The organism is Paenibacillus artemisiicola, from assembly GCF_017652985.1.
In the GTDB taxonomy this organism is placed as follows: domain Bacteria; phylum Bacillota; class Bacilli; order Paenibacillales; family Paenibacillaceae; genus Paenibacillus_Z; species Paenibacillus_Z artemisiicola.
Genome location: NZ_JAGGDJ010000018.1, coordinates 1 through 57,671 on the forward strand (window position 1 = coordinate 1; position 57,671 = coordinate 57,671).

41 protein-coding genes (1 of these 41 running past the window's edge) are annotated in these 57,671 nt (G+C 64.8%); 31 read left to right on the forward strand and 10 right to left on the reverse strand.

Features of this window, described 5'->3' with window-relative positions; genetic code table 11:
- The first annotated feature begins 186 nt into the window (after positions 1–186).
- The gene (locus tag I8J29_RS19455) at positions 187–1,869 is read left to right on the forward strand and encodes a PucR family transcriptional regulator (RefSeq protein ID WP_338113230.1); all 1,683 of its coding nucleotides are present in this window, start codon (positions 187–189) and stop codon (positions 1,867–1,869) included.
- A 109-nt stretch (positions 1,870–1,978) separates the two neighbouring features.
- Complete coding sequence (gene ald / locus I8J29_RS19460) at positions 1,979–3,094, forward strand: alanine dehydrogenase (protein ID WP_208849176.1); 1,116 nt, start codon at positions 1,979–1,981, stop codon at positions 3,092–3,094.
- Between the two features lie 850 nt (positions 3,095–3,944).
- Here the strand turns inward: ald and I8J29_RS19465 are convergent.
- Positions 3,945–4,802: an AraC family transcriptional regulator gene (locus I8J29_RS19465; RefSeq protein ID WP_208849177.1), complete on the reverse strand. Its 858-nt coding sequence runs from the start codon at positions 4,800–4,802 to the stop codon at positions 3,945–3,947.
- Between the two features lie 129 nt (positions 4,803–4,931).
- On the opposite strand from I8J29_RS19465, the gene I8J29_RS19470 reads away from it, so the two are divergent.
- The 10 genes from I8J29_RS19470 to I8J29_RS19515 all read left to right on the forward strand — a co-directional run bounded on the left by I8J29_RS19470 (position 4,932) and on the right by I8J29_RS19515 (position 14,656).
- Complete coding sequence (locus I8J29_RS19470; RefSeq protein WP_208849178.1) at positions 4,932–6,125, forward strand: Gfo/Idh/MocA family protein; 1,194 nt, start codon at positions 4,932–4,934, stop codon at positions 6,123–6,125.
- 11 nt (positions 6,126–6,136) lie between these two features.
- Complete coding sequence (locus tag I8J29_RS19475) at positions 6,137–6,964, forward strand: sugar phosphate isomerase/epimerase family protein (RefSeq protein ID WP_208849179.1); 828 nt, start codon at positions 6,137–6,139, stop codon at positions 6,962–6,964.
- Between the two features lie 193 nt (positions 6,965–7,157).
- On the forward strand, positions 7,158–8,174 hold the full coding sequence (locus I8J29_RS19480) for a LacI family DNA-binding transcriptional regulator (RefSeq protein WP_208849180.1): 1,017 nt from the start codon (positions 7,158–7,160) through the stop codon (positions 8,172–8,174).
- 112 nt (positions 8,175–8,286) lie between these two features.
- Positions 8,287–9,111 (forward strand): ABC transporter permease, encoded by an 825-nt coding sequence (locus I8J29_RS19485; protein ID WP_208849181.1) that lies wholly within the window; start codon positions 8,287–8,289, stop codon positions 9,109–9,111.
- A 33-nt stretch (positions 9,112–9,144) separates the two neighbouring features.
- Positions 9,145–10,182, forward strand: a complete 1,038-nt coding sequence (locus tag I8J29_RS19490; RefSeq protein ID WP_208849182.1) for an ABC transporter ATP-binding protein — start codon at positions 9,145–9,147, stop codon at positions 10,180–10,182.
- Positions 10,183–10,222: 40 nt separating this feature from the next.
- On the forward strand, positions 10,223–11,452 hold the full coding sequence (locus tag I8J29_RS19495) for an extracellular solute-binding protein (protein WP_208849183.1): 1,230 nt from the start codon (positions 10,223–10,225) through the stop codon (positions 11,450–11,452).
- Positions 11,449–12,294: an ABC transporter permease gene (locus I8J29_RS19500; protein WP_208849184.1), complete on the forward strand. Its 846-nt coding sequence runs from the start codon at positions 11,449–11,451 to the stop codon at positions 12,292–12,294. The genes I8J29_RS19495 and I8J29_RS19500 overlap by 4 nt, the downstream gene beginning before the upstream one ends.
- Positions 12,291–12,755 carry a hypothetical protein gene (locus tag I8J29_RS19505; protein ID WP_208849185.1) on the forward strand — a complete coding sequence of 155 codons (465 nt, stop codon included), beginning with the start codon at positions 12,291–12,293 and terminating at the stop codon, positions 12,753–12,755. The genes I8J29_RS19500 and I8J29_RS19505 overlap by 4 nt, the downstream gene beginning before the upstream one ends.
- Positions 12,756–12,760: 5 nt before the next feature.
- Positions 12,761–13,756 carry a CehA/McbA family metallohydrolase gene (locus I8J29_RS19510; RefSeq protein WP_208849186.1) on the forward strand — a complete coding sequence of 332 codons (996 nt, stop codon included), beginning with the start codon at positions 12,761–12,763 and terminating at the stop codon, positions 13,754–13,756.
- Between the two features lie 123 nt (positions 13,757–13,879).
- Complete coding sequence (locus tag I8J29_RS19515) at positions 13,880–14,656, forward strand: glycerophosphodiester phosphodiesterase (protein WP_208849187.1); 777 nt, start codon at positions 13,880–13,882, stop codon at positions 14,654–14,656.
- 102 nt (positions 14,657–14,758) lie between these two features.
- Here the strand turns inward: I8J29_RS19515 and I8J29_RS19520 are convergent, their stop codons facing one another.
- On the reverse strand, positions 14,759–15,319 hold the full coding sequence (locus I8J29_RS19520) for a TetR/AcrR family transcriptional regulator (RefSeq protein WP_208849188.1): 561 nt from the start codon (positions 15,317–15,319) through the stop codon (positions 14,759–14,761).
- A gap of 236 nt (positions 15,320–15,555) precedes the next feature.
- Here I8J29_RS19520 and I8J29_RS19525 point away from each other — a divergent pair, with 236 nt between their 5' ends.
- The 13 genes from I8J29_RS19525 to I8J29_RS19585 all read left to right on the forward strand — a co-directional run bounded on the left by I8J29_RS19525 (position 15,556) and on the right by I8J29_RS19585 (position 38,169).
- Entirely contained in the window at positions 15,556–16,419 is an 864-nt protein-coding gene (locus I8J29_RS19525) for an alpha/beta fold hydrolase (RefSeq protein WP_208849189.1), read from the forward strand.
- Positions 16,420–16,773: 354 nt separating this feature from the next.
- Positions 16,774–18,420 carry a response regulator transcription factor gene (locus I8J29_RS19530; RefSeq protein WP_208849190.1) on the forward strand — a complete coding sequence of 549 codons (1,647 nt, stop codon included), beginning with the start codon at positions 16,774–16,776 and terminating at the stop codon, positions 18,418–18,420.
- Between the two features lie 239 nt (positions 18,421–18,659).
- A complete protein-coding gene (gene bglB, locus I8J29_RS19535) occupies positions 18,660–19,736 on the forward strand; it encodes a beta-galactosidase BglB (RefSeq protein ID WP_208849191.1) in 1,077 nt (358 codons plus the stop codon).
- 32 nt (positions 19,737–19,768) lie between these two features.
- Positions 19,769–21,574 (forward strand): sensor histidine kinase, encoded by a 1,806-nt coding sequence (locus tag I8J29_RS19540; protein ID WP_208849192.1) that lies wholly within the window; start codon positions 19,769–19,771, stop codon positions 21,572–21,574.
- Positions 21,575–21,697: 123 nt separating this feature from the next.
- Positions 21,698–22,795 (forward strand): beta-galactosidase BglB, encoded by a 1,098-nt coding sequence (gene bglB, locus I8J29_RS19545; RefSeq protein ID WP_208849193.1) that lies wholly within the window; start codon positions 21,698–21,700, stop codon positions 22,793–22,795.
- Between the two features lie 58 nt (positions 22,796–22,853).
- Positions 22,854–24,746 carry a heparinase II/III domain-containing protein gene (locus I8J29_RS19550; protein ID WP_208849194.1) on the forward strand — a complete coding sequence of 631 codons (1,893 nt, stop codon included), beginning with the start codon at positions 22,854–22,856 and terminating at the stop codon, positions 24,744–24,746.
- Between the two features lie 125 nt (positions 24,747–24,871).
- Positions 24,872–26,041 (forward strand): trans-sulfuration enzyme family protein, encoded by a 1,170-nt coding sequence (locus I8J29_RS19555; RefSeq protein WP_208849195.1) that lies wholly within the window; start codon positions 24,872–24,874, stop codon positions 26,039–26,041.
- A 1,536-nt stretch (positions 26,042–27,577) separates the two neighbouring features.
- On the forward strand, positions 27,578–28,543 hold the full coding sequence (locus tag I8J29_RS19560) for an ABC transporter permease (protein ID WP_338113231.1): 966 nt from the start codon (positions 27,578–27,580) through the stop codon (positions 28,541–28,543).
- Positions 28,544–28,598: 55 nt separating this feature from the next.
- Entirely contained in the window at positions 28,599–29,522 is a 924-nt protein-coding gene (locus I8J29_RS19565; protein ID WP_208849196.1) for a carbohydrate ABC transporter permease, read from the forward strand.
- Between the two features lie 152 nt (positions 29,523–29,674).
- Positions 29,675–31,378: an extracellular solute-binding protein gene (locus tag I8J29_RS19570; protein WP_208849197.1), complete on the forward strand. Its 1,704-nt coding sequence runs from the start codon at positions 29,675–29,677 to the stop codon at positions 31,376–31,378.
- Between the two features lie 273 nt (positions 31,379–31,651).
- Positions 31,652–34,375, forward strand: a complete 2,724-nt coding sequence (locus I8J29_RS19575) for an alpha-L-rhamnosidase (protein WP_208849198.1) — start codon at positions 31,652–31,654, stop codon at positions 34,373–34,375.
- Positions 34,376–34,490: 115 nt separating this feature from the next.
- Positions 34,491–36,692: a hypothetical protein gene (locus I8J29_RS19580; protein ID WP_208849199.1), complete on the forward strand. Its 2,202-nt coding sequence runs from the start codon at positions 34,491–34,493 to the stop codon at positions 36,690–36,692.
- A 160-nt stretch (positions 36,693–36,852) separates the two neighbouring features.
- Positions 36,853–38,169, forward strand: a complete 1,317-nt coding sequence (locus tag I8J29_RS19585; RefSeq protein ID WP_208849200.1) for a hypothetical protein — start codon at positions 36,853–36,855, stop codon at positions 38,167–38,169.
- A 411-nt stretch (positions 38,170–38,580) separates the two neighbouring features.
- Here I8J29_RS19585 and I8J29_RS19590 read toward each other — a convergent pair whose 3' ends face one another.
- The 3 genes from I8J29_RS19590 to I8J29_RS19600 all read right to left on the reverse strand — a co-directional run bounded on the left by I8J29_RS19590 (position 38,581) and on the right by I8J29_RS19600 (position 41,612).
- On the reverse strand, positions 38,581–39,264 hold the full coding sequence (locus tag I8J29_RS19590; protein ID WP_208849201.1) for an MBL fold metallo-hydrolase: 684 nt from the start codon (positions 39,262–39,264) through the stop codon (positions 38,581–38,583).
- A gap of 178 nt (positions 39,265–39,442) precedes the next feature.
- Positions 39,443–40,645: an MFS transporter gene (locus I8J29_RS19595; RefSeq protein WP_208849202.1), complete on the reverse strand. Its 1,203-nt coding sequence runs from the start codon at positions 40,643–40,645 to the stop codon at positions 39,443–39,445.
- Between the two features lie 685 nt (positions 40,646–41,330).
- Positions 41,331–41,612: an ArsR/SmtB family transcription factor gene (locus tag I8J29_RS19600; RefSeq protein ID WP_090644768.1), complete on the reverse strand. Its 282-nt coding sequence runs from the start codon at positions 41,610–41,612 to the stop codon at positions 41,331–41,333.
- Between the two features lie 295 nt (positions 41,613–41,907).
- Here I8J29_RS19600 and I8J29_RS19605 point away from each other — a divergent pair, with 295 nt between their 5' ends.
- Positions 41,908–42,366 carry a MarR family winged helix-turn-helix transcriptional regulator gene (locus I8J29_RS19605; RefSeq protein ID WP_208849203.1) on the forward strand — a complete coding sequence of 153 codons (459 nt, stop codon included), beginning with the start codon at positions 41,908–41,910 and terminating at the stop codon, positions 42,364–42,366.
- Positions 42,367–42,476: 110 nt separating this feature from the next.
- Here the strand turns inward: I8J29_RS19605 and I8J29_RS19610 are convergent, their stop codons facing one another.
- Positions 42,477–43,505, reverse strand: coding sequence for a serine hydrolase domain-containing protein (locus I8J29_RS19610; protein WP_338113234.1), 1,029 nt, complete (start codon positions 43,503–43,505; stop codon positions 42,477–42,479).
- Positions 43,506–43,808: 303 nt separating this feature from the next.
- Here I8J29_RS19610 and I8J29_RS19615 point away from each other — a divergent pair, with 303 nt between their 5' ends.
- Both I8J29_RS19615 and I8J29_RS19620 read left to right on the forward strand, forming a co-directional pair.
- Positions 43,809–45,077 (forward strand): MFS transporter, encoded by a 1,269-nt coding sequence (locus tag I8J29_RS19615; protein WP_240546334.1) that lies wholly within the window; start codon positions 43,809–43,811, stop codon positions 45,075–45,077.
- 498 nt (positions 45,078–45,575) lie between these two features.
- Positions 45,576–47,648 carry a peptidoglycan D,D-transpeptidase FtsI family protein gene (locus I8J29_RS19620; RefSeq protein WP_208849206.1) on the forward strand — a complete coding sequence of 691 codons (2,073 nt, stop codon included), beginning with the start codon at positions 45,576–45,578 and terminating at the stop codon, positions 47,646–47,648.
- Between the two features lie 103 nt (positions 47,649–47,751).
- Here I8J29_RS19620 and I8J29_RS19625 read toward each other — a convergent pair whose 3' ends face one another.
- From I8J29_RS19625 to I8J29_RS19640, 4 genes are all read right to left on the reverse strand, one after another.
- Positions 47,752–49,209, reverse strand: coding sequence for a copper amine oxidase N-terminal domain-containing protein (locus I8J29_RS19625; protein WP_208849207.1), 1,458 nt, complete (start codon positions 49,207–49,209; stop codon positions 47,752–47,754).
- A gap of 140 nt (positions 49,210–49,349) precedes the next feature.
- Positions 49,350–50,738 carry an MBOAT family O-acyltransferase gene (locus tag I8J29_RS19630; RefSeq protein WP_208849208.1) on the reverse strand — a complete coding sequence of 463 codons (1,389 nt, stop codon included), beginning with the start codon at positions 50,736–50,738 and terminating at the stop codon, positions 49,350–49,352.
- Between the two features lie 374 nt (positions 50,739–51,112).
- Positions 51,113–52,747, reverse strand: coding sequence for a response regulator (locus tag I8J29_RS19635; protein WP_208849209.1), 1,635 nt, complete (start codon positions 52,745–52,747; stop codon positions 51,113–51,115).
- A complete protein-coding gene (locus I8J29_RS19640) occupies positions 52,744–54,585 on the reverse strand; it encodes a sensor histidine kinase (protein WP_208849210.1) in 1,842 nt (613 codons plus the stop codon). Before I8J29_RS19640 ends, I8J29_RS19635 begins: the two co-directional genes overlap by 4 nt.
- A gap of 166 nt (positions 54,586–54,751) precedes the next feature.
- Between I8J29_RS19640 and I8J29_RS19645 the strand changes: the two genes are divergently transcribed.
- The 3 genes from I8J29_RS19645 to I8J29_RS19655 form a co-directional block, all read left to right on the forward strand.
- Entirely contained in the window at positions 54,752–55,645 is an 894-nt protein-coding gene (locus tag I8J29_RS19645) for a carbohydrate ABC transporter permease (RefSeq protein WP_338113236.1), read from the forward strand.
- Between the two features lies 1 nt (position 55,646).
- A complete protein-coding gene (locus I8J29_RS19650; protein WP_208849211.1) occupies positions 55,647–56,480 on the forward strand; it encodes a carbohydrate ABC transporter permease in 834 nt (277 codons plus the stop codon).
- A gap of 189 nt (positions 56,481–56,669) precedes the next feature.
- On the forward strand, positions 56,670–57,671 hold the 5' portion of the coding sequence (locus I8J29_RS19655) for an ABC transporter substrate-binding protein (RefSeq protein WP_208849212.1). Its footprint extends 324 nt past the window's final position; only the first 1,002 of its 1,326 coding nucleotides appear in the window; the start codon lies at positions 56,670–56,672; its stop codon lies beyond the right edge, outside the window.

The following is a 57,671-nucleotide window of genomic DNA, read 5'->3' on the forward strand; positions in this document are numbered from 1 at the left end:
GGCCGCGCGGGGCGGCCTTGCGCCGTTGGGCGGCGCCAGCTCCGAGCGCCTCGCGCCTCGCGAACCGCGCAGCCGTCGCGGCCGGCAGCCGGCAAGCCTTCGCCGCCGGCGCGGCCGAATGGTACAATACAAGCGTGCCGTTCCTCGCGAACGGGCGCTTGTTGTCATGACAGGGAAGAAAGCGAAGTGACGCGCGTGGAGCAAGACGAGCAATTGACCGTGCGGGACGTGCTGGCGCGGCCGGCGTTCCGGCACGCGTACCTCGCGGCGGGCCGGGCGGGCCTCGGCCGCCCCGTCCGCTGGGTGCATATCATCGAGGTGATCCGGTTCGACCAGCTGCTGCAGGGCGGGGAAATGATTTTGACGACGGGTGCCGCGTTCAAGAACGATACCGCGGCGTTCCTGACGTATTTGGACCAGCTGGTCCGGTGCGAGGCGGCGTGCCTGTGCATCGAGATGGGCCACCACGTCAGCAGCGTGCCGGACGAATGGCTGCGCGAGGCGGAAGCGGTCGGCCTGCCGGTCATCGTCTTTCCGCGGAGCGTGCGGTTTATCGATATTACGCAAGACATTCACGCCTATCGCATCAATCAGCATCATCGCGCGCTGCAGGAGCTGGAGAAGACGTCCCGCGCCTTCCACCGCATGACGCTGGCGTCGCAGGGCGTGGGCCGGGTGCTCGAGCTGCTGCGCGACAGCGCGCGGGCGTCGGTCATCTATGTGCCGCAGGACGGGCCGCCGAAGTTCGTGCCGCCCGTCCCGGAGCGGGAGGCGGAAGCGTGGCTCGGCTTTCTCGCCGACTGGCGAAGCCGCGCCTCGGCCGTGGGCGGCAGGTCCGGCGAGAGCAATGACGCGGAGGGGCCGGCGGTGGCGGAGCATGCCGGACGGAGCGTCGTCATCCAGCCCGTCGGCGCGATGGGGAAGACGTGGGCGCATCTGCTGCTCGCGCTCGGCCGCAAACCCCAGGAATACGAGTTTCTCATCCTCGATTCGGCGTCGTTGTCCATCGCGCAGGACCTGCTGCGCACGCGCTACGTGGAGGAGCGCCGGCTCTATTCGGAGACGCTGTGGGTCGACGACCTGCTGCATTTGCGCCTCCGCGACGAGGAGCAGGTCAAGCTGCTGGCCGGCGGCGCCTACCGGCAGCTGAACGAGCTGGCGTACCGGGTCGTCGTCATCGAATTCGGCGACGGGTCCGCGCCCGCTTCCGGCTTCGCGGACGACGGGACGGAATCGGCGGGCATCCATCTCTCGCTTGCCGTGCGCACGGTGTTCGAGGGGCAGACGTTCCACCCGCTCATGACGCTGAAGAACGGCCGGCTCGTCGTCATCGCGTTCGACAAGGCGCCGAAGCGGCCGGTCAAGGAGCGGCTGCGGCAGGCGCTCGGCGCGCTCGGGCAGCTGAAGGCGGCGGGGGACGCGCGGCTGTCGGCGGGCGTCGGCCGTCAGGGCCGCGGGCTGCTGCAGGCCCACGTCAGCTACCAGGAAGCGCTGCAGGCGTTGTCGCTCGCGCCGATTTTGCGGAGGGATCCGGTGTTTTTCGACGAGATCGGGGTATTCCATCTGCTGTTCCATATCGCGGACAAAGGCGTGCTGGATTCGTTCGTGCGGACGTACCTAGGGCCGATTCTCGACCATGACGAGGCGAAGGGCAGCGACCTGCTTCGCACGCTGAAGGTGTACCTTGATTGCGACGGCTCGAAGCGGCTCGCGGCGGAGCGGCTGTTCATCGTCCGGCAGTCGCTGTACTACCGGCTGGAGAAGATCGAAGAGCTGCTCGGCGCGGACTACATGGAGCCCGAGAAGCGGCTCGCCCTGCAGGCCGGCATCCGGGCGTTCCAGCTCCTGCGGCCGGACGCGCCGCTGTAAGGGGTAAAAATCGCGGCCCAAACGTTGGACATTTTGTCTAATGGAACCTCTCTCCCGCCGGCTTATAGTGGAGACATCGAGACGATGACGAGAGAGGGGCGGACGCGCAATGTTGATCGGCGTACCCAAAGAAATCAAAAATAACGAGTTCCGCGTCGGCATGACGCCTGGAGCCGTGCTGTCCTATGCGAAGGCCGGGCACGAGGTGCGGGTGGAAACGGGGGCCGGCGCGGGCATCGGCTTCGCGGACGAGGATTACGCCGCGGCGGGCGCAACGATCGCGGCGGACGCGGCGGAAGCGTGGGCGGCCGACATGGTCGTCAAGGTGAAGGAGCCGCTTCCGGAGGAGTACGGCTATTTCCGGGAAGGCCTCATTCTGTACGCGTACTTGCATCTTGCGGCGGAAGCCGGGCTGACGCGGGCGCTGACCGAACGGGGCGTGACCGCGATCGCGTACGAGACGATCCAGCCGGACAACGGGAGTCTGCCGCTCTTGACGCCGATGAGCGAGGTGGCGGGCCGCATGTCCGTGCAGATCGGCGCCCGCTTCCTGGAGAAGGCGAACGGCGGCAAAGGCGTGCTGCTCGGCGGCGTGCCGGGCGTCGAGCCGGGCAAAGTCACGATCATCGGCGGCGGCATCGTCGGGTCCAACGCGGCGCAGATGGCCGTCGGGCTGGGCGCCGATGCGACGATCCTCGATTTGAATCCCGACCGGCTGCGCCAGCTCGACGACCGATTCCAGGGCCGGGTGAAGACGCTCATGTCGAATCCGTACAACATCGCCGAAGCCGTCCGCCGCGCGGATCTCGTCGTCGGCGCCGTGCTCATTCCCGGCGCGCGGGCGCCGCGGCTCGTGACGGAAGAGATGGTCCGGGCGATGAGCCCCGGCAGCGTCATCGTCGACGTGGCGATCGACCAAGGCGGCTCCATCGCGACGATCGACCGCATCACGACGCACGACGAGCCGACCTACGTGAAGCACGGCGTCGTCCACTACGCCGTCGCGAACATGCCGGGCGCCGTGGCGCGCACGTCGACGCTGGCGCTGGCCAACGCGACGACGCCGTACGGGCTGCGGATCGCCGCCAAAGGCTGGGCGCAGGCCGCGCTGGACGACAAGGCGATCGCGCGGGGCGTCAACGCCGCCGCCGGGCGGGTGACGTACAAGGCCGTCGCCGACGCGCACGGGCTTGCGCACACGAACGTGCACGCGCTGCTGCGGTAGACATCCGCAGAGGCGGGCCGACCGCGCGATGGGGCAGCCGAGCGAAATGGGGCGCGGCTGCCCCATCGCGCGCGGAAGCACCGGAGCAGCTGGTGCGCGGGGCGGCCGGAGCGCAGAGCGGCAAGAGCGCGGAGTGGCCGGAGCGGCAGAGGGCGCTGGGGGCGGCAAGAGCGCGGGGCGGCAGGAGCGCAGAGCGGCAAGAGCGCGGAGTGGCCGGAGCGGCAGAGGGCGCTGGGGGCCGGCGTAATGGTCGCGCCGGTACACCGGGCGCGACCAAGCGGCCAACGCCGCAATTGCGCGGCGGACTCGCTGGCGGGACGTCCGTCGCGGGCCGCGGCCGCGGCTTGCAATTGAACAAAGCCTCCGATTCCACATAGATGGAGTCGGAGGCTTTTTGACGTTCGCGGGAGCGTGACGGGATGACGGCGGAGGCGCGTAATCTAGTAGTCAAATGAGTCGAATGCGGACAGGAGATCCGCTATTTGCGCCGAATCATGGATTTCGTCGTTTTCGCGGACACAGATGCCGTTATTTCGCCGAACGGGTCGTGTTAAGGCGAGTAAATAGGCAAATAGCGTTTCTCCTGGCCGCGAAATCGCGAAAACACGGGTATTTGGCCAAATAACGGAACGTGTGTCCGCGAAAATGCCGATTGGCTAGGTTATCAAGCAGGAGGTAGAGTCGCGCCCTCGCCGCCAAGGCCGCCCGTGCGCGAGCACTCCGCGCCGCGCACGCCCCCGCGCGAGCACCCCGCGCCGCGTCCCCGCCGCCACGCCCGCCCGTGCGCGAGCACCCCGCGCTGCGTCTCGCCGCCGCGCCCGCCCGTGCGCGAGCAACTCGCGCCCCTCGCTCATCTCCCCGCCCCCGCGCCCTGACTCTGCTTCGCGTACTGCTTCGGCAGCAGGCCGACCTTCTTCTTGAAGATGCGCAGGAAGCCGGAGTAGTCGTTGAAGCCCGCGTCCATGCAGGCGTCGGTCACGCTGCGCCCTTCCTTCAGCAGCTTCTTGGCGAGGGAGATCCGTTTGTACAGGATGTACTCGTGAATCGTGCTGCCGGTATGCTTCTTGAACAGCCGGCTCAAGTGGAACCGGCTCACGAAGAACAGCCCCTCGAGCCGCTCGAGCGACAGGTCGTCGGCGAGATGCCGGTCGAGGTAGTCAAGCACCGGCACGAGCCGCGCCGGCAGGTCCAGCCCTTTGTCCTTCTCCTGCGTCTTATCGAAGCACCGCTGCACCAGCGCCAGAATTTCCAGCAGGCAGCCGAGCTTGACGAGCGGCGTTTCGGGGTACGGCTCCCGCATCAGGTTCGCGTATTTGGCGAACAGCCCCGACAGCTCGGCCTGCTCCTGCGCGTTCAGCTTGATCTTGTTCAGCTCGCCCGGCGGCCGGTCGTAGAAGCAGCGCAGCAGCCGCGTCCGGTCCGTCTCGAACAGCGCGATCAGCGCCGGGTCGAACTCGATCGTCACCCGTTCGTACAGCGCATCCGTCGTCAGCGCGGGCTTGTGGATCTCATGCTCGTTCGTGATGATCAGGTCGCCGAGGCGGAGCGGGTAAACGGTTTTGTCCACGAAGTAGCGGACGTCCCCATGAATGAGAAAAAAGATTTCGCAACCCCGGTGCAGATGAAAATGCACGTTGAACGGCGGAACCCGCGCCGCATGAAGGAATTTGACATGGTCGTCGATCCGTTCGACGTAACTGCCCAGCATCCGATTCGCCTCCCCGCAACATGAGCAAGAATGTCCATTTCCAAGGCAATTTCGTCAAGGAACTCGTACCTGCAATGATATAGGATGAAGGGGAGGAGTTCAATCGAAGAAAGGCGGGAGGACAAGCGAATGAACGCGCGCAACGTCAAAATCGGCCTCGTCGGCATCGGCGGCATCGGGCAGCATCACGTCAATTATTTGAGCGATATGGACAACGTCGAGCTCGTCGGCGTCTGCGACACGGACCGGGAGAAGGCCGACCGGACGGCCAAGGAACGCGGGACGACGGCGTATTACGACGCCGTGGACCTGCTCGAGCGGTCGGGCCTCGACTTGATCATCATCGCGGTACCGCACTACGATCATCCGGCCATTGCGATGGAAGCGTTTAAACGGGGCGTCCACGTCCTGTGCGAGAAGCCGATCGCGGTTCACGTGAACGCCGCGAACGCGATGATCCGGGCGTACGAGGAAGCGAAGGAGACGCATCCCGGCCTGCAGTTCGCCATCATGTTCCAGGAGCGCACGCTGCCGTTCTACGCCAAGCTGAAGGAGCTGCTGGCCGACGGGACGCTGGGCAAGCTGACGCGCGCCACGTGGATCCACACCAAGTGGTTCCGCTCGCAGGCTTATTACGACAGCGGCGGCTGGCGCGCGACGTGGGCCGGCGAGGGCGGCGGCATCCTGACGAACCAATGCCCGCATACGCTCGACATGTACCAGTGGCTGTTCGGGCTGCCGGAAGCGATCACGGGCCACGCGCATATCGGCAAGTACCACGACATCGAGGTCGAGGACGAGGTCACGGCGTATTTCGAGCACGCGAACGGCATGATCGGCCATCTCGTCGTCACGACGGCGGAGCTGCCGGGGACCAACCGGCTCGAGATCGTCGGGGATCTCGGCAAGCTGCTGCTCGAGAACGGCAAACTGCTGCATTACCGCTACCCGCAGTCCATGCTCGCGTTCTCCCGGGAGACGGACCAGCGCTTCGCCGAATGGACGATCGAGCCGGAGGAAGTCGCGGTCGACGAGAACGCCCCGAACGGGCATCGCGTCGTCACGCGGCGCCTGGTCGACCGGCTACTCGGCAAGGACGTCGAGCTGATCGCGGAAGGCCCGGAAGGGCTGGGCTCGCTGACGTTGGCGAACGGCATCATGCTGTCCGCGTTCCGGAAGCGGACCGAGCCGGTGCCGATCGACGGCGACGCGTTCCAGGCCGAGCTCGAGGAACGGATCCGGACGTCGAGCTTCGTGAAGAAAGCCGCGCGCGCGCAGGACGCGGCCGAGGACATGTCGACTTCCTTCGGGAAGACCAACTAGGGGGTATGACGATGGCTGCCGTAATCTTGACCTGCTTCGCCGACGAAATCTCGCATGATCTGGAGGAACAGCTGGACGTGCTGGCGCAGGAAGGGCTGTCCCATATCGAGCTGCGGAACGTCTGGGGCAAAAACGTCCTCGACCTGACGGCGGAGGAGCTCGCCGAGGTCCGCCGGATCGCGGAAGCGCGCGGCTTCGGCGTCTCCTCGATCGCTTCGCCGATCGGCAAGTATGCCGCCTCCGACGATTTCGCGCCGCAGCTGGACGCCCTGGACCGGGCGATCGCCGCCGCGAAGGCGCTCGGAACGCGCTACATCCGGCTTTTCTCGTACTATCCGCCGGAGGGCGCGCGGCCGGAGGACTGCCGGGACGAGGCGCTGAGCCGGATGAAGCGGCTGGCGGACGCCGCGGCGCCGCACGGCGTCACGCTGGTGCTGGAGAACGACAGCGGGCTGTACGGCTCGACCGACGACCGCTGCCTGGATATCCTGCGCCACTGCGACTCGGAGGCGCTCCGGCTGGCGTTCGATCCCGGCAATTTCGTCATGGAGGGCGTCAGGCCGATGACGGAGGCGTACCCCAAGCTGGCACCCTACGTCGCGTACGTGCACGTCAAGGACGCATCGGCCGAGCCGAAGATGTTCGTGCCCGCGGGCGCGGGCGACGGCCAGCTTCCGGAGCTGCTGGAGGCGCTCCGCGCGCGGAGCTTCGACGGCTTCCTGTCGGTGGAGCCCCATCTGCACCGCTACCTGCCGTTCGCCAGCGATCCGAAGCGCGTCGTGACCGCGGTCCGCGCGCTCAAGTCGCTGCTCGCGCAGGCGGGCATGAAGTGGGCGTGAATTTACAGTTTACACATAAAGACCGAATCGGGTTTCCGAGGCGGTCTTTTTTCTATTTTCTGGAACAAAAGGGCGGCAAATTTACAATTCGTTAGGGTTCGATTAACGCAGCAGAAACACAGGATCCCTATTCTATTGATGTGGGAACGGTCTCATATGGGAACGGTCTCACAGCGAGAAAGGACGTGCATCCTTGGACAATCCGACGATAAAAGAAATCGCCATCCGCGCGGGCGTCTCCAAATCCACCGTCTCGCGGATCATCTCCGGCAAAGGCTATTCCAGCCCGGAGGCGCGCGACAAGGTGCTGGAAGTGATCGAGGAGCTGCAGTACAAGCCCAACGCGGTCGCGCGGGCGATGGTCTCGCAGCGCACGCACAACATCGGCGTCCTGCTGTACCGGCAGGAGCTTCCGATCGCGTCCCATCCGTTCTACGGCAAGATCGTCGACGCGATTCTGCTCGAAGCGGCACGCCTCAACTACTCGGTCTTCGTCACGACGGACCGGGATATGTCGTACCGCTCGGCCGACTTCATGATGGAGAAGCGCGTGGACGGGCTCATCCTCATCAGCCGGCTGCAGCAGAACGTCATCGACTACATTACGAACTTCGGCGTGCCCTACGTCATGGTGAACGGCTCGACGGACGTCGGCGGCGTGATCCACATCGTCAACCAGGACGAGGCGGGCGGGCGCATGGCCGCCGAGCATCTCACGGAAATCGGCCACGAACGCATCTTCGTCATCGCGGGACCGCAGCCGCACCGCAGCCATCATTCGCGGCTGAAAGGCTTCCGCGCCTTCAGGGAGGAGGCCGGCAAGCCCGTCGGCGAGGCGTCGGTCCGCTTCGCGGAGACGTCGACCTTCGGCGAAGGCTACGAGCTCATGAGCCGCCACTACGGCCCGTTCCGGGCGGGCCGGCATACGGCGGTCTTCGCGACCAACGACATGCTCGCGCTCGGCGCCATGAAATTCCTGCTGGAGCAGGGGACGCGCATCCCGGAGCAGGCCGCCGTCGTCGGCTTCGACGACGTGGACTTCGCGGCGATGTTCTCGCCGTCGCTGACCACGGTCCGCGTGGACACGTGGGAGATGGGCACCGGCGCCGTCCGGCTGCTCGACGAGCTGATCCGGCACGAGCCCGACGTGGCGCATCCCGGGCAGCTGATGCCGCGGCTCGTCGTCCGGCAATCGACCGGCGCCCGCTAAGCCGCCGTTCCGCGCGGCCCCCGGCATCCGCGGCGCCTATCGTCCGCGGTCCGGCCGGCAAGCGTTCGCCGCATACGCAATCCATTATTTCCGAAAGGAGCGTCACCCGTTCATGCGTTGGTATCTCAAAGCCATCGGCACCCGCAAGATCGTCGAGTTCATCGTGCTCGCGCTCTTCGTCGTCTTCTTCCTGGGGCCGCTGCTCAATCTGGCCATCCTGGCCTTCACCGGCAAATGGACCTATCCCGACGTCCTGCCGCATCAATGGTCGCTGAAATGGTGGTCGTTCGTCTTCAAGCAGGAGGACATTCCGCAGTCCATCGGCCTCTCGTTCCTGATCGCCGCCATCGTGACGGCCTTGTCCATCGCGCTGTGCGTCCCGGCGGCGTACGCGTTCGCCCGGATCCGCTTCCCGCTCAGCCGGTTCTTCCTGTTCTCGTTCCTGCTGACGCACGCCTTCCCGAAGATGGGCCTGTACGTCTCGATCGCGGTGCTCTTCTACAAGCTCGGCCTCATGAACACGCTGCTCGGCGTCGTCCTCATCCATATGATCAACGTGCTCATGTTCATGACGTGGATTCCGACCGCCGCCTTCCGCAACGTGCACCGGGCGCAGGAGGAATCGGCGCGGGACGTCGGCGCCGGCCCGTTCCGGGTGTTCTTGAAGATCACCCTGCCGATGGCCATGCCGGGCATCGTCGTCGCGTCGGTGTTCACGTTCCTGAACTCGCTCGACGAGGCGCAGGGGACGTTCCTGGTCGGCATTCCGAACTACAAGACGATGCCGATCGTCATGTACTCCATCATCAGCGATTATCCGGCCTACGCCGGCGCGGTCTTTTCCATCATCCTGACGGCCCCGACGATCATCCTGCTGCTCGCCGCCAAGCGGTTCGTGAGCGCGGACGTCATGTCGAGCGGCTTTCAGCTCAAATAATACGGGACGCGTCCCGGCCTTAAGGAGGCGCAAATGGACATTCAGCTTTCGGTTCAACAATTGGCGAAACGGTACCACACCGGCGAAGGCGTCAAGTCGATCTCGCTCGACGTGCGCAAAGGCGAGCTGGTCACGCTGCTCGGGCCGTCCGGCTGCGGCAAGACGACCGTGCTGCGCAGCATCGGCGGCTTTCTCGAGCCGGATTCCGGCGACATTCTCATCGAGGGGACGAGCGTGCTGAAGGCGCCGCCGGAGAAGCGCCCGACTTCCATGGTGTTTCAAGGCTACAATCTATGGCCGCACATGACGGTGTTCGACAACCTGGCATTCGGTCTTAAAATACGCAAGATGAAGAAGTCCGACATCCGCAAGGCGGTGGACGACGTGCTGGAGCTGGTCCGACTGCCGGGCGCGGAGATGAAGTTTCCCTCCGAGCTCTCCGGCGGCCAGCAGCAGCGCATCGCGCTGGCGCGGTCCCTGCTGCTGAAGCCCGCCGTGCTGCTGCTGGACGAGCCGTTCTCCGCGCTCGACGCCAAGCTGCGCCACGAGATGCGGGAGGAGCTGCGGGAGATTCAAGCCGAGACCGGCCTCACGATGGTCTTCGTCACCCACGACCAGGAAGAGGCGCTGTCGATCTCGGACCGCATCGTCGTCATGAACCACGGCCACATCGAGCAGATCGCCACGCCGCAAGAGATTTACGACCGGCCGGACACGCTGTTCGTCGCGCAATTCATCGGTAAAATGAACTTCTTGAAAGGGGTGGTTTCGGAAGGGCAAATCCGCGCAGGGAAGTTGACGTTTCCGAATCCGAAGCAATTGTCCGGCAAGGTGCGGCTCGCCGTCCGGCCGGAGGACGTCGTCCTGGACGGCCGCGAGGAAGGCGGCCTGACGGGCAGCGTCAAACAGATCATGGTGCTCGGCCATTACGCCGAAGTCACGGTCCAATTGCCGGAGCACGGCGTGATCCGCGCGTTCCAGCCGCGGGACGCCGTCAAGGAACTGAACTCCGGCGACCGCATCGACGTCGGCTTCAAGAAAGTGCTCGCTTATCCGGAAGACCAGGCCTGATTCACCCCAAATCACGATTATGCCAAGGAGGCACTTATCCATGTTTCGTACGAAATCCGCTCTTACGGTCATGACTTTGACGACCCTGTCCGCCGCGCTGCTGGCCGGCTGCGGCAGCAACGGCAACAACGCCGCGAATAACGGCGCGGCGAACGGCAGCACGGCGAACGCCGGCGCGACGAACGGCGGCACCGCGAACGCCGGCGGCAACGCGGCGCAGACGGACGCTTCCGGCAAGCCGGTCGAATTCAACTTCTACTTCACGGGCTCCGAGAACGTGAAGAACCTGTGGGACACGATCGTGCCGATGTTCGAGAAGGATCATCCGAACGTCAAGGTCAACGAAGTGTACATCCCGTCCGGCACGGGCGCGCAGCCGACGTACGACCGGATCCTCGCGGCGAAGAAGGCGGGCAAAGGCTCCGGCGGCATCGACCTGTACGAGGACGGCCTGTCCAACGTCACCCAAGGCCAGAAGGACGATCTGTGGGATACGCTCGATCCGGCCAAAATCGCGAACCTCGCTTCCGTCGACGCCGCCACGCTGACGGACGTGGCCAACCTGGCCATTCCGTACCGTTCGTCCGCCGTCGTGCTCGCGTACAACAGCGACAAGGTCAAGACGCCTCCGAAGTCGCTCGACGAGCTGTTCGCGTGGATCAAGGCCAATCCGGAGCGCTTCGCTTACAACGACCCGTCCACGGGCGGCGCGGGCAGCTCGTTCGTTACGACGACGCTGTACGACAAGCTGCCGGAGGACGCGATCCACAACGACGATCCGAGCATCGAGCAGCAGTGGGACAAAGGCTTCCAGACGCTGAAGGATCTCGGCAAATACATGTACGGCAAAGGCATCTATCCGAAGAAAAACCAGGGGACGCTCGACCTGCTCATCAGCGGCGAGGTGGACATGATCCCGGCTTGGTCGGACATGGCGCTCGAGCAAATCGGCAACGGCCAGCTGCCGGACACGACCAAAATCTCGCAAATCACCCCGGGCTTCAACGGCGGTCCGACGTACCTGATGGTGCCGAAGCTGTCCGACAAGAAGGACGCGGTCAACGAATTCCTGAATTTCGTGCTGTCGCCTGAAGCGCAAGCCGTCGTGGTAACCAAAATGCACGGCTTCCCGGGCATCAAGCTGTCGAACATGCCGCAGGACATCCAGGATTCCTTCAAAGGCGTGGCGGAAGGCTTCCGGACGTTCAACATCGGCGACCTCGGCAATGAAATCAACAAACGCTGGCAGAGCGACGTAGCGGCGCAATGAGCAAACGGGTAAAAATGGGGATACTGGGACTGGTTCTGGTCATCCCCTCTTTTCTTCTGCTGTTCGTCACCGTGGTCGTGCCGATCTTCGTCTCGCTCAAGGAAAGCCTGACGAACGAGGAAGGCGGCTACGACCTGTCGAATTATAAATTCTTGTTCACGGACAAACTGATGCGCGCCAACATCGTCTTCACGCTGGAAGTCACGGTGATCTCGGTCGTGATCGTGCTGATCGTCAGCTACGTGCTGGCGGCGTACATGCGGTTCAACAAAGGCCGGCTGGTGGCCTGGATCCGCAACATGTACATGATCCCGATGTTCATCCCGTCCGTCATCGCGACCTACGGCCTGATCCAGCTGCTCGGCAACCACGGCTGGCTGTCCCGCTGGGTGCTGCTGCTCGGCGGCGGCGACATTCCGCGCATTATTTTCGATATCAAGGGCATCATCATCGCCCAGCTGTGGTTCAACATTCCGTTTACGACGATGCTGCTCGGCTCCGCCATGTCGGGCGTGCCGGACGCGGTCATCGAGAGCGCGAAGGACGTGGGCGCGGGCCGGCTCCGCCTGTTCGTGCGGTTCATTCTGCCGCTGACCTACAAGACGCTGCTCGTGGCGGTCACGTTCGTCTTCATGGGCGTCATCGGCTCGTTCACGGCGCCGTTCCTGCTCGGGCCGAACGCGCCGCAGATGCTGGGCGTGTCGATGGAGCAGATCTTCGGCGTCTTCCAGGAGAAGCAGCAGGCGTCGGCGCTGGCGTTCTTCACGTTCATGCTCTGCTCCGTCATGGGCTACTTCTACATTCGCAGCATGATCAAGGACGAGGGGGCGCGTTCCGCATGACGCGCCTGCTGTTGGAAGCCGAAGGAACGGCGGGCTTCGTCTGTTCCAAATCGCATATCGCGTACGCTTTTCAGCTCGACCGGCCCGGCGGCGCGCTGCGCCTCGATTTCGCCTACGAGCCGAAGAACCTCGAGGACCGCGAGCGGGCGAAGATCCTGATCGCGGAAGGCGTGGAGAGGTACACCGAGCCGGCGCAGCGGGAGCTGGTCATGGGCCGCTGGGAATCGTTCCTGCCGCTGAAAAATCTGATTACCCTCTCCGTCGACGATCCGTCCGGGCATCGCGGCGCGGGCCATCGCCACGATCCCGAGCAGCGGCTGTTCATCGGCGCTTCGGACGCGTCGCCGGGCTTCGCCGCGGGCGAGCTGGCCGCGGGCCTGTGGCGCGTCACGCTGAGCCTGCACGCGATCGTGACGGAGAGCTGCCGCTACCGGCTGCGAATTCATCACGAGGAGGCTTGACGATCATGCGCTGGATGGCATGCGAACTGCACAGCCATACGTTTCATAGCGACGGCCGGCAGTCCCTGTCCGAGCTTGCGCGCGGCGCGAAGGCGCTCGGCTTCGAGTGCGTCGCGCTGACCGACCATAATACGATGACGGGCCTGCTAGGCAAAGAGGACGTCGAGCGGGAGACCGGCGTCGCGATTATCTCCGGCATGGAGTGGACGACGTTCTTCGGCCACATGGTCACGATCGGGCTGACCGATTTCGTGGATTGGCGTCCCGCGGGGCCGGGCGACATCGACGCGGGGATCGCGCGGGTTCATGCCGCCGGCGGCATCGCGGGCATGGCGCATCCGTTCCGCATCGGAAGCCCGATGTGCACGGGCTGCTTCTGGGAGTTCGAGATTCAAGATTGGGAAGCGCTGGATTATATCGAGGTCTGGTCGGGCACGTTCCCGTCGATCAAGACGGACAACGCCCGCGCTTTCCGGTTGTGGACGGACAAGCTGAACGAAGGGTACCGGATCGCGGCGACGTCCGGCCGGGACTGGCACGCGCAGGACGCGACGGACGATCCCGTCTCGGTCACGTACCTGCTGCTGGACGAGGACGAAGGCTCCGCGACGGAGCAGGCGGTGCGCGCGCTCGCCGCGGGCCGGGCCGCGGTCACGATGGGTCCGCTGCTGACGCTGGAGCTGCGTTCGGAGTCGGCTCGTTACCGGATCGGCGACCGCGTGCCGAAGGAGGCGCGCGGCTGGCGGTACGAGGCCGTCGCGTGCGTGGATTTCGAGGCCAGGAACGGACTGTGGGCATTCCCCGACGCGGGGTACGAGGTCATCCTGACGAGCAATGCGGGCCCGCTCGGCGAGCTGCGCGCGAAGCCGTCCCAGCGCGACTACCGCTTCGATATTCCGGGCGGCGCGCTGACATGGATCCGGGCGGAGCTGCGGGGCACGGTCCGCGGCGCGCGGACGACGATCGCGTTTACGAACGCGATTTACGTGGACGCCGAGTAGGGCGCTTGCGCGGAGGGTATAAGAGCAGGAGCGGGTTTAGGCAGAGGAACGGGAATAGGAATAGCAGTGCAGCGAGAATCGAGAAGGCCGCGAAGGCCGTCCGACCGAAAGGAGACGATCGACATGAATCGCCGGTTTCCGTTAGTAACGGCGCATGCCGGATGCATGGGCATCGCGGCGCATACGCTGCGTTCGGTGCGCGCCGGCCTGGAGCTGGGCGCCGACGTGGCGGAGGAGGACATCCGCGTCACGAGAGACGGCGTCGCCGTCCTGGCGCACGACGACGAGCTGCCGACCGCCGACGGGCCGATTGCCAGCGTCGCGGGGATGACGTACGCGGAATTGAGCGGGCTTCGGCTGCTCGCGGACCAGGGCGCGCAAGAAGGCGGGGAGCCGGAGACGTTTCGCCTGCTGAAGCTGGAAGACATCCTGCCGCTCATTCAGACTTCGGGCAAGGCCATCAATCTCGACCTGAAGGTCGACGAGGCGATCGAGCCCGCGGCCGCGCTCGTCCGGAAGTTCGGGCTGGAGGACCGCGCGTTCTATTCCGGCTGCCAGCGCGACCGCGCGCTGCTGGCCCGGAAGCTGGAGCCGGCGCTGCGCCGGATGCTGAACGCGGACGTCGAGCTGTTCAAGACGATGCCGTACGACGAGGCCATGGCCATGACCCGCGAAGACGCGCTCGCGGCCGGCTGCTGCGGCATCAACGTCTATCACGGCATCGTGACGAAGGCGTTCGTCGATTACGCCGGCGAGCGCGGGCTGCCGGTTTACGTCTGGACCGTCGAAGACGAAGCGCTCATGCGCCGGTACGCGGATTGGGGCGTCGGCTCCATTACGTCGCGGGACGTGAAGACGCTGCTTCGCGCGAAGCGCGAATGGACGGCGCCGGACGCGTAGCCGCAAGCTGAACACGAGCGCGAGCGGCAGCCTTGGACCGACACAGGTCCGGAGCTGCCGCTCGCGTTTTTTTGGCGCGTCCGGATTCGGAGAGGACCGCGCTCAGCGGTACCGCGCCAGGAGCAGCTCGGCCGTCGCGCGGGCATGGCGGGCCGCGTCCGGGTCGGTCCGGAGCATCCGGGCCGCGATGGCGCCCTCCGCGAGCAGATAGAGCCCGCCGGCCAGCGCCTCGCGGTTCGCTTCGTCCAATCGGCCGGCGAGGTCCGAGAGGTACGTCTTCAAATGCGACTTGTAGCGATGCGCCGCTTCGTAGTACGGATGCGAAGGGTCCGCGTATTCGGAGGCCGTCTTGAGGAAGGCGCAGCCGTTGAAGCCGGGCTCCTCGAACCAGCGGCCGAGAACGTCGTAGACGGCGAGCAGCCGTTCCTTCGGCGTGCCGGCCGATTCCGCGACGGCCGCCTCGAACCAGGCGCGCCACCGCTCGTCGTGCCGGAGCAGATAGGCCAGCACCAAGTCGTCCTTGGACGGAAAATGGTTGTAGAGCGTCATCTTGGCGATCTTGGATTCGGCGACGACCTGGTCGACGCCCGTCGCGCGGATGCCGTTCTTGTAAAACAGCTCCGAGGCGACGGTCAGGATATGGTCTTTTTTACTTCGGTTCATAAGCGCAGGACTCCCATTCCCGCCGTGCGACGGGGCGCCGCGCGGCTTCGAAACTATACCGACTTGTCTATATCCGCTATTGTAAACGCAAATTCGACCGCGCGCAAACGGACGAAATCGGAGCGGGAAGGCGAGCTGCGAGAAATTCGCGCTTGAAACTATACAGACCTGTATGTATAATTTTAACCGAAGCCGACATGGCCTCGCAACCAAAATCCATGCATGAGGTGATCCCGATGTTCGTACACTATAAATCGGCGGAAGTGGAAGGCATTCGATTGTTTTACCGGGAAGCCGGCAAGGCCGGCGCGCCCGTCGTCCTGCTGCTGCACGGCTTTCCGTCCTCGTCCCATATGTACCGGAATCTGATTCCCGAGCTGGCCTCGGACTACCGCGTCATCGCGCCCGACTACCCGGGCTTCGGCAATTCGGACCAGCCGTCGTCCGAAGCGTTCGATTACACATTCGACCGGCTCGCGGAGCTGATCGGGGCGTTCGCGGAAACGCTCGGCCTCGACCGTTACAGCATCTACGTGCACGATTACGGCGCGCCGGTCGGATTCCGGCTGGCCGTCAAGCATCCCGAACGGATTCAAGCCATCGTGTCGCAGAACGGCAACGCCTACGAGGAGGGCCTGCTGCCGTCGTGGGCCCCGATCCGGGCTTATTGGAGCGATCCGGCGGACGAGACGAACCGGAACAACATGCTGGGGCTGCTGGCGCCGGCGTTCACCAAGCTGCAGTACGTCGAGGGTACGCGGAATCCGGAGCGGGTCAGCCCCGACGCCTGGAACCAGGACCAGTTCGTCCTGGACCGCCCGGGGAACGCGGACATCCAGCTGGCGCTCTTCTACGACTACCGGAACAACCTGAAGCAGTACCCCGTCTGGCAGGAGTACTTCCGGACGCACCGGCCGCCGGCGCTGATCGCGTGGGGGCAGCGCGATATGTTCTTCGGGCCGGACGGCGCGCTCGCTTACCGGCGGGATCTCCCGGACGCCGAGGTGCATTTGCTGAACACGGGCCACTTCCCGCTGGAGGAGGACCTGGCGCTCAGCGCGGCGCTGATCAAGCGGTTCCTGGGCGAGCACGTCCGGTAATCGGGCGGCGGCGCGCGCCACGCGGCGGCGGCTTTGCGGAGCGCGGAGATGCCGTCGCGTCTGCCCCCGGCCTTGAGAACGGCGGGCGGCGGCCAGGCCGGCCGTTTCAGTTTTACAGCCTAGCGGCTGCTGCCCAAAAGGCGGTTTCCCGGCTCCCTGCGGAGCCCGGCGGGAACCGCCTTTTTTCGGCTGCCTCCGATCGCGCGAAGCCGGCAATGAAATCGCCGTCAAGGCATAGGCGGGTGACGTTCGCTTATGTTAGAATATTCCGAAAAGCGGCGCGTTTTCGGCGAGCAGACGCTACGGCATTCCGGCTTCGGCCGCCGCTTCCAAGCGCAAGGGAGGTTCGCCAACGTGAAGAAGACCGTCGTCGTCATCGACGACAAGCCGCTGATTTTGCGGTCCATCGTCCAAACCGTCGACTGGCACGGACTGAACTGCACCGTCGTGGGACAAGCCGCGGACGGCATCGAGGGCAAGCGGGTCATCCACGAGCAGCAGCCCGATATTTTGATCACGGACATTAAAATACCCGGCCTCAGCGGCCTTGACCTGGCCGAGTACATGCACCGGACGTTCCCGCTGTCGAAGACGATCCTCATCACCGGCTACCAGGACTTCGACTTCGCGAAGCGCGCGGTTCGTCTGGGCGTCTACGACATCATCGTCAAGCCGGTCCGCAACGACGAGCTGCAGCGGGTCATCGGCCTCGCCGTCGGCGAGCTGGAGAGCGCCCGGACGGAGCAGTCGCTGCGGGAGAGCCGGGACGAAGCGTACAGCCGGCTGGCGGAGCGGCACCGGCACTCGCTGCCGTCCCTGCGCAGCCAGTTCGTGTCCGGGCTGATCGCCGGCAGCGTCCCGCCGGACGACGCGCTGGCGGAGACGGCCGCCGGCCTCGGACTCGCCTGGCAGCGCTGCGCCGTGCTGATCGTCCGGTCGAAACGGACGACCGGCGCCGCGCAAGGCGCCGCCAGCCTCCGCATCAGCCCGGGGCTGTACGGCGAGTTGGCCGCGATGGCCCGGGAGGCGGCCGCCCGGCGCGAGTTCGAGGTCGTCGATTCGTACCGGCACGACGACCTCGTGCTGGCCTGCCTGTTTCCGAAGCCGCTTACGCCGCGCGAGCTGAAGATGAAGCTGCAGAGCTTCTGCCACGACGTCATCGAGCTGATCCGCCGGCGGCACGGGCTGATGATCGTCATCGCCGCGAGTCCGGTATGCCGCCGGCTGCAGGAGCTTCACGGGGCGCATGCCGAGGCGTCCGCGCTCATGGACGCGAGCTTCTTCGGGGCCGAAGGCTCCGTGCTGTTCCCCGAGCCGGCCGAGCCGGCGGGCGAGAGCGGCCGGTTCTCCATCATCCGCGACCTCGAGCAGTTCAACCGGATGCTGGAGCAGGCGCCGGGCGAGGAGATGATCGGGCATCTGGAGCCGTTTCTCGAGCATATCCGGGCGTACAGCGACGGCAACATCCGGGTGGCGAAAGGACTGCTCGCGGACGTCTGCCTCGCGGCCGCCCGTTACTATTACCGGGCCACCGGCGACGAGTTCGGCTTCGACAAAAGCATGAGCGAAGTGCTGGAGGACGTGTACCGGCTGCAGGACATGCGGGAGGCGTCGGATTATTTGGCCGCGTTCATCAAGACCGTCAAGGCCAAGCTCGAGGGCGGCGACAAGGAGTACAGCCTCGTGGTCAAGCGGGCGGTCGACTACATCAACGGCCATTTCGCCGACAACGTCAGCCTCACCGCCGTCGCGGACCATTTCGGCCTCAGCCCGAGCTACTTGAGCCGCCTGCTGCGGACGGAGACCGGCATCAACTTCGTCGATCTGGTGGCGAAGGCGCGGATCGAGGCGGCCAAGCGGCTGCTCCGCGACCCGCGCCACAAGGTGAACGAGGTCGGCGAGCTGGTCGGCTACAAGGAGTACGCTTATTTCTACCAGGTGTTCAAGAAGCTCGAGGGCGTGTCGCCGAAGGCGTACAAGAACCGAAGTAAAGAAAGCTAATAAAACCGCAAGATCGACGGATGTCCCGAGCCTGCCTTCTGCGCTATCGTTATAGACGCCGGCCGCGCGGGACAGCGTCGGACGGATTCGAAAAAATGTTAGCGTTTACACGAATGGAGAGGGCAAGTTGGAGCGGGTGCTAAGCCGATGCTTACGAAGCGAGTTTTGCTACGCAAAACTAAGCTTATGCTTACGAAGTTAGCTTTACTATGTAAAGCTTTGAGGAGGTCTCAAAACCAATGCCGACCGCGCAGCTGCAGCGGGAGCGCCTCGAGACGCTGATCGACCGCGTCATCTCCGGCATGCAGCGTCTGGAAGTCACGATCGAGGAAGACACGCCCGCCAGCATCATCTCGATGGATAAGTGGGACTGGTCGCAGGGCGTCGGGTTGTTTTCGCTCTACCACTATTACAAGGAATCGGGCAATCCGGGCATCCTCCGGTACTTGACCGATTGGTTCGACAGCCGGCTCCGCGAAGGGCTGCCGCCGAAGAACGTGAACACGATGTGCCCGCTGCTCACCCTCAGCTACCTGTACGAGGAGACGCGCCGGCCGGACTACCTGGCCGTCTGCGAGGAATGGGCGAGCTACGCCGCGGACGAGATGCCGCGCACGCCGGAATTCGGCATCACCCACGTGACGCTCGACAGCGCGAACGAGGGCGAGCTGCGCGGCGACACGCTCTATATGACCGTGCTCTTCCTCGGGCGCATGGGCGTCCTGCTGAAGCGGGAGCCGTACGTGCAGGAGAGCGTCCGGCAGTTTCTCATTCACCTGAAATACTTGACCGATACGCGGACGGGACTGTTCTTCCACGGCTGGTCGTTCGTGCGCCGGGACAACTTCGCGCGGGCCTTGTGGGGGCGCGGCAACGCGTGGTACACGGCCGGGCTCGTCGATTACCTCGACATCGTCGAGCTGCCGCTCGGCACCGAGATGTTCCTCATCGCCACGCTGGAGCAGCAGGTGCGCCGGCTGCGCGAGCTGCAGACGGAGAGCGGCATGTGGCGGACGCTGCTGGACGATCCCGGCGCCTACGAGGAGACGTCGGCGACGGCGGGCTTCGCCTACGGCATCTTGAAGGCGGTGCGCATGGGCTACATCAGCGAGGCGTACCGCGACGCGGGCCTCGCCGCCCTGCGGGCGGTCATCCGCCGGATCGACGCGGACGGCATGGTGCAGGGCGTCTCCTACGGCACGCGGATGGGGCATTCCCGGCAATTTTACCGCGACATCCCGCAGTGTCCGATGCCGTACGGCCAGTCGATGACGCTGCTGATGCTCGTGGAGAGCCTCCATCATCTGGACGACTGACGAGGGGCCGATAACCGGCGCGGGAGGTGCGTATGCGCAAATGGAGCCGCGTCCTCGCGGACGCCAAGCTGCGGACGAAGTTTCTGCTGTCGTTCGCCGTCATCATTCTCATCACCGTGCTCATGATCAGCGGCATCAACTACTGGGTGTCGGTCGGCGCGATCAAGCGGAATTCCGCGGAGTTCTCGCACTATTTGATCGGCCAGATCGGCATCAACCTCGATAAGCTGACGTCCGACGTCGAGGAGATGGCATTCCAGCAGTTCCGCAGCTCCAGCCTCAGCGAGAAGCTGAGCGAGAAGCCGGTCAAGCAGGCCGACGTTTATGTCCGCGACACGTTCATCAACGATTTTTTGAGCGACCTGCTGTTTAACGAGGATTATTTTCTGTCCGTGTTCATCATCGACAGCTCGGGAAAGTCCTACTCGATCCAGCGCAAGGCGCTCGTGAACTACAACCGGGAACTGACGGAGAGGCTCGACCTGCGGCAGATCCAGGACATGCGGGGCCGGGCGCTCTGGTTCCGCGGCGACAACGACACGCTGTACATGGCGCGGGCGCTGTACGACATCGCGACCAACAAGTACGTCGGCATTATCGCGATCGGGCTCGAGAGCGACTATCTCGGCGCCATCGTGACGAACGTGCACAATCTGATGGACGGCGACGTTCTCATCCTGAACGAGGACAACCGGCTGTTCGTTTCGTCGGAGGAGCGGGCCGGCGTCGGGGAGTATTATTTGGACGAGCGGCTGTACATGTCGGATACCGGCAAGAGCGATTTCGAATACGACGGGCGGCGCTACATCGCGAGCGTGCTCTCCACCGTGTACGACAAGTGGAAAATCGTGCAGATCATCGACGTCGGCCGGCTGACCCGCGGCACGGAAAGCCTCAAGTACTGGACGATCGGCACGCTGCTCGTCTCGCTGCTGATCGCGTTCCTGATGGCGGCCTTCATGTCCAAGAGCATCACCCAGAGCATCCGCATCCTGCTGCAGCGCATGACCCATTTCTCGCTCGACTTCCAGCATCAAGCCATCGTGCCGAAGAGCCGCGACGAGGTCGGCCTGCTGACGGCCAAGTTCAATTCCATGGCGGAGAAAATCAACGACCTGTTCCATTCCGTCTACAGCGAGAAGATGCTGAAGCAGAAGGCCGAGTACCGCACGCTGCAGTTCGAATACAAGGCGCTGCAGGCGCAGATGAACCCGCATTTTCTGTACAACACCCTCGAAGCGGTGTACAGCATGGCCAAGCTGAAAGGCGAGGACGAGATCGGCGAGATGGTCTACCTGCTCGGCACGCTGCTGCGCGAGAGCATCGGCCGCAAGGGCGATACGGTGACGCTCGGGGAGGAGCTCGGCTTCATTCGCGGCTACCTGGCCATTCACAAAATCATTTACGGCGACCGGATCGAGCTGGTCTACGAGGTCGACGAGACGCTGACCGCCTGCCGCGTGCCCAAGTTCATCCTGCAGCCGCTCGTCGAGAACGCGGTCGTGCACGGAATCGAGGAGAAGCCGGGCCAAGCGCTCATCCGGGTCGGCTGCCGAAGGGAAGGCGGCGACGCGGTCCTCGAGGTGTCGGACAACGGCGTCGGCATGGACGCGGAGACGGTGGACCGGCTGCTCGCTCCCGAGCGTTACGGGACCCCGGACGGCACGAACAAGCACACGAACGTCGGCATCATCAGCGTGCACAAGCGCATCCGGATCCTGTACGGCGACGGCTACGGCCTGACGATCGCGAGCGCCGTCGGCGAAGGGACGACGGTGCGCGTCCGGCTCCCGGCGAACGAGGAGGACGGCCCGGGGGACGAAGCGCAAAAAAGCTAATATAACCGCAAGATTCCACCATGGAAAGCGCTCTCGCGAGCGGCGACAATAGGGGCAGCGAAGAAGAAGCGCCCCCGCCGCCGGAGGCGGGGCAAGCCTCTTCGGAACGAAGGAGCTGACAAGGTGGAACGCAACCGTAGGGAGGAAGGCGCGGCCGGCCGCTCGATCGAGCTCGTGCTGCAGGGCATGAACAAGCTGAAGCCGGCGTTCAAGGAGAATCTCAAGGAGAGCATCGTCTCGATGGACGTCTGGGATTGGTCGCAGGGCGTGGGGTTGTTCGCCAAGTACTTGTACTACAAGGAGACCGGCCGGAAGGACCTTCTGGACGAGCTCGTCGCCTGGTTCGACCGGCATCTGGCGAAAGGCCTGCCCGGCAAAAACGTCAATACGATGTGTCCGCTGCTGACGATGAGCTACCTGGCCGAGGAGCTCGGCCGCGAGGATTACGCGGCGGTCTGCCGGGAGTGGGCGCATTACGCCTACGCGGAAATGCCGCGCACCACGGAGGGCGGCATCTCGCACATTACCGTCACCGCCGACAACGAAGGCCAGCTGTGGGACGACACGCTGTACATGACGGTGCTGTTCCTCGGCCGGATGGGCGTGCTGCTCGGCAACGACGATTACGTCCAGGAGAGCGTCCGCCAGTTCCTCGTCCATCTGAAATATTTGACCGACGTGCGGACGGGGCTGTTCTTCCACGGCTGGACGTTCCTCGGCAACCATCACTTCGGCGGGGCGCTGTGGGGCCGGGGCAATGCCTGGTACGCCGCCGGGCTCGTCGATTATCTCGATATCGTGCCGGTGCAGCCGGGCGTGACGCGCTTCCTGCTCACCTCGCTCGAGCGGATGGCGGAGGCGCTCGTGCCGCTGCAGACGGAGGAAGGCATGTGGCGGACGCTGCTGGACCAGCCGGATTCGTATCCGGAAAGCTCGGCGACGGCGGGCTTCGCCTACGGCATGCTGAAGGCGGTGCGCAAAGGCTACCTGCCCGAGCGGTACCGGGCCGCCGGACTGAAGGCGCTGAAGGCGGTGACGTCGCGGATCGACGCCGACGGGCTCGTGCAGGGCGTATCCTACGGCACCATCGTCGGGAGCGACCTCGACTATTACCGCCGCGTGTCGGTCTGTCCGATGCCGTACGGCCAGGCGATGGCCTTGCTCATGCTGGTGGAAAGCCTGAAGCATCCCGAAGCCGCCGGCGCGCTCGCGCAGGCTTGACGCTGAGCCGGGGCGATACGGAGGGACGACGAATCTAGCGACGGGAGAGTGAGTGCGAATGTTGAACGGCACGATGCGGCTGGTCGAGGACTGGCAGGCGGTGCGCGAGAAGATCGCGCGCTTCGATTGGGCGAGGCGGATCGTCGATAAATTCAAGCCGGACACCGACTGGTGGGTCGCCCATTACGCGGACGACCCGGCGCGCGTCGCCGGCTGGGGCCATCATTATTTTTGCGACCGGTGCTTCGCGGCGCTGATCTTCGATCCCGGCAAGCCGGGCGTGCACCGCTGCGGCGGGTGCGGCGAGCTGCGCGAGGCGCAGGTCGCGGACGACGCCTGGGCGTACATCTACCGCACGGGCTCGTGCAGCCAGGTGTTCAACGCGGCCGTGCTGTACAACCTGTACGGCGACGAGAAATACATGGCGTACATCCGCAAGGTGCTCGGCTTCCTGTGCGAACATTACGGCCGCTTCGAGGTGCGGACGCCTCCGAACCAGGAGGGCCGCTTCACCGGCTGCGACCTGACCGACGGGGTCGCCGTCATCTGGCTGCTGAACGGCATGGAGCTGGTGAAGGAGCGGTTCACCGCGGAGGAGCTGGAGACGTACAAGCGGCGCTTCTTCATTCCCGAGGCGGAGTTCCTCATCGGGAAGGTCGGCGTCACGCCGAACATCATCTGCTGGATGAAGGCCGCCGCCGGCATGACCGGCCTGTTCTTCGGCGAGCCGGTCTGGTGCGAGCGGGCCGCCGAGGGCGAATACGGCATCAAGAAGAAGCTCGGCGACGGCTTGCTGCCGCAGGGCTTCTGGTACGAGGCGTCGATGCATTACCATTTCTACTGCGCGGAAGGGCTGACGTATTATCTCGCCTTCTGCAAAATCTACGGCCATTCGTTCCCGATGATGGAGGACGGCCTGCTGCGGATGTACCGGTATCCGGTGAACTACGCGTTCGCGAACGGCGAGTTCCCGAACCCGAACGACGGCTGGCCGCAGCTGAAGTTCGGCAATTACGCCCAGCAGTACGAGTGGGTCCGCAACGTGCGCGACGAGCCCGCGTTCCGCTACGCGCTGTCCAAGTGCTACGAGCGGCCCGGCGAATCGCTGCCCGGCGCGAGCATCGGCGGCATCGCCCGGCTGCTGTTCGGCCGCGATTGGGAGAACGAGCGGTTCGACGGCGCGCCCGCCGGCAGCGGCCTGCCCGACGGGAAGTCGCGGCACGACCCGGACATTTATTTCGCGCTGCTGCGCAGCGGGCAGGCGGAGGTCTTCCTCAAGTACGGCTACGTGCTGCGCGGGCACTCGCACGCCGATCTCATGAACTTCGAGCTGTTCGTCGAGGACGAGGTGCTCTCGCGCGACATCTCCAACAGCGGCTACGGCTCCGACCTGTTCCGCGAATGGCAGCGCAAGACGATCGCGCACAATTCGGTCATGCTGGACCGCGAGACCCAACCGAACCGGCCGCGGGGGCGCCTGCTGGCGTTCGACGCGGTCGGCGCTACCTGCAGCGTCGCGGCCGACGAGGTCTATCCCGGCTACGGTTTCGCGCGAAGCCTGCGGCTGCATCCGGATCGGCTCGAGGACCGGTTCTACGTGACGCCCGCCGAAGGCGCGGACGGGTCCGCGCATACGATCGACTGGTTCTTCCACTGCACCGGCGAGCTGAGCTCGGCGCTGCCGTTCGCGCCGTGCGAGCGGCCGGGCGACGGGGACGGCTACCAGCTGATGCTGGAGACGGCCCGCTGCGACACGGACGGGGACTGGGAGGTCCACTGGGCGCTGAAGGAGAAGAAGGTCACGCTGCGCATGGCGGGCTGCCCCGGCACGAGCGTGTATATCTTCAAGGGCTACGAGCATCGGCTCGACCTGGTCCGCTGGGGCGTCATGGTGCGCCGCGTCGCCGCGTCGGCGGCGTTCGAGGCGGAGTATGAATGGGAGACGACGTAAGATAGACCGGTTCGGCGCAAGCGAAAGGTGTCCCGTCGACGGGGCACCTTTCGTCGCTTGCGCGCTCTGCATCGCCAAGCAGCCGCCGCCCGGCAAGGCGGCGGAAATCGACGGGAGGAACGGCTATGGACGAAACGCGCAAGCCCGCGGAGAGGGCGATGAGCAAGGAAGAGATCTGCACGCATTTGGGCGACGAGTACGACCGGCATCTGGGGGCGATCGTGCCGCCGATTTTCCAAAACACGCTGTTCACGCGCAAAACGACCGATCACGGCTACAGCTACACGCGCGCGGCCAACCCGACGATCGAGCTCGCCGAGAAGAAGATCGCCGCGCTGGAAGGGGCGGAAGAGGCGCGCTGCTTCTCGTCCGGCATGGCGGCGATCACGGCGGCGCTCATGACCGTCATGGAGAAGGACTGCCACATCGTCTGCCCGCGGAACGTTTACCCGCCGACGAAGGCTTTTCTGGACGATTACATGGCGAAGTTCGGCGTTGATACGACGTTCGTCTCCGGCGACAGCGCCGACGAGTTCGAGCGGGCGCTGCGCCCGAATACGAAGGCCATCTATCTCGAGACGCCGCTGTCCAACGTGTTCGCGCTGCAGGATCTGCGCGCGGTGTCCGCGCTGGCCCGGTCCCGCGGCATCGTCACGATCGCCGACAACTCGTGGGCGACGCCGATGTACCAGAACCCGATCGCGCACGGCGTCGACCTCGTCGTTCATTCGGCGTCCAAATACCTGGGCGGCCACAGCGACATCATCGCCGGCGTCATGGTCGGCAGCCGCGAGCGGCTGGAGCCGGTCACCCATCGCGAGCGGGGATTGTTCGGCGCGTCGATGGACCCGCATCAGGCGTGGCTGCTGATCCGCGGCCTGCGCACGCTGCCCGTCCGGATGCGCCAGCATCAGGAGAGCGCCCTGCGGATCGCGGCGTTCCTGGAGGCGCATCCGCTGGTGGAGCGGGTGCTCTATCCCGGGCTGCCGAGCCACCCCCAATACGAGCTCGGCCGCAGCCAGATGAGCGGCTATTCCGGCCTGCTCGGCTTCGTGCCGAAGGGCAGCCGCGAAGCCATCGCCGGCCTCATGAAGGCGCTCCGCCTGTTCGAGGAAGGGCCGAGCTGGGGCGGCTTCGAAAGCCTCGTCAATTCGCCCGGCCTGTGGCTGGACGAGGAAGCGTCGCGGCGCTCCGGCATCCCGCAGGGGCTGCTGCGCGTCTCCATCGGCCTCGAGCACGCCGACGCGCTGATCGAGGATCTCGACGCGGCGCTGCACGGGATGAAGCGGGGCTAGGCCGTTGGCGGCGGCGCCGGGTGCATGGACCCGCGCCGGCCGGGGCGCTGCCTGAGCCGCAGTCCGAATGCGGCTCGCGGTCCTGCGGCAGCAGGGCTGCCTCAGACCTCCGCGCCCCTCCCACGCTGCAGTCCGAATGCGGCTCGCGGTCCTGTGGCAGCAGGGCTGCCTCAGACCTCCGCGCTCCTCCCACGCTGCAGTCCGAATGCGGCTCGCGGTCCTGTGGCCGCAGGGCTGCCTCAGACCTCCGCGCTCCTTCCGGGCCGCGGCCTGCAATACTGCGCCGGGACCTGTCCCAGGCGTCCGTGTTACCCTCCGCGGCTCGCGAATCGGCATCCTGGCCGCAACTCCGGACGTTCGCGCCGGCCGGGCTTTGTGATTTTGCGCCCGTGTGGCTTTCCCAGGCGTCTCCGAGTCCTTTCCGCTCCCCTGATCACGTAGGGACCGGGGGAGAATTGTGAGCAGAAGGTGAAGCGGTAACCTACATAGGCGTTAAATGGGCCGAAACCAGCGCAAGAGGGTGATCCAGTAACCTACATAGACGGTGAACGGACCGAAAACCGGTACAAGAAGGTGAGCCAGTAACCTACATAGACGGTGAACGGGCTGAAAGCAGTGCAAGAAGGTGATCCAGTAACCTACATAGACGGTGAACAGGCCGAAAGCAGCGCAAGAAGGTGAACCAGTAACCTACATAGACCGCGAACGGACCGAAAACCGGTGCAAGAAGGTGAGCCAGTAACCTACATAGACGGCGAACGGGCCGGAACCAGCGCAGGAGGGTGAGCCAGTAACCTACATAGACGGCGAACGGGCCGGAACCAGCGCAGGAGGGTGAGCCAGTAACCTACATAGACGGCGAACGGGCCGGAACCAGCGCAGGAGGGTGAGCCAGTAACCTACATAGACGGCGAACAGGCCGAAAGCAGCGCAAGAAGGTGACCCAGTAACCTACATAGGCGTTAAACGGGCTGAAAGCAGCGCAGGAGGGTGATCCAGTAACCTACATAGGCGTTAAACGGGCCGGAACCGGCGCAAGAGGGTGACCCGATAACCTACATAGGCGTTAAACGGGCCGGAACCGGTGCAAGAAGGTGATCCAGTAACCTACATAGACGGCGAACAGGCCGAAAGCAGCGCAAGAAGGTGAACCAGTAACCTACATAGACGGTAAACGGGCCGGAAACAGCGCAAGAGGGTGACCCGGTAACCTGCAAAAACGGCACGCGACCGGGGGTATCGCGCCGCTTTCGCCGTTTGCGCTGCCCGGCACACGGGTTCACGCGCAGTCCGCTCGGCCGAGCGCCTCGCCGCTCGGCCGTGCCCGGCTTGCCCGCGGGCCAGCCGCGAGCCCGCCCCCGCCCCGCAGGGGCGCATGCCGCTCGCGCCCGCCCGTTTCGTGCCGGCATGTCCGCCCGCATCCGTCCGCACTTCGCCCAACGTCAAGAAATCTAATAAAATGTAAAAAATCCCGCATGTGAAACGCTTACATAACCCGCTACACTTGAAGTATCCCAAACGGAAAGAGGGGAGCAAGTGGAAGCGCAAACCGATAAAAGCCTCGTTCTTCCCTACGAAGCGGACGCCGCCGCGACGAAGCGCACGACCTGGAAACGAATCCGCAAAAACATCGATCTCTATCTCTGCCTGACGCCGGGGCTCGTCTACTTCTTCATCTTTTGCTACATCCCGATGTTCGGGCTGCTGATCGCCTTCAAGGACTACAACATGTTCCAAGGCGTCTTCAAGAGCCCGTGGAACGACTTCGCGTACTTCAAGGAAATGATCCACCTGCCGGACCTCTACAAGATTACGCGGAACACCCTCATGCTGAACGTGCTCGGCCTCGTCTTCGGCTTCCCGGCGCCGATCATCCTCGCCATTCTGCTGAACGAGGTGCGCAGCAACTATTTCAAGCGCGTGACGCAGTCGCTCCTGTACCTGCCGCACTTCATGTCCTGGGTGCTCATGGGCGGCATGATCTACGCGCTGCTATCGCCGAAGTACGGCATCGTCAACCAAGTCCTGCAGTGGATCGGCCTGCAGCCGGTGTATTTCATGGGCGAGAACGCCTGGTGGGTGACCGTCTTCATCGGCTCGGGCATCTGGGCCGGCGTCGGCTGGGGCACGATCATCTACCTCGCGGCGATGACGACGCTCGATCCCCATCTGTACGAGGCGGCGGCGATCGACGGCGCGGGCCGGTGGAAGAAGATCGTTCACGTCACGCTGCCGGGCATCATGCCCACGATCGTCATTCTGTTGATCCTGAACCTCGGCCACATGGTCTCGATCGGCTTCGAGCAGCCGTACGCGATGATGAATCCGCTCGTCATGGACGTGGCGGACGTGCTCAGCACCTACATTTACGATCTCGGCATCCGGCAGGGCGGCTTCGGCTTGACGACGGCGATCGGCATGATCCAATCGCTCGTCAATCTGGCGCTCATTTTCGGCGCCAACTTCGCGGCGAACAAGATGGGCCGCGAAGGCATCTGGTAGCGTCCGGCCGCGCCGCCGCACATCCGAACGACAGCCGGGAAAGGGGAGAATCGTCATGCCGCAGCAAGCGGAATCGGCCCGACCGCAGGGATACCGCCACAAGAAACGGTACTCCGGGTGGGACGTGGCCTTCAACGTCTTCAACTACGGCCTCATCAGCGTCATCGCGTTCGTCTGCATCTTCCCGTTCGTCAACACGATCGCCAACGCGTTCAGCAGCAGCCACGCGATTCAATCCGGCAAGGTGTTCCTCTGGCCGGTCGGATTCCAGCTCGACGCCATGAAATCGGTGTTTTGGGACGACAACGTCATCCGCGCCATGCTCGTCACGATCTACGTCACGGTGGTCGGCACGGCGATCAACATGGTCATGACGATTTTGACGGCGTACCCGCTGGCGCGGCGGGACCTGGTGGGGCGCAAATATTTCATGAACTACATGATCTTCACGATGATGTTCAGCGGCGGCCTCATTCCGAGCTACCTGCTCAACAAGGAGCTGGGCCTGCTCAACACGCTCTGGGCGATCATGATTCCCGGCGCCGTCAGCGCCTTCAACGTCATCATCATGAAGTCGTTCTTCCAAAACATGCCCGAGGAGCTCCGCGAGGCGGCCGTCATGGACGGCTGCGGCAACATCCGCTACCTCGTGCGCATCGTGCTCCCGCTCTCCGGCGCGGTCATGGCGACGATCGGCCTGTTCTACGCCGTCGGCCACTGGAACAGCTACATGGGCGCGGTCATCATGATCGACAACCCCGACCTGTACACGCTGCAGGTGCGGCTGCGGAACATTTTGCTGCTGTCGCAGATGGATACCTCGCTCGAGGTCATGCAGCAGCAGGGCAAGCTGCAGGTCATCGAGGAGTCGCTGAAGGCGGCCACCGCCGTCTTCGCCACGGTGCCGATTCTGATCGTGTATCCGTTTCTGCAGAAATACTTCGTCAAAGGCTCGTTCCTCGGCTCCGTGAAGGGCTGACGGAAGGCGGCGCGCGACAGGAACGGAGGGCCGCCGGCCAACGCGGCGCTCCTGAGATAGAGGCCCGGCTGCTCGGGAGAAGCGGCGGAAGGCGAGGCAAGGCGCATCCGGGTCGGAAGCATTCCTGTAAATCAAGCAAAGGAGGAATACCGGTGGTCAAATTCAAAACGGGGGCCGCGTTCGGCCTGGCGCTCATCCTGGCCTTCGCCATGCTGCTCGCGGCCTGCTCGAACGGGAATAACGGCAACGGAGGCGCAAGCGGCAACGGGGGCACGAACGGCAGCGGGAACGGGGGCGCCGCGGCGGCCGGCGACGGCGGCACGCAGCCGGCGAACGAGCCGAAAGAAGAAGCGCCGGCCAAGACGGCGAAGCTGCGCGTCATGATTTACGACCGGGGCAACGCGCCCGAGGGCATGAAGCTGACGGAGGCGCCGCTTCTCAAGTGGGCGCAGGAGCAGGTGAAGCCGCTCGGCATCGACCTCGAGTACGTGGCGGTGCCGCGGGCGGAAGCCGAAGACAAGCTGAACGTGTGGCTGGCTTCGGGCCAGGCGCCGGACATCATTTTCACCTACGACACGAACACGCTCTTCAAGTACGCGGAGCAGGGCGGCATCTGGCAGCTGGACGATCTGCTCGCCGAGTACGGCCCGCAAATCCAGAAGAACAACCAGAAGGCGCTGGACGAAGCCGGCACGTACGAGGGCAAGCGCTTCGCCATCCCGGCGCTGCGCGCCAACCCCCACGTCGGCCCGGCGATGAAGATCCGCCAGGACTGGCTCGACAAGCTCGGCATGCAGGCGCCGACGACGCCCGACGAGCTGTACGCGGTGCTGAAGGCGTTCAAGGAGAAGGATCCCGGCGGCGTCGGCAAGGATAAAGTGGTCCCGTTCGCGTTCCCGGCCATCGGCAAGGCGTTCATGTACGCCATGTCCGGCGCGTTCGGCATCAACCCGCAGCTGATGGGCAACGGCACCGACATGTTCGGCGGCGTGTGGAAGGACGGCAAGTTCGTCTCCAACATCGCCACGCCGAACGCGCTCGAGATGTTCAAGTTCCTCAATAAGCTGTACAAAGAAGGGCTCATTCCGAAGGAATTCGGCACGGACGTCAACAACCAGCAGTTCAACCAGTACGTCGCGCAGGGCGTGACCGGCTTCGTCGAAAACAACGATTCCGGCTGGGGGCTTACCGACTCCACGCGCAAAGCGGTGCCGGACGCGAGATGGATGCCGATCGACCCGCTGAAGAGCGCGGACGGCAAGCAGTACGCCGGCGGGGCCCCGGACTACGGCATGTTCATCATGATTCCGAAGGCGAGCAAGGAAGAACAGGCAATCGCGGCCGTGAAGTATTTGAACTGGATGGCCGATCCGGCCAACATCGTAACGCTCCAATCCGGCATCGAAGGCGTGCACTACAAGGTCAACGCCGACGGCACGCGCGAGGTCATCGATCCGGAGAAGAACGCGAAGGAAGTCGACTGGTACGCCGGTCCGGGCGACCTGGAGATCATCCAGCAGGGCCAGCCGATGAGCACGCCGGAGCAGCTGAAGGTCGCGGGCACGAACGCGAAGCTGTTCGACGTCGATTACTACGTCAACGTCACGACCAAGTACGATTCGGTCTTCGCGAACTACACGCCGCCGGCCGTCATCCTGACCGATCCGCGCCCGTTCGCGCAGAAGAACCAGGAGACGATCAAGAAGTTCCTCAACGAATCGATGACCAAGATCATCGTCGCCGACGATCCCGAGAAGGAATACGACACGATGATCGCGGGCTGGAAGAAGCTCGGCGGGGAGCAGTACGACCAGGAGCTGACCGACGCGTACGCCAAAATCGGCTATACGCCGTAATCGCGGGCGCGTTTGCGGCCGAAGGGGGAGACCGCTGACGCGATCAGCGGTCTTTCCGCGCCGTTGGCCCGCAGGGGGAGAATAACCGGCCGGGCGAACGACTGGCCGGGTGGCCGGCGCGAACGACCGGCCGCTGTCGGAGAGCGGCCGATGGCTAGGAGATCCGGCTGATCGTCGGCCGGACGATATCCATGAAATCGGCGCAGGCCGCCGGGGAAGGGCGCAAGAGCCCGATCCGATCCGGCCTGCCGCCCAGGCGGAGGGGGATGCGCCATGACGCTGCGCGTCTATGGCTTGAGAACGGAATACCTGACCGATCCGGTAGGGATCGACGCGCCGCGGCCGCGGCTGGGCTGGCTGCTCGGCGCGGACTTCCGCGGGGCGGCTCAATCCGCCTGCCGCGTGCTGGTCGCGAGCGCGACGGAGCTGCTGGCCGAAGGGAAGGCGGACGTATGGGATTCGGGCAGGCTCGCGTCGGACCGTCCGGGTCCCGTCGCGTACGGCGGCCCGCCGCTGTTATCCGGGCGCCGTTACGTCTGGAAGGCGATGGCGTGGGACGGGGACGGCCGCGAATCGCCGTGGAGCGAGCCGGGGTCGTGGACGATGGGGCTGCTGTCGCGGGCCGACTGGACGGGCGCATGGGTCGGGCTGAAGAGCGCCCATAAACCGACGCATGCCGAGCCGAAGCCGGCCGCGTACGTGCGCGGCGCCTTCCGGACCGAAGGCGGCGGCCGGGTCCGGCGGGCCGTGCTCCACTGCGCCGTGCTCGGCGCCTACGAGCTGCACGTCAACGGGCGGCGGATCGGGGAAGGGACGCTTCTGCCGGACTGGACGGATTACAACGTCCGCCTGCATTACCAGACGTTCGACGTCACCGGCGAGGTGGCGGAGGGGGACAACGCCCTCGCGCTCCTGCTCGGCCACGGCTGGTATTCCGGCTACATCGGCATGTTCGGCTACCAGCGTTACGGCCAGGATCCCCGCGCGCTGGTACAGCTGAATCTCGAATACGAGGACGGCTCGCGGCAGTCCGTCGTCTCCGGCACGGACTGGAAAGCGTCGTTCGGCGCGCTGACGGCGACCGATTTCCAGATGGGCGAGACGTACGACGCCCGGCTGGAGGCGGCCGGCTGGACCGGCGCCGGCTTCGACGACGCGGCTTGGCCGGCGGCCCAGCGGTTCTACGACTTCAAGGGCCGGCTGCGGGGCGCGGTCATGCCTCCGGTAAGCGCCGTCGCCGAGCTGGCGCCCGCGTCCGTCGTCCGCAAGCCGGACGGCCGCTATCTCCTCGACATGGGCCAGAACATGGTCGGCCGGCTTCGGCTGACGCTCCGGGGCGCGGCGGGCGACGTCGTGACGGTGCGCCACGGCGAGATGCTGGACGCCGCCGGCGAGCTGTACACGGACAACCTGCGGCTGGCGCGGCAGATCGACGTCTATACGCTGAAGGGCGACGGGCCGGAGACCTTCGAGCCGCATTTTACGCTGCACGGGTTCCGATACGCGGAAATCGCCGGCTGCGGCGACGATTTCGGCGCGGCGGACGCGGCCGGGGTCGTCTACGCCACCGCGCTGGCGAAGACGGGCTCCCTCGAGACGTCGGATCCGCTGCTGAACCGGCTGCTGCGCAACATCGAATGGACGCAGCGCGGCAACTTCGTCAGCGTCCCGACGGATTGTCCCCAACGCGACGAACGGCTCGGCTGGAGCGGCGACGCGCAGGTGTTCTTCCGCACGGCCGCCTACTTCGCGGACGCGGCGCCGTTCTTCGCGAAATGGATGGCCGATCTGGCCGACGCCCAGCGCCCGACCGGCGCCTTCACGGATTTCGCGCCGTTCATCGCCGGGGGCAAGACCGAGCACGGCGGCGACATGACCTACGACCATACCGCCTCGGCGGGCTGGGGCGACGCCGGCGTCCTCATTCCGTGGATGATGTACCGGACGTACGGCGATACCGCGATCATCGAGGCGCACTTCGACGCGATGGCGCGCTGGATCGGCTTCCTGCGCGACCTCCGGCCCGGCCATCTGCGCGAGGACCTGCCGCAGTTCGGCGACTGGCTCTCGCTCGCCGAGGCGCGCGGGCCGAGCGGCCTGCCCAATACGGCGCCGTTCTCGACGACGCCGTACGACGTGTTCGGCACGGCGTATTACGCGCATTCCGCCGACCTCCTGTCGCGGATGGCGGCGATTATCGGCCGGACGGCGGAGGCGGAGCGGTACGCCCGGCTGTTCGCCGAGATCAAGGCGGCGTTCAACGCGGCGTACGTCGACGCGGAAGGCCGGATCAAGGGCGATACGCAGGCGGCCTACGCGCTCGCGCTGGGGATGGAACTGCTGCCGGAGCCCAAGCGGCCGTATGCCGTGCGGCGCATCCTCGAGCTGCTGGAGGCGAACGGCTGGCATATGACGACCGGCATCCACGGCACCAAATATTTGCTGGCCGCGCTCGTCGAGGCCGGTCATGAGGACGCCGCGTTCCGTCTGCTGAACCAGCGGGAATACCCGTCCTGGTTCTACTCGGTGCTGCAGGGCGCGACGACGATCTGGGAGCGCTGGGACGGCTGGACCGAGGAGCGGGGCTTCCAGCGCCCGGGGATGAATTCCTTCAACCATTACGCGCTCGGCGCCGTCGGGGAATGGCTGTTTCGCTTCGTCGGCGGGATCGACCTCGATCCGGAGCGTCCCGGCTTCCGGCATATCCGTATTCAGCCGCGCATCGGCGGCGGCTTGGAACATGCCGACTGCCGTTACGACTCCGCGGCGGGACCGATCGTCTGCCGCTGGAGGACCGCGGCCGGGCGGCTGGAGCTGGACGCGGAGATTCCCGCCGGCGCGACCGCCGAGGTGCGCATTCCGCGGCGCGCGGGCCGGCGGGTGACCGAATCGGGTGCCGATCCGGCGCGGGCCGACGGCGTGAGGGCGGTCGTGGAGACGGACGCCGCGCTCTTCGTGACGGTCGGCTCCGGGAGCTATCGGTTCGTCGCGGAGTAGCGTGAGGGCGCCCCGGCAGGAGCAAGGCTTCGCGGCGCAGGCAAGCAAGCGGGCGCGGCTTCGCGGCCGCGCGACAATCCGTCCGCCCGAAGGGGCGGCGAAGCGGGGGGAACGCATGAACAAGCAGACGTATCTCGACTACGTGAAGGCGGCGGTGCTCGAAGGACGCCGCCAATACGAGGCGGCGCTCGAAGGCTGGCGCAAGACGTACAGCCCCGACAAGTTCCTCGGGATGTACAGCCCGCCCGGGAACCTCGGGCTGCAGGCGCAGACGGAGGCGTTCCTGTACCGGATCACCGGCGAGGAGGAGCACGGCCGGTGGGCGAAACGGGCGCTGCTCGACATCGAAGCGTTCAAGGACATCGTGCCGGAGGCGGTCCGCCGGCGCCATCCGGAATACGAGACGGGCATCACGTCGTTCGAGCCGATGTTTCAGGGCTCGCATTATATCCAGGGCTATCTCGACGTGAAGGATTCCGGGCTGTTCACGGAAGCGGAGAAACGTCAGGTCGAGGATTCCATCCGCACCGCCGTGCAGGCGGTGAAGCACTACCCGGAATGGGGCGCGCACAACCGCTCCATGCTCCGCGTCTATACGCTGGCGCTGGCGGTGGAGGCGCTCGGCGACACGGCGGAGACGCGCGAATGGGCGAAGCTGCGCGATTACATGGCCGAGGAGTCGTTCGGCGGCTGGTCGATCGAGGACGCGGAGCTGTACCTGCCGCTCTGGCTCGGCTCGACGCTCATGTACGCGCGGCTGACCGGGAGGGAGGACGACTATTACGCCAAGCCGCAGACCAAGTATTATTTCGATTTCATCGCGCGCCTGATCGCCCCGCACGGGCAAATTCCGGATTTCGGCGACGCGCATTTCAACGCGTTCTGGTACTTGTGGACGGCCTGCCTGGAAAAGGGCGCCGCGCGGTACCGCTGCGGGCGCATGAAGTACGCGGCGAACCTCATCTACGGCTACGCCATGTCGCTGCAGCAGGGGCCGCCGTCGATTTACCTCGCGGCCTACTTCGCCAACGCCTACGACTGGAGCGACGACGCGGTGGAGCCGCGGCGCCCGGACGGCGGAAGCGAGCTGCTGCTCGACGACCTCGTCGGCAAAAAAATCGCGTTCCGCAGCGGCTGGGACGACGACGCCTCGTACCTGCTGCTCAACTACCGCGACGAAGGCGACTACGCGGCGGTGCCCCGCGAGTACTTGCGGCGCACGATCTTCGCGCCGGCGGAGAAGGCTCATCACGGCCACGCCGACGAGAACGCGGTCTGCTACCTCGCGCAGGGGGGCTGCGTGCTGCTGCACGACGGCGGGTACCGCGACGCGGCGCCGAACGGCAAGTACCGGGCGGACATCTACCACAATCGCCTCGTATTCCGCCACGGCGTTCCGGACGGCGGCGAACGGCTGTACGATTTCCTGCACGACGACGGCTCGTACAAGCGGGCGACGACGGAGAAGCTGCATTTTCAGACGTTCGCCGAGCTGGATTACAGCCGGACGCGGACGGTCGACCCGCTGCGCGCGGTCGTCTGGGACCGGTGCGTGACGTATCTGAAGCGGGAAGGCGTCTACGTGATCGTCGATTGGACCCGGTCGCAGGCAGCCGGACCGCTCACGATCGCGAACCTGTGGCATCCGTCGGCGGTGCTGGCGGCGGGGGAGCGGCACGTCGTCGGCCAGGTGCGGCGGATTCACCAGATGCCGGACGATCCGCGGCCGGTCGAGAACGGCCGGGAGCTGGCGCTCCTGGTCGAATTTCCGGCAAGCGGCACGGGCGCGGGACGGCGCGTCGGGCGGGAAACGATCCGGCGCTGCTACGCCGACAGCGAGCTGGTATACGAGGCCGATGCCCGCGAGACGGCGCCGGGGGAGATGAACGTCTTCGTCACCGTGCTAACGCCGGTGCCGGCGGCCGGCGGCGGGTCGCTGCCGCTCGGCCGGGTGTCGGTCGCGGAGCTGCCCGCGGACAACGGCCGCCTCGGGCTGCGATTCGCGTCCGAAGCGCGGACGATCGAGCTCGGCTATAAGCTCGATCTGGACGCCGGGCTGCTGCGGACCGAGGCGATTCCGAAGTACGGCTGGCCCGAGAGCCGGCTCGGGTACGGCGCGCTCGCAACGGACGCGGACTTCGCGTTCGTCTGCCGGGGCGGCGGGGAAGCCGGCCGCTACGGCTTCGTGAACGGCGTCGGCCTCGAGCTGGACGGCGCCGGGCTGTTCCGGACGCCGCCGATGTCGGCGTACCAGTTCGCGTCGTCCGCGTTCGAGACGAAGGATCATAAGTGGCGGGCGTGGGACGGAGAGTTCTGAGCAGCCGGCCGGGCGCGGCTTTATCGCTCGGCTTGCGCGGGCCGGGCGCCGGGAATGCGAAGCGCAAGCCTAACGCGCCTGCCGCGCGAAGCGCAAGCCTAACGCGACGGCCGCGACTCGCCCGGAAGCCCGCGCTTCCGCCGAAGAAGGAGGAATTCGCATGCTGCGACCTTTCATGGAAATCGAAAACTGGGATTCCGTCGGCATGCCGGTCGAGGAATCGGCTAAGCGGCTGCAGCGCTTCGCCTACCTGGACCGGCAGCTGATGCGCCTCGAAGCGGGCCATATGGCGGCCCGGCCCGAGTATGAGATCAAAGGCGCGCTGGCGTGGCAGGACGCCGAGCATCACGACCAGCTCCGCGGCCGCGCCCGCCAGCTGCGGATGAGTCCGGCCGCGTTCGACAAGTGCCCGGACGAGGCGCTCGCGGCGCTGGCGGAGCAGGCGCTGCGCTCCCCGTCGACGCTCTGCCTGCTCGTCGCGCTGTTCGAGGCGATCAAGCCGGCGCAGCTGGCGGCGATCGATGCGTACGCGGCGCGGGCGCAGCCGCTCGTCGACGAGCCGACGCTCCGGCTGCTGCGCCATCAGCGCCTCGACCGCGAAGCGCAGCTCGCGTGGGGCCGCGAGGCGATCGCGCACGCCGCGGCGCAGGCGGACACGGCCGGCCGCGAGCTGGCGGACCGGTGGCTGCGCTGGCTGCGCGCGCTGCTGGACGCGGCTGGCGGGCCGGACGGCACCGGGGCGCGCGTCCCCGCCGATCCGGCGCTGGCGGTGCCAGCGGCGCCGTTCGCGCTGCCGGCGAAGAGCACGCGCGACGCGCGCTTCGCGACCTCGGTCGTCAAGATGCGCGGCATGGCGTTCGCGGACGACGCGCAGGGCCGGATGCTGCAGATGATGCTGCACCGGTATTTCGAGATGTCGCCGGCCGAGGCGGTCGCCCACGTGCATTTCTCCGCCGAAGACCGGCCGTGGAGCTTCTACCTCGATACGGCGCGCCATATGTGGGACGAGGTGCGGCACTGCTGGTTCGGCGAGGCGGCGCTGCGCGCGAGGGGATACGACGTGTACGCGTTCGAGAACTGGACCGGCTGGTACGACATGACGGCCCAGCTGTTCGAAGGCGACGAAGCCTATACGCATCTGACGATCGCGATCGAGAAGGCGGGCATGAAGTACCCGCCGGGCAAGCGGGAGGAGTGGGAGTTCTGCCGCGACGCCGCGAAGGACCCGCTCATGACGACGTTCCAGGATTTCGATTGGGCGGACGAGGTCGTGCATGCCGGCTTCGGGCAGAAATGGATCGTCGACGCCGTGCACGACGGCGATGCCCGCAAGGCGCAGGCGGCCGCCGACGAGACCGTCGCCAAGCGAGCGGCGTATATGGCGCGGTTCCGGGACGGCGGCGATGGCGACGGCGGAGGCGGCACCGGAAGCCCGGGCGGCGACGGCGGCGCGGCCGGCGGACTCGGCGGATATTAAGGTGCTCTGCGTCCGGCGCAAGCAGCTGCCGTTCGGAGGCCAGGCTTCCTTCCAGGTGAAGTCCGCCGTACGGCCGCCAGGCGCCGGCTCAGCCAGCGTCCGCCGTTTGCCGACGGCGAACCGGATAACTGCGTCAAACGAATACGCAGGTTAAGCAAGCGGCTTCCCCCTGTTCCCGAGGAGCGGGCGGAGGCCGTTTTTGCCGCTATTTTTCGAAACATTTCGCTTAACTGGAAGTATTATCCTTTACGGATATCGGGATCGTAAAGAAGGCGCGACCGGACGGGGAGCGTCATCCATAATGTATGATAGGCAGGCGCGCCAAAAAAACGGGCGGCTTTCCGGCTCCGGGGGAGCAAACGGAAAGCCGCCCGTTCGGGCTTGGCTTGGCGAAGCGCGATCAGACCGCAATCAGCCGACCGCGATCGGACCGGCTTCGACGATCGCCCGCAGGCGATCCTGCAGGTTGTCGATGCATTCGCCGCCGTGGAAGGCGATGACTTTCGCGAGGTCGAGGCTTTGGAACTTGGCGATCGATTGCAGCGCCGTCTCCTGGTCCGGCGTGTACGCCGGGTTGTACGCCTGCAGCACGCCATCCTGCGCCGTCAGGGCGTCGCCCGCGATGAGCGTTTTGGACGGGATGTGGTAGTAGGAGGTATGGTCCGGCGTGTGGCCGGGCGAGAACACGACTTGAAGGCCGCCGGCGAACGGCAGGATGTCGCCGTCCTTCACGACGACGTCGACGTTGACCGGCGGGGCGAGCCGCTTGCTCTTGACGAGCGGCACTTCGCCGGCGAGGTACGGCACGGCGACTTGATGCGCGATCACTTGAACCCGGTCGCCGAAATATTGCGCGAGTTCGGGCAGCGTGCCGATGTGGTCCATGTCCTGATGGGTGATGACGATTTTGGTCAGCTTCTCGAACGGAACGGACGCCTCTTGGAACGCGGCGCGAATCAGCTCGAGCGAGCCCGGAATGCCGGTATCGAACAGAATGACGTCCTTCTCGTCCCAAACGACGGTCGGAATGAAGGGATTGCCGCGGTTTGCCGCGCCTAACGGAATGGTCGTGATGCCTACGCCCGATTGAGCCATGTCGAACACCGCCTTAGAAAAGTAATTAACTATCCTTGCTTCTCGTCTATTATTTCATTGCGCCTAGCCAAAAAGCAATCCCTCTCCGGCCCTGTCCGGGGTCGAGAGAGGGATTGCTTGCCGCCGATCGGCGCTGCTCGGCTGATCGGGGCGGTTGCGCGCGCGATCCGGCCGGCGCTTACGCGCCGATCTTGTCCGCGGCGGCCTCTTGCCGCGCGGCGCGCGCGGCCGTTCCGACGCGGAGGTAGCCGAAGGCCGCCGCCGACAAGAGGACGGCGAGCGCGACGCCGCCCGCCCCGATCCAGGTGACGGCGGTCAGCGAGGCGCCTTCGACGACGATGCCGCCGATGCCCGCGCCGGCCGCCATCGCCAGCTGCACGGCGGAGCTGTTCAGGCTGAGCATGATGCTGGTCGCCTCGGGCGCGAGCGAGATCAGGTGGTACTGCTGCGTCGGGCCGGACGACCAAGCGGAGAACGACCAGAGCATGAGCAGCGGGAACATGAGCGCGGCCGACTGGGCGGCGAACGAAATGACGATCAGCCAGGCGGCGTGGAGCGCCATGCCGATGAGCAGCGTGCGGCGGTAGCCCCAGCGGTCCGTGCCGAAGCCGCCCAGCTTCGAGCCGATCAGGCTCGCGATGCCGAACGCGAACAAGGCGATGCTGACGGCTTTTTCGCTCATGCCCGTAATTTCAAGCAGGAACGGGGAAATATACGTGTAGGTGATGGAATAGCCGCCGATCCAGAAGAACGTGATGCCGAGGCCGACGAGAATCTTCGGGTTCTTGAGCAGCCGCAGCTGGTCGCGAAGCGGTACCGGCAGCTCGCCGTCCGTCTTCGGAATCGTGAACGCGATGAGCAAGAGCGCGAGCAAGCCGAGCAGCCCGATGCCGCCGAATACCGCCTGCCAATCGTAGACGGAGGCGGCGAGGCGGCCGAGCGGCACGCCGACGATCAGCGCCGTGCTGAAGCCCATGACGAGCGTGGCGATGGCGCTGCCCCGCTTCTCCTCGGGCGCGAGCTTCGCGGCGACGGTCAGCGCCGTCACGACGAACACGCCGCTGCTGAGCGCGACGACGACGCGGGACGCGATCAGGGCGCCGAAGCCCGGAAGCACGAACGCCGCGGCGTTCCCGACGACGAACACGGCAAGCGCGTACAGCATCAGCCGCTTGCGGTCGGCCTTGGCGGCGGCCGCCATCAGGAAGGGCGTGCCGAACCCGTAAGCCAGCGAAAACACGGTAATCAATTGGCCGGCCGCGGCGACCGACACGCCGACGTCGTCGGCGACTTTATCGAGAATGCCGGCGATGATGAATTCGGACGTGCCGACCAAAAAGCTGACGATCGCCAGCATATAGATTTTCCAAGCGTAAGACAAACGATCCAACTCCTATCCGGTTTGGTTTTTGGTATGGTTCCGTTCTTGGCCGTTGACGGCGCAATCTCTATCTCTTGATTTCTGGACTTCTTTATTTCCGTGCGACGCGGTTCATAAGGGCACAGCCCACCCATTTTGGTTTCTCTCCGGCTGGCCATTCAGGTGCGGTGCAGCAGGATTCTTTCCTTGCGAGCGGACACGGATGCCGTGATTGGGGCAATCCGACGCGGTTTTCGGATTTGGCGGCCACAGGAGACGCTAAATGCCGGAATCGGCGTCTTATTTAGGCCGGATGAGGCAAATAGCGGAACCTGTGGCCGCACAGCAGGCAAAAGAGCGGATATGGCATAAATAACGGGCTCCTGTGTCCGCGAATGGCTATGCTTAGTAGGGCTGCAAGACGAACTGCAAACGGCGCCCTTGCTATTCGTTTGGATCCCGTTACGGCGTCGATCCCGCTCGCGGCTCGGCCGGCTGTCGATGTACGATACCGTGCGCGGCCGCTGGCGCCTTCTCACCGAAGCGCAGGCGTTCGCTCGAGTCAGGAGTAATGCCGCGCATGGCCGCTTGCCGTATTCGCGCTTCGGGCGTCCCGCGAGTCGAATCCTGTTTCGCCGAAGCCTCGTTTCCGCGCAGCCAATATTTTTATATTTCTAAATTAATCGAAATATACCCCGCAAAAAAGCTAACCCAGCAAATAAGGGGCGTATTTCCGGGCGACTTCGCGGTTGACGCTGTAATAAATGTACGTCCCGTCCTTGCGCATGGTGAGCAGGCCGCATTCCATCAGCTGCTTCAGGTGATGCGACAGGGTGGAACCGGCGACGCATTCGAGCTTGCCGCCGATGTCGGAGCAGCACAAGTTTTGTTCCTCCGTCAGGAGCATCGCGATTTTGATCCGGGTCGGCTCTCCGAGTGCTTTGTACACTTTCACCGCTTGTTTGACATCCTCGTTATCCTCGACCATCTGCTGCCACCGCCTTATTATTTCGACATGTATTGAAATAGTACCATGCACCGGAAACGATGTAAATAGCGAGTTTCGCGGAAGCATGCGCGAGCGAGAAGTTGATGGTTGCCGTCAGCAGAGAGGAAGAGCGGTAATCGCGGCCTGATCCGCGTTTGAGGGGCTAGCACGGGTCGGCGGTGCCGATCGCCAGAAAATTTCCAGATGCTGGCGCCCCGCTCCGGCGCGAAATTGACATTGCCGTACGATTGCGCTATACATAGTTGTATGTACAATAAACAAAGGAGGCCACGGGATGGATAACCGCAATGAACGACCGGCAGCCGATCCGGCCGATGACGCGTTCCTCCGTACATGCCTGTTCTTCAACGCGAACCGGCTGAGCCGCGCCGTGACGAAGATCGCCGAGGAGCAATTCGCCAAGACGGGATTGTCGCCGATGTACGGCTACCTCGTCCGAATCGTGAATATCATGCCGGGCATCACGCAAAAGCTGCTGGCCGAGAAGCTGTACATCACGCCTTCGACGCTGACGCGGTTTATCGATAAATTGGAAACGAAGCAGCTCGTGGAGCGCAAGGTGAGCGGCAAGACCGTCCTGGTCTATCCGACGGAGAAGGGGCTCGCGCTGGAACCGGAGATTCGCGCCGCGTCGCGCGAATTCAAAACCAAGTACGAGGAAGTGCTGGGCTCGGAAATGGCGGCGCTGCTGTCCGAGGAGATGGAGAAGACGAGCGGACTGCTGGAGAAGTAACGCCCGGGCGGCCGCTCGTGTCGAATGCCGGTCCGCCGGCGCATCTTGGGTCATTGTTCAGCAAGCGTCGGCCTCCGGGCCGGCGCTTTTTTGCGCGCGTCCGGGGCTGCCTAGCCCGCCGAGACCGCGCGCCGCAGCTCCGCGGCGAGCAGCGGCGCGACGAATTTGCGGAACACGTTGCCGGGCGGCCGATCGGTTCGCCATTTGTCCGCGGTGAGCACGACGACGATGTCCAGGCTCGGCACGACGTAGACGAACTGGCCGCCGTAGCCTTGGGCGAAGAAATACGCCAGCGCGGGCGCTTGTCGCCCCTCCGCGCCGGACCCGCCGTCCGCCGCTTGCGAGTCCGTCTCGCCGGGCTCGGCCGCCGCATCCTCGGCCGCGTCGTACGAGTCGCTCCACCAATGCCAGCCGTACCAGCCCCGCCGCGGCTCCTCCGATTCGATGAACGGCCGCACGGAGCGGACGGCCAGCGCGCGCGGCACGATCGGCTCGCCGGACCATTCGCCTTCCCGCAGATACAGCTCGCCGAACTTCAGCATGTCGAGCGGGCGCAGCTTCATGCCGAAGCCGCCGGTATGGACGCCCTGCGGGTCCGTCTCCCATTCGTACGCCTCGATGCCGAGCGGGCCGAACAGCCGCTCCTCGGCGAACCGGGCGACCGGCATGCCCGCGGCCCGCGCGAGCGCCGCCGCGAGCAGCTGCGAATTGCCGGAATTGTACTCCATGCGCGTGCCGGGATCGTCCGCGAGCGGCAGCTCGAGCACGAAGTCGAGCCAGTCCGGCGTCTTGGTCATGCGCGGAAACGAATTGAGCCCGCCGAATTCGGTCCATTCGAAGCCGGCGGTCATCGTAAGCAGATGCTCGAGCGTTATCGACCGTTTGCGGGGATCGGAATCGGCGGCGAGCCGCGGGAAGAACGCCGAGGCCGGCGTCGCGGCGTCCGGCAGCTGGCCGCGGCCCATCGCGATGCAGACCAGCGCGGAGAGGACGCTCTTGGTGCAGGAATTGATCCGGGCGGGCTCGGCCGCCGTGCCGGGCTCCCGGTAATGGTCGTAGACGAGCCGGCCGTGTCGGCTGATCAGGCAGCTTCGCAAGTTGAGCGGCGCGATCGACGCCGTCAGCGGTGATAAGTCCATGGTATCCATCCTTGTCTATAGCCGTGATGAGCGATTCATCCGTACCGCCTTAGTTTACCATTTGCGGGAGCGGAATCGAAATCGGTCCGGCGGGCGGTCTCGGTCCGAGCGGGATCGCGTTCAAGGAACGGAAGGGATGCGATTCAAAAAACGGATTGACAATCGCGTCTTCGGCACATATATTTGTTGTACATACAAAATAAAATCCGAGGCTGAAGGTTACCCGCATTCCCAAACCGAAGGTTCGCCGCCGGTTTCATGCGCCGGAAGCCTCGATATTCCATTGAAACGGAGCGTGTTGTCTTGCAACCACCCGCGAAATCATCCTCTTTCCACTATGGCTGGGTCGTCGTGCTCGTCGCGTTCGCCGCGCTGCTCGTCTCGGCGGGCATCCGGTCCATGCCGAGCATTCTCATCGTGCCGTTCGAAACGGAGTTCGGCTGGGAGCGCAGCGGAATTTCCGGCGTCATCTCGGTCGGCATTTTCCTTTACGGCCTCGTCGGCCCGTTCTCGGCGGCGCTGCTCGCCAAATTCGGCATTCGGCGCGTCATGGTCTTCGCTTTGATCGTGCTGGCCGCCAGCATGTCGCTCACGCCGCTCATGACGCAGCTGTGGCAGTACGAACTGCTGTGGGGCGTCGTCTCCGGGCTCGCGACCGGGATGATGGCGAACGTTCTCGGCGTCACCGTGGCGAGCCGTTGGTTCGTCAAGCGCCGGGGGCTCGTCGTCGGCATCCTGACCGCCAGCGCGGCGACGGGCCAGCTGCTGTTCCTGCCGCTGCTCGCGCAATTGACCGTGCATCAGGGCTGGCGGTACGCGATGTACACGGCCGTCGGCGTCATACTCGCGCTGCTCGTCATCGTCGCGCTGTTCATGCGCAATCACCCGTACGACGTCGGGGCCGCGCCTTACGGCGCGGACGAAGTCGCCGAGCCCGAACCGTTCCGGGGCAGCATCTTCCTGACGCCGCTTCTGACGCTGCGCGACGCGGTGAAGAACAAAACGTTCTGGCTGCTCGCCGGCACGTTCTTCTTCTGCGGCTTCTCGACGAACGGCCTTATCGGCACGCATCTGATCGCGGCCTGCGGGGATCACGGCATCGAGGAAGTGACGGCGGCGGGGCTTCTCGCGTTCATGGGCGTGTTCGATCTCGTCGGCACGACGCTGTCGGGCTGGTTCACGGACCGGTTCGACTCCCGCAAGCTGCTGTTCTGGTACTATGGCCTGCGCGGACTGTCGCTGATCTTCCTGCCGTTCGCGCTCGACGCGACGCCGGCGATGCTCGTCGTGTTCTCGGTCTTCTACGGTCTCGACTGGATCGCTACCGTGCCGCCGACCGTCCGGCTCGCGGCGCAGGAGTTCGGCAAGGAGCGGGCCGGCATGGTGTTCGGCTGGGTCGTCGTCGCCCACCAGGTCGGCGCGTCGGCCGCGGCCTACGGAGCGGGGCTCGTCCGCCAGTTCACCGGCACGTACTCGACGACTTTCGTGACCGCCGGCTTCATCTGCCTCATCGCCGCGCTTATGGCGCTGCGCATCGCGAAGCAGGCGTCGGCGCTTCGGGCGCAGGCTTAACTCATTGCTTGGATCATTGCTTGATTCAGCGCTCTTCAGACGGTTGCCCCCGCGCTCGCAGGGATTGCCGTTGAAGAGCGCTTTTTGTATTTATCGGGCTTGGCGCCGAGGGGAGCCGCTAAAAGGAATTAGCTGACGGCATGAGAAGGTGACCCGGTCACCTACATGGGGAGAACGGCACGTCTGGGGGTGCGAAAAGGTTACCGGGTCACCTTCACGGGGGCGAATGGCACGCTTGGCGGCGCAAGAAGGTTAGCGGGTCACCTTTGCGGGGCGAACGGCACGTCTGGAGGCGCGAGAGAAGGCTGCCGTAACCCGGCCGAAAAAGGTTTTTTCGCCAACCGGTTTCAACGCTGCCGCCAGCGGGTAAATAGAAACGTTCATTGGGCATCCGGCGAAGTTGTGGCGATTTTGTTTCCGTTTCCTTAAAAGACAGGAAATCGCGCGGCCGACGGCGAATACATACCGGATAGACTTTGGGGTAAGAGGAGTGCACGGATGAAACAGCAAGACGACCACAAGGAACATGCCGCCCGTAACCGGAACTCATTCACCTTGCGCCTGAACATTTTCTTCGGCGCGACGTTTCTATTATTCAGCATTCTGATCGTGCGGCTCGCGATTCTGCAATTCGTCGACGGACCGACGCTGCAGGCGCAGTTCGACAAGAACAGCACGCGGGAAGTTCAGATTCCGCCGATCCGCGGCAACATTTTGGATTCGAAGGGCACGCCGCTCGCCTATTCCACGTCGACGCAATCGCTGTATTTCACGATTCCGTCGAAGTTCAAGCAGGCGGACGCCGACAAGCTGGCCCAGCGCCTGCTCGACGTGTTCACGAAGTACGGGAAGGCCGATCAAGCCATATCGCTCGCCGAGATCAAGAAGCGGATGGACATGGACCATATCCAGAACACGTACTCCGTGCCGCGCCGGATCAAGCTCGGGCTGTCCGAGACGGAGATTGCCTATTTCGCCGAAAACCGCGAAGCGTACCCCGGCATCGACGTCGTCGAAGAGAGCGTCCGCAACTACGACAAGGAAGACGTGGCGGTTCAGCTGATCGGCTACTTGAAGAAATACCGCGGCGTCCGGGAAACGATGACCAAGTACAAGGACATCGAAGAAGGCGACGACAGCGGGCAGCAGTACCTGGACGACGAAGACGTCGGCGTCGACGGGCTCGAATACATGTACCAGGACGTGCTGCGCGGCAAAAACGGCCTCAAGACGTATCCGGTCAACGCGCAGAACACGATCGTCGGGCCGCCGACGGTCACCGTGCCGGTCAAGGGCGACAACCTGTACCTGACGATCGACAAGCGGGTGCAGATGCTGACGCAGCAGGCGATCATGAACCATCTGGATTTCATGAAGCACGCGACGTCCGGCTCGTGGACGGACGGCGCGGACGCAACGACGGGCTACGCGGTCGCGATGGAAGTGAAGACCGGCAAAATCGTCGCGATGGCGAGCATGCCGGATTACGATCCGAACGTCTGGTCCGGCGGCTCCATCAGCACGGAAGACCTGAAAGCGATCCAGTACTTTCAGGCGAACGGCACGATCCGCCAGGCGTATCCGCCGTACGACGACGAGAAGGAGCGCAACCGCCACCCGTCGTCGATGGTGCCGCTCGGCTCGACGCAGAAGCCGCTGTCGGTCCTGCTCGGCTTGAACGAAGGCTTGATCACGACGCATACGCTGTATCAGGATAAAGGCGTGTTTTATTTCGGCAAAGCCGGCTACCAGGTCGCGATTCACGATTCGCAGGGCCACGCGTACGGCACGATCGACCCCGCCGACGCCATCGCGCACTCGTCCAATACGTTCATGGCGTCCGAGATCGGCAACAAGCTGTACCAGAAGTACAAAGGCGCCAAAGGCGTGGACGTGTGGGACAGCTACATGAAGCAGTTCGGGCTCGGCGTGACCACGCAGAGCGGGCTGCCGGGCGAAAACAAAGGCGTTATCGACTATTACCACGAGTCCGAATCCGCGAGCCCGCAATCCGCGCTCATCCGGGCGTCGTTCGGCCAACAGGCCAAATACACGACGCTGCAGCTCGCGCAGTACGCCGCCATGCTCGGCAACCGCGGCAAGCGGCTGCAGCCGCAGTTCGTCGACAAGATCGTCGACCAGGACGGCAAGGTCGTGCAAGGGTATACGCCGAAGGTGCTGAACACCGTGACGTTCCCGAAAGCCTATTGGGACGAAATCGACGACGGCATGAGCCGCGTATCGGTGCAGGGCTTCGACGACTTCAAGTACAACTTCCTCCGGAAAACGGGGACGTCCGAGCAGGACGTCGGCGACCGGAAGAAGGTCGAGAACTCCGTGTTCATCGCGCTGGCCCCAGCCGAGGATCCCGTCCTCGCGGTCGCGGTCGTCGTGCCGGACGGCGGCTTCGGCGCGTACGGCGCCGCGCCGATCGCGCGCAAAATCTTCGACGCGTACGACGAATACGTCGGCCTCGACGGCACGCCGCATCCGAAAACGACGGACGCGAACGGAACGGCCGACGGCAAGGACGCGGCGGGTACGACGAATACGACGACCGGCGGGCACTAAGCCGAAGCGCCATAATAGTGAAAGACCTTGAGGCTTGCGGGCCTCAAGGTCTTTTTTGCGTGGCATGGCGCGGAGGGGCTTCAGCATTAGGCGGGCTAGCCGGTTACTTCGCGCCTCCCGCCTCCACCACGTACCGCACGCTCCACGCGTTCGGCCGCTCGGTCCGGACGCCGAGCCCGAGCAGCTCCGCGAGCCGCACGATCGGCACCTGCGTCCCGCCGCCGACGAGCCGCGCGGGATACGGCAGCTCGGCTGGGCGGCCGTCGACCGACGCCGACGAGCTGCCGATCGTCAGCGCGACGCGCTTCCCGCCGCGCGCCACGACGAGCGTCTTCGCGGCCTGGTTCCAGTCGAGGGTCGCGCCGAGCGCGGCCGCCGCTTCCTTCGCCGGCACGAGCAGCTCGCCGTCGCCGGGCACGATCCGTCTCGTGAACGCGTCTTCGCCCGGCGCCGCCGCGTTCGCCGCGAGTCCCTCGCCCGCGTCCGAGCCCGCGACTACGGCGACGCTCGCGCTCACGGGATCGCCCTCCGGCGTCAGCGCCAGCGTGCGGACCTGCTCCGCCAGCTCGCCCGAGAACGACTGCGCGTTGGCCGCCGTCATGCGGAAGCGCGGGTCGTCCTTGCCGATCGCCGCGGCGATCGCCGAATTGACGGCTTGGCTGTGATGCGAGATGTCCTTGTACAGCCCGAGGTCGTACGTCCACTCGCCGGCCGTCCGGAAGTCGTATACCCGCGCGTTCGGCAGCGCGTCGAACTGCCGGAACATCCAGGCCGCCATGTCGAGCTGGTTCCGGTAGCGCGTCTCGTTCGTCTGCGCCCAGACCGCCTCCCGCAGCACGCTGTACGGCGGATAGTAGAACGTGAACCGCACTTCCGGATGCGCCTTGACGAGCGACAGGACGCGCGTCTCGAAATTCCGCCGGATCACCTCGAGCGGCTCCTCGTTCAAACCGAAGTACGTCTCCTCCTGCTGCGCGTCCCGGTAATCCTTCAGCACGGCCGCCTTGCCGAAGCGCACGCTGCCGTTCCAGTTGTAGAGCGTCTCCAGGCTTTGCGTGCCGGAGCCGGTCAGCGTCTTCGCGATCTCCTTGATGAACGGCCCGTACACGCTGTAATTGAGCAGGTACCGGTAGTCGTTCCAGCGGTTGTCGTCGTAGAGGTAATCCGGAAACGGGCCGGCCGCCTCCTGATCGCCGTTCTTCAGGGCGAAATAATCGAGCCCCCAAAGCACTTGCTTCACTTTGCCCGTCCCGATGGCAAGCTTCGCGATCTTGTACTGTTCGTCCGCCGTCGAGCCCCGGATGGACAGCTTGAGCGCGTGCCCGCCTAGCGCCCGGCCGACCTCGGAGGGCAGGAAGTTCTCCGTCATCGACGTGCCGACGATGATCGTGTCGTAGTCGTAATGCAGCGCGAGCCCCGGATTCTGGTATCGCTGCTCCGACGAGAAGAACGGCCGGAAGCCGAACGGCTTGTGGTAGAACTGCAGCGGATCGACGACGAACGTGACGAGCGCGGCGAGCGCCGCGAACAGAACGGCGAGCGCGGCGGTCCGAAGCAGCATCGCTCGGGCTGCCTTCGCCTTGATGCGCGCGCCCGCTTCGGGACGGGGCGCGGAGCGGGGCGCGCCGAGCGGGCGGTCTTGCCTTGCGGGAGCCGGCATGGGCACGGGAGGTCACCGTCCTTCTTGGAAGTGGGCGTCAGTTAGAAGTTGAAGTACAGGAACGCACTGATGCGGTTGAAGTAAAGCAGCGAGAAGACCAGCAGCGCGGCCGCGGCGACGGACGTGCGCCAGGTCGGCCGGAACGTGTCGGCGAGGCGCGACGAGTTCCGGCACAGCAGCACGATCGGCACGAAGAGCGCGATCAGCAGCAGCGGCGGCGCGAGCGTCTTCAGGTCCGCGAGCGAGACGCCCTGCAGCCCGGCCATCCCTTTCAGGATGCGCGCCGCCTGGCCCCAGCTGTCCGCGCGGAAGAACACCCAGGTCGCGTTGATGAACATGAACGTGACGAACCAGGCGAGCGGGCGGGGGAGCGGCCGTCCGAGCTTGCCCCAGATGCGGTGCGCAACCTGTCCGACGCCGTGCAGCAGGCCCCAGAACAGGAACGTCCAGCCGGCGCCGTGCCAGAGCCCGCCGAGCGCGAACGTGACGACGAGGTTGCGCAGCATGACCGCTTCGCCGCGGCGGTTGCCGCCGAGCGGAATATAGACGTAGTCGCGCAGGAAGCGGCTCAGCGTCATGTGCCAGCGCCGCCAGAAATCCTGGATGCTGAGCGCTTTGTACGGGGAGTCGAAGTTTTGCGGCAGCTTGATGTTGAACACGAGCGCGGCGCCGATCGCCATGTCGGTGTAGCCGCTGAAATCGAAATAAAGCTGGAAGGTGTACGAAAGCGAAGCCGTCCAGGCGGCGATGAAATGCGTCGCGTTCGCGAAGCCGTCGTTGGCCGCCGCGGCGAACGTGTCGGCGAGGACCACCTTCTTGAACAAGCCGATGCAGAACAGGTAGACGCCGCGGGCCGCGTTCGGCCACTGCCAGATTTTGTTGCGGAGCCGGTCGAACTGCGGCATCATCTCGCCATGGTGCAGGATCGGGCCGGCGATGAGATGGGGATAGAAGGTGACGAACAGCATGTAGCCGACGAGATTATATTCGGCCGCTTTGCCCTTGTAGGCATCGACGAGATAGGCGATCTGGGTGAAGGTGAAGAAGCTGATGCCGAGGGGCAGCAGCAGGCGAAGCACCGGGAAGGCGTGCCCCGTCCAGTCGGACAGGGTGCTCAGGAAGAAGTCGGCGTACTTGTAGTAACCGAGCAGAAGCAGGTTGCCGGCGATCGCGGCGATCAGGAGGGGCTTGCGGCGCGCGGCGGGCTTCCCGCTTCGCGGCTGCACGAGCCGGCCGAACGCGTAATTGAAGGCGATGGAGCCGAGAATGAGCGGCAGGTACAGGACGTTCCAGTACCCGTAGAAGAACAGCGACGCGAGGGTCAGCGAGAGCTTCGCGGCGACGAGCAGGCGGACCCGGTTGAGCAGGAAATAGACGGCGGCGGTGACGGGCCAGAAAGCGAAGATGAAGGCGTACGTATTGAACAGCATCGACGGGTGCACCCCTTGCGCGATAGTCGTACGGGCAGGCTGGCGCCTACTTGTTAGCATAACGCAAACGGTTGGGAAAATGTTGCAAAAATTGCGGATGCTGCCGATGAGGATGCGGGAGCAGGGAGGGAGCAGGGAAGGGGCGGCGCTTGAGGCCGGGGGCAGACCGGGATGGAGCCGAGAGGAAACGAGCGCCGAGGCAAAACGAAAGCAGCGCGAAAAGAGCGGAACGATAAGCGTTCCGCCCTATAGTCCGCGCCATGGGCTGCCGCGGCCGCCTCGCTTCTTCGCGCCGCGTTCGGCCCGCCGGCCGCGGCAACCGGCCGCGACCGGTTCCGGAGACCGTCCATCCGCGGCTCCCCGGCCGATCGCGGTCACTTCGCGTCGACGTCGTACAGCCGTTTCCGGTATTCGCTCGGGGTCTGGTCGGTCCATTTCTTGAACACCTTGCTGAAATATTTCTCGTCCTGAAACCCGGCCATCTCCGCGATCTGCGTGATCTTGAGATGCGGGCTGGCGAGCAGCGCCTTGGCGCGGTTGATCCGGCACGACGTGATGTAGTCCGAGACGTTCTGGTTCAGCTCCTGCTTGAACTTGCGGGAGATGTACTCGCGGCTCAAATGAAACTTGTCCGAGATGCTCTGCAGCGTGAGGTCCTCGTGCGCGAACCGCTCGATATGCGCGGCGATGTCGCGGATCGTGCTGCCCTTCTCGGCGCCGGCCTTCAGCCGTTTGGCCGCAGCGAGCGCCTCCTGCGCGAACGATTCCTTCCAGGCGGCATAGTCGAACCCGCCGCCGGCGTCCGCCGGAATCGCCTCCCGGTCCGCTTCCGCATACGGGTTGGCCGCGTCGGCGGCCGGCGCGCTGCCCTCCCAGATCGCGGCCGCGAGCCGGAATTCCTGCCGCCACAGCAGCAGGTTCTCCGGCGTGATCCGCGTCCGAGCGTCAAGCGCGTCGAACCACGGCCGCAGCGCCTTGCGGATGCCGTCTTGGCTGCCGCTCTGCACGGCGAACCGGACCTTCTCCTCGAAGGCGCCGAAGAACAGCGGCGGCTCGGCGGGCGCCGGCGCGGCCGCGAAATCGCCGAGGCAGTGCACGTGCTTGCCCCGCTGCAGCAGGTTGCGCTGCAGCAGCATCGTCCGCGCCTGGCGGTATGACGCGGTCAAGCCGTGCGGGAACGGCTCCGGCTGGCCGACGCCGAAGGCGAAGCGGGCCTTGAACGCCTGCTGCAGGGCGTCGTTGTATTCCACGAGCAGGGCGGGGACTTCGTCCAGCCGGTCCCAGAACAGCAGCGCGATTTCCTGGTGCGCGCCGACGCTGTGCCGGAACGCCTGGCCGCAGCCTCGTCCGCCGAGCAGCTCGCTGCCGATGTTGGCGACGGCGAAGGCGAGCAGGTCGCGGCCGTCGGCGCCGAACTTGGCCGCGAGCGCCGGCGCGGAGTCGAGCTCCAGCACCGCGACGCGGACGGTTTCGAGCGGCCGCGCGCCGCCGTCGTCGCCGCGCCGCAGCAGCTCGGCGAATTCCTGCGCCGAGCCCGTGCCCTTCAGCAGCGCGCCGAACAGCTGCTCCGCGTACAGCGGCTTCAGCTGGTTCAGCTCCATGTCGGCGCCGCGGGTGCGGGTGCGGGCCGATTCCTCGGCGCGCCAGCTTTCGACGGCCCGGGCCACGGCCTGGTTGAGCTGATCGGGGTCGATCGGCTTCAGGATATAGTCCAGGCCGCCGTACTTGACGGCGGTGCGGACGTATTCGAAATTGTCGTGCCCGCTGATGACGATGACTTTGCTCTCGGGGGCGCGTTCGGCCAGCCAGGCCATCAGCTTGTCCCCGCCGAGCACCGGCATCATCATGTCCGTGAACACGAGCGCGGGCCGCTCCCGCTCGGCGAGCTCGATGGCCGCCTGGCCGTTCTCGGCTTCCAGCACCGCGTCGATGCCGTAGTCCTGCCAGCCGACGAGCAGCTTGATCGCTTCGCGGACATGCCGCTCGTCGTCGACGATTAACGCTTTCATGATGGTCGTTCCTCCTGTGCGTGCGGAATGTGCAGCGTAACGGAAAAGCCGTGCGGCACGAGCCGCCGGATGCTGAGCGACGCCTCCGGGCCGGCGAACAGCCGCAGCCGCGAGAGGACGTTGCGCAGCCCGATGCCCGCGGCGTCCGATTCCGCCATGTCGTTGTCCTGCGCCAGCGCCGCGTTCAGCTCCGCGAGCCGCTCGTCGGTCAAGCCCGCGCCGTTGTCCGAGACGACGACGGCAAGGTCGCCCGCTTCGCCGAGCGAGCTCGCGATGATCAGCTGGGCCGGCCGCTCCGACGGCGAGAAGCCGTGCTTGAAGAAGTTTTCCACGAGCGGCTGCAGGATCATCTTCGGCATGCGGATGCCGCGCGTCCCTTCGCCGATCATGAGAATGACGTCGAGCGAAGCGTCGAACCGCTCCTGCTGCAGGTCCAGGTACGCTTGGACGTAGTCCAGCTCCTGGCTCAGATCGACGTCGCCGCCGGACAGGTTCATCTGGTAGCGCATCATTTTGCCGAGCGAGGCGACGAGCCGGTACACCTGCTTGTTGCCCTGCTGCAGCGCGACGGTGCCGACGGATTGCAGGGCGTTGTACAGGAAGTGCGGGTTGACCTGCGCCTGCAGCGCCCGCAGCTGCATCGTCTTGTTGGCGATCTCCATCCGGTATTCCTTCAGGATCAGGTTGTTGATCGTCTGCATCATGGACCGGAACCGCTTCGCGAGCAGCCCGATCTCGTCCTTGCTTTGGATCTCGATCCGGACGTTCAGGTTGCCGGCGTCGATCTGGTTGACGTACCCGATCAGGGCGAGCAGCGGCTTCGTGAAGCGGATGGAGATGACCAGCGTCGCGAGCACCGCGACCGCGAGGAACGCCGCGCCGACCCACATGTTCAAGAGCGCGGTCCGGTTGGCCGCGGCGTACAGGTGGCTGTCTGGCGTCTGCTTGATCAGGTACCAGTCCATGAACGGCGTCTTCACCTGCTGGAAGAAAATTATGCCGGCGAAGCCGCCCTTGTCCCACTTGAAATGCCCCTGCTCCGCCGCGGAGCCGGCTACCTCGCGGAACCAGCCGTCATCCAGCCGTTTCCCTGCGAAGTCCGGCTTCGACGAGAGGACGAGCCGTCCCTCGCCGTCGACGAGGTAGAGCTCCTCGTTGCCCGCGTCGTAGAGCTGGCGGTTCAGGTCGTTCAGCACCCCGGTCTTGACGTCGATCGTCAGCTCCGCGAGCTGCTTGTCGCTCGGCGCGAGGAAGATCGGGCGGTGGAGCGAGAACACCGGCTCCTCCCGTACCGGCGACTTGATCGGCAGGCCGTAGTTGGTGCTCGGATGCGTCGGCTCGATGTACGTCTTCGGCGCCATCCCGATCGTGCCGGGAGCGTGGCGGCCGACCCGGATGTCGTCGTTCCAGAGCAGATAGCTCGAGTTCTGCGCCGCGACGTACAGCCGGATTTTATAAAATTCCCGCATGCTCTGGTAGATGTTGTACAGGTGATCCTTGAGCAGGTTGCGGTTCTCGATGACGTCGCTGATGCCGTTCGGGAAGGACTCGTCCTCCAGATTGTGCTCGAGCAGGTAGTACAGCGAGCGCGGCACGTTCATGGAATTGTAGACCGCGAGCGACTTCTGGTTGATGTTGTTCATGTAGTTGATGATGTTCGCGCTGCCGAGCGCCAGCAGGCGGTTGTTCTTCGAGATGGCTTCCCGGGTGATCGACGAGCGCGTCTCGTGGTAGGAGATCGCGATGGACGCGGCGATCGGCACGATGGTGGCGGTCAGGAAGAGCAGCATCATCTTCTTGCGGATCGTGGCGGCGCGGAACAGGCTGCGGACGGACAAGGCGCGGGAGCCCCTCCTTTTCGGGCGATTTCGGTAGGTATAACCATACGCTAAACGGAACCTCGAGGTCAATATATTCCACTTTCCAGTTCACGATCTTCCGTCGAAGGGGATATCGCCCGGCCGCTATACTGGGGTACATGACCGAAAGAGAGGGGACATCCGCGTGCACGCTAGAAGGGGAACCAAATTAAGCGAGTGGCTGCAGCAGACGGTATTCGTCGGGCCGGGCCTGCTCGTTTTTCTGATGATCGTCGCCGTGCCGTTTTTCATGGGCTTTTATTATACGTTTACGGAGTGGAACGGGCTTGACCTGAATCATGCCAAATGGACGGGCTTCGCCAATCTGAAGCGCATCTTCTCGGACGATCCGCGATTCTGGACGGCCTTCGGGTTCACGGCCAAGTTCACCGTCGCCGCCGTCGCCATCACGAACGCGCTGGCGCTGGCGCTCGGCCTCCTGCTGACGCGCCCGCTGAAGGGCCGCAGCATCCTGCGGGTCGTCTTCTTCCTGCCGAACGTCATCGGCGGCCTGCTGCTCGGGTACATCTGGTATTTCATCTACACCCGCGGCTTCGCGGCGATCGGCGAGGCGACGGGCTGGCATCTGTTCAACCTGCCGTGGCTCGGCACGCCCGCGACGGCCTTCTGGGGCATCGTCGGCGTCTTCGTCTGGCAGACTTCCGGCTACATGATGATCATCTATATCGCCGCCATCATCGGCGTGCCGAAGGATCTGTCGGAAGCGGCGCGGATCGACGGCGCCTCGGCGTGGCAGACGTTCCGCAGCGTGACGCTTCCGCTGATCATGCCGGCCGTCACGATCTGCTTGTTCCTGACGACGTCCAACGCCTTCCGGATGTTCGACCTCAACCTGTCCTTGACGGGCGGCGGTCCCGGCTACGCGTCGGAATCCATCGCGCTGAACATCTACCGCGAAGCGCTGACCAACAGCCGGTACGGCCTCGGCACGGCCAAAGCGATGATCTTCTTCTTCGCCGTCGCGCTCATTACCGTCACCCAAGTTTGGGTCACGAAGAAGAAAGAGGTGGAGGCTTAAGATGGACACCAAACAAAGGTACACGCCGCTGCTGCTTAGCCTTGAGCTGCTCTGCTGCCTGCTTGGCCTCGTCTTCCTGACGCCGTTTTATTTTCTCGTCGTGAACGCCTTCAAGAAGCTGAGCGCCATCCTGCTGAACGCGGCGTCGCTGCCGCAGAGCTGGGGCCTCGGCAATTTCAAGAAGGCGTGGACCGCGATCGATTTTCCCGTCGTGTTCATGCATTCCTTCGTCATCACCGCGCTCAGCGTCGGCCTGCTGGTCATCGTGGCGAGCATGACGGCTTACCGGCTCGTGCGCCGGCCGACGACGTTCAACAAGCTGCTGTTCACGGTATTCGTCGCGTCGATGATCATTCCGTTCCAATCGGTCATGCTGCCGCTCATGCGCGTCACGTCGCTGTTCGAGCTGCGCGGCCACGTGTACGGCATCGTCCTGTGCTACCTGGGCTTCGGTATCTCGCTGTCCGTCTTCCTGTTCCACGGGTTCATCAAGTCCGTGCCGCTCGAGGTCGAGGAAGCCGCGGTCGTGGACGGCTGCTCGCCGTACGGGCTATACTGGAGAATCGTGTTCCCGCTGCTGAAGCCGATCGCGATCACGGTCGTCATCCTGAACGTGCTCTGGATTTGGAACGATTATCTGCTTCCGGTGCTCGTCATCAACGACGCGTTCACGACGATCCCGCTCGCCGTGCAGAAGTTTTTCGGCCAGTACTTGCGCAAGTGGGACCTGGCGATGGCGTCGCTCACGCTGAGCACGCTGCCGGTCGTTATTTTCTTCCTTTTCCTGCAAAAACATATCATCGAAGGCATCACCGCCGGCTCGGTCAAAGGGTAAATCAGCCGAAGGCAGCGTAAATTCGGGCGGTTAGCCGGATAAAAATTCCTGATTTGCGGGAAAATCAATATTTTACACCGTTCGCCGCATCAACATTTTACACCTCGGCGATCAATTTATTCGGTGTTTCGGGGCGGCGGACGGGCCCTATAATCATCCATGTAACGACAATCCTTTGGGAGGTAACCCATGAAAAAGATTCTTGCGCTTACGTTCGCAACCGCTCTCATCGCAAGCGGCTGTTCCAGCAACAACGGGGGCAACACCAACAACGCGGCGGGCGGCGGCACGGCCGATGCCGGCAACGCGGCAGGCACGAACACGGCGGCAGAGACAAACAAGCCGGGCGAGAAAGTCACGATCAAGGTATTCCAATTCAAGGTCGAAATCTCGAATGCGCTGGCCCAAATGGCGGAAGAATACGAGAAAGAAACCGGCGTGAAGGTAGAGGTCGAAACGCACGGCGGCGGCGAGGATTACAGCGCGCTGCTGAAGGCGGAGCTCGCGGCGGGCGAGGAGCCCGAGATCATCACGTCGTCCGGCTGGTCCGGCTTCGATCCGTACGTAGACCGCGCGGTCGATCTGTCGAACGAGCCGTGGGCCAAGGACCTGGTGGAAGCGTCCCGCGCCCAGATCACCCGCGACGGCAAGCTGCTCGGGATGCCGATGAACCTCGAGGCGTACGGCATCACGTACAACAAGGACCTGTTCGCGAAGGCGGGCATCACGGAGCTGCCGCAGACGCTGGACGAGCTCGAAGCCGACTGCAAGAAGCTGAAGGACGCCGGCATCACGCCGTTCGCGCTGACGAACGAATGGTGGTCGCTCGGCATTCATACGCTGAACATCGCGAACGCGACGCAGGCCGACCCGGCGGCGTTCATCGACGCGGTCAAAGCGGGCACGAAGACGTACAAGGGCGACCAGCACACGAAGGACTGGATCCGCCTCGTGGACATCATGTTCGCGAACGGCCAGAAAGCGGCGCTGACGACCGACTACAACACGCAGGTGGCGGAATTCGCGGCCGGCAAGTACGCGATGATCCAGCACGGCAACTGGATTCAAGGCATGGTGGACGAAGTGAATCCGGACCTGAACCTCGGCATGATGCCGGTGCCGACGGCTGATGGCAAGCCGGAGGTGTTCACGGGCGTGCCGAGCAACTGGGTCGTGAACAACAAGTCCGCG

Excerpts from the sequence above, each read along its gene's own strand:
- I8J29_RS19635 (WP_208849209.1), bottom strand. The coding sequence starts at position 52,747 with ATGAAAGCGTTAATCGTCGACGACGAGCGGCATGTCCGCGAAGCGATC.
- I8J29_RS19590 (WP_208849201.1), bottom strand. The coding sequence starts at position 39,264 with ATGGCTCAATCGGGCGTAGGCATCACGACCATTCCGTTAGGCGCGGCA.
- I8J29_RS19580 (WP_208849199.1), top strand. The coding sequence starts at position 34,491 with ATGAACAAGCAGACGTATCTCGACTACGTGAAGGCGGCGGTGCTCGAA.
- I8J29_RS19585 (WP_208849200.1), top strand. The coding sequence starts at position 36,853 with ATGCTGCGACCTTTCATGGAAATCGAAAACTGGGATTCCGTCGGCATG.
- I8J29_RS19495 (WP_208849183.1), top strand. The coding sequence starts at position 10,223 with ATGTTTCGTACGAAATCCGCTCTTACGGTCATGACTTTGACGACCCTG.
- I8J29_RS19525 (WP_208849189.1), top strand. The coding sequence starts at position 15,556 with ATGTTCGTACACTATAAATCGGCGGAAGTGGAAGGCATTCGATTGTTT.
- I8J29_RS19520 (WP_208849188.1), bottom strand. The coding sequence starts at position 15,319 with ATGAACCGAAGTAAAAAAGACCATATCCTGACCGTCGCCTCGGAGCTG.
- bglB (WP_208849191.1), top strand. The coding sequence starts at position 18,660 with ATGCCGACCGCGCAGCTGCAGCGGGAGCGCCTCGAGACGCTGATCGAC.
- I8J29_RS19575 (WP_208849198.1), top strand. The coding sequence starts at position 31,652 with ATGACGCTGCGCGTCTATGGCTTGAGAACGGAATACCTGACCGATCCG.
- I8J29_RS19565 (WP_208849196.1), top strand. The coding sequence starts at position 28,599 with ATGCCGCAGCAAGCGGAATCGGCCCGACCGCAGGGATACCGCCACAAG.
- I8J29_RS19610 (WP_338113234.1), bottom strand. The coding sequence starts at position 43,505 with ATGGACTTATCACCGCTGACGGCGTCGATCGCGCCGCTCAACTTGCGA.
- I8J29_RS19505 (WP_208849185.1), top strand. The coding sequence starts at position 12,291 with ATGACGCGCCTGCTGTTGGAAGCCGAAGGAACGGCGGGCTTCGTCTGT.
- I8J29_RS19600 (WP_090644768.1), bottom strand. The coding sequence starts at position 41,612 with ATGGTCGAGGATAACGAGGATGTCAAACAAGCGGTGAAAGTGTACAAA.
- I8J29_RS19540 (WP_208849192.1), top strand. The coding sequence starts at position 19,769 with ATGCGCAAATGGAGCCGCGTCCTCGCGGACGCCAAGCTGCGGACGAAG.
- I8J29_RS19500 (WP_208849184.1), top strand. The coding sequence starts at position 11,449 with ATGAGCAAACGGGTAAAAATGGGGATACTGGGACTGGTTCTGGTCATC.
- I8J29_RS19485 (WP_208849181.1), top strand. The coding sequence starts at position 8,287 with ATGCGTTGGTATCTCAAAGCCATCGGCACCCGCAAGATCGTCGAGTTC.
- I8J29_RS19605 (WP_208849203.1), top strand. The coding sequence starts at position 41,908 with ATGGATAACCGCAATGAACGACCGGCAGCCGATCCGGCCGATGACGCG.
- I8J29_RS19515 (WP_208849187.1), top strand. The coding sequence starts at position 13,880 with ATGAATCGCCGGTTTCCGTTAGTAACGGCGCATGCCGGATGCATGGGC.
- I8J29_RS19555 (WP_208849195.1), top strand. The coding sequence starts at position 24,872 with ATGGACGAAACGCGCAAGCCCGCGGAGAGGGCGATGAGCAAGGAAGAG.
- I8J29_RS19510 (WP_208849186.1), top strand. The coding sequence starts at position 12,761 with ATGCGCTGGATGGCATGCGAACTGCACAGCCATACGTTTCATAGCGAC.
- I8J29_RS19650 (WP_208849211.1), top strand. The coding sequence starts at position 55,647 with ATGGACACCAAACAAAGGTACACGCCGCTGCTGCTTAGCCTTGAGCTG.
- I8J29_RS19470 (WP_208849178.1), top strand. The coding sequence starts at position 4,932 with ATGAACGCGCGCAACGTCAAAATCGGCCTCGTCGGCATCGGCGGCATC.
- I8J29_RS19490 (WP_208849182.1), top strand. The coding sequence starts at position 9,145 with ATGGACATTCAGCTTTCGGTTCAACAATTGGCGAAACGGTACCACACC.
- I8J29_RS19475 (WP_208849179.1), top strand. The coding sequence starts at position 6,137 with ATGGCTGCCGTAATCTTGACCTGCTTCGCCGACGAAATCTCGCATGAT.
- I8J29_RS19465 (WP_208849177.1), bottom strand. The coding sequence starts at position 4,802 with ATGCTGGGCAGTTACGTCGAACGGATCGACGACCATGTCAAATTCCTT.
- I8J29_RS19620 (WP_208849206.1), top strand. The coding sequence starts at position 45,576 with ATGAAACAGCAAGACGACCACAAGGAACATGCCGCCCGTAACCGGAAC.
- I8J29_RS19630 (WP_208849208.1), bottom strand. The coding sequence starts at position 50,738 with ATGCTGTTCAATACGTACGCCTTCATCTTCGCTTTCTGGCCCGTCACC.
- ald (WP_208849176.1), top strand. The coding sequence starts at position 1,979 with ATGTTGATCGGCGTACCCAAAGAAATCAAAAATAACGAGTTCCGCGTC.
- I8J29_RS19625 (WP_208849207.1), bottom strand. The coding sequence starts at position 49,209 with ATGCTGCTTCGGACCGCCGCGCTCGCCGTTCTGTTCGCGGCGCTCGCC.
- I8J29_RS19550 (WP_208849194.1), top strand. The coding sequence starts at position 22,854 with ATGTTGAACGGCACGATGCGGCTGGTCGAGGACTGGCAGGCGGTGCGC.